A 56069-nucleotide genomic window follows, 5' to 3' on the forward strand; every position below is an offset into this window, starting at 1 on the left:
CTCCACCGGCTCGCGCGGGACCGGCAGCCGCCGGGCGTAGTCGGCAGGCTCCTCGAAGGCCTCGCTCGGGGTGAGCCCGCTGCCGGTGAGCAGCCAGGGGTGCGTGGCGGCCGCGCCGGCCAGCACCTCCGGGGCCAGCTCGCGGCGGTCGAACAGGCACAGCCCCGACACCGGCCGGGCGGCGAGCAGCAGGTTCACGGCGGCCTCGTAGCGCAGGCCCTCCCGCCAGTTGCGCGGCGCGGGCCCGAACCGGACCTGCCCGGCGAAGCGCAGCCGCCCCGAGCCGGTGCCCTGCGCCCGCCGCACGAGGTCGTGGCTGGCGGCGACGGCGTCGGGCACGGTCGCCTCGAGCAGGCACAGCCGGGCGTCCTGCTCGACGGCCCCGGCCCGCTCGCCGAGCGCCCCGCTGATCAGCGCCGTCGTCGCCGGGGGGCAGGAGAGCACGACCAGGTCGTCGGCGCGCAGCCCCTCCTCGAGGTAGGGCAGGGTCGCGGCCAGCAGCTCGTCGTCGGAACCGACCAGCGCGGCGACGTGCGAGACGCCGCCGGGAGGGACCGTCGGCTCCGGCCGGGCAGCCGGATGGGCCGGAACGGCGGCCGCAGCCACGCCCTCGCCGATCACCCGCGCCATCCGGTCTCCCGCAGCCTCGGACCGGAGCGATCCCGGCCGACTGGTTGAGCATTCTGCGACATCGTCGGCCACGTCCTGCAGGAGGGCGCGGCGAACGCCGCGTGTTCACCCCTCGGGGTCGCTCGCCGCACCCCGGGCACACCGGGTGGCGGTGGGGTCGCACCCCACCGCCCGCCCGGCGGTGTCAGTTCTGGAACGCCCCCGCCACGCTCCGCAGCTCGCCCGACATGCGGACCAGGTCGTCCGCCGCCGCCTGCATGGCGGCGACCCCCGTGGAGGTCTCCTGGGCGCCACGGGCGACCTCGGCGACGGTGCCGGCGATGGACCGGCCGCTCTCGGCGGCGTCCCCGATGGACCGGCTCATCTCGTTGGTGGTGGCGGTCTGCTCCTCGACGGCCGAGGCGATCGTCGTCTGGTAGTCGTTGATCTCCGCGATGATCGCGGTGACACCGCCGATCGCCCGGACGGCGCTGCCCGTGTCGGTCTGGATCGCCTCGACCCGCTTGGCGATGTCCTCGGTGGCCTTCGCCGTCTCCTGCGCCAGCTCCTTGACCTCGTTGGCCACCACCGCGAAGCCCTTGCCGGCCTCCCCGGCACGAGCGGCCTCGATCGTGGCGTTCAGCGCCAGCAGGTTCGTCTGCTCGGCGATGCTGGTGATCACCTTCACGACGTTGCCGATCTCCACCGAGGACTCCCCCAGCTTGGCCACGGTCGCCGTCGTCGTCTCCGCGGCCGAGACGGCGCTGCCGGCGATGCGGGCGGCCTCGGCGGCGTTGTGCGCGATCTCCCGGATGGACGCACCCATCTCCTCCGCGCCCGCGGCGACCGCCTCGATCCCGCTGCTGACCTCCCGGGTGGCGCGGGTGACGTCCTCGGCCTGCACCTGCGAGCGGTCGGCCGTGCCGGCGATCGACTCGCTGGTCGACGACAGCGTGCGGGCGGCCTCCTCGAGCATCTGCGAGGCCTGGCCGACCTCGCTGACGACGCCGGAGACCCGCCCCAGCGTGGTGTTGACCGCCGCGGCCAGCTGGTCCAGCTCGGTCCGGCCGGCGCCCTCGTCGAGGCGGCGCTGCAGGTCCCCGGTGCTCAGCACCTCGGTCATCTCCCGCAGCGGCCGGTTGATGCTCCGGGACACCACCAGCGACAGGGCAACGATGAGCACGCTGACCGGCACCGCCCAGAGCGCCATGGCGACCAACTCCGCGCGGAACGCGCCGTCGAGGTCGGCGACGTAGATCCCGGAGCCGATGACCCAGCCCCAGGGCTCGTAGCCGGTGACGAAGGAGATCTTGGGCTGCGGCTCCTCCTCGCCGGGCTTGGGCCACAGGTAGTCGACGAAGCCGCTGCCCTCGGCCTCGACGACCTCCACGAACTCCACGAACAGCTTCTTGCCGTCGGGGTCCTCGTTGGCCGACAGGTCCTGACCGTCGAGCTCGGGCTTGATCGGGTGCATGACCATGCGGGGGGTCATGTCGTTGATCCAGAAGTACTCCTCCCCGGAGTACCGCAGCCCGCGGATCCCGGCGGCGGCCGCCGCCTGGGCCTCCGCACGGGTCAGCTCGCCGGCCGCCTCCTGCTCGCCGTAGTGGGCGACGACGCCCAGCGCGGCCTCCACCGCCACCCGGGCCTGGTTGCGCTGCTCCTCCTCGATGGTCGCGCGCACGTGCAGCGCGCCGATCACGGCGATCGTCGCCATCCCGATCACCGCAACGAGCACCAGCGTCATCAGACGGGTGCTCACCTTCACGCGGCGCAGTCGCCCGGTCATCGAAACTCCTTCGGTCGGATCCCTCCCTCCCGTGGTCGGGCCGCGGAGGTGGGGATCAACCCGAAGGGGCGTACCGATGCCGGGCCGTGACGCCAGCCACCACTCGCGCCCCGCCCGCCTCAGCGGCGCACGGAGACCGTCACCGTGAACTTCGGGTCCCGCCCGGTGACCCGCGTCGGCCCGACCACCCGGTTGAGCGCCGGGCGGTAGCGCAGCGCCGAGTTGTAGACCGTCCAGAGCTCGCCGCCGGGCCGCAGCATCCGGGCCGCCGCCACGAACAGCCGGTCGGCGGCGGTCGTGACCACCGCCGCGCCCACGTGGAACGGCGGGTTGCAGACCACGAGGTCCACCGAGCGGTCGGGCACGGTCGCGCCGGCGTCGTCGCGGCGCACCTCGATGCGGTCGGCGACACCGTTGGCGGCCGCCGTCGCCACGGCCGAGGCGACGGCGGCGGCGGACTGGTCCACGGCCAGGACCCGGAGCTCCGGCCGGCTCCTCGCGAGCAGCGCGGCCAGCACGCCGGTGCCGCAGCCGAGGTCGACGGCGGTCCGCGCGTCAAGGGCCATCTCCGGGAGCGCCCGCAGCAGCGCGCGGGTCCCGACGTCGACCTTCGTCCCGGCGAACGCGGCGCCGTGGGCGCAGACGGTCAGGCCGAGGTCGGGGTGCTCCTGGCGCCGGGGGAAGGACGTCGGCCGCGACCGTGGCCCGCGGGCCACCAGCACCCGGGACTTCTGCCGGGCCAGGCTCGCCTGCACCTCGTCGAACGAGTCCCGGAGGACGTCGTTCATCGCGTGCGTCATGTGCTTGACCCGGCCGCCCACCAGGACGGTGACGTCCGGGGCCGCGGACCCGGCGACCACCTCGGCGATCTCCCGGAGCGCGTCGAGCCCCTTGGGGGCCTTGACCAGCACCACCCGGGCGCCCGCCGCCAGCCCGGGACCCAGCGGCAGCGAGCGGTGGCGGCCCGGGAGGCCGACGCGCTCGGCGTTGGCGGCCAGCGCCCGCTCCCCCACCAGCAGGTCCTGGCCCACCCGCACGCCGGTCAGCCCGTGCCGGGCGGCGAGCCCCAGGGCGAGCGCTCCGTAGGAGTCGTCGACGACGGCGACCTCATCGGGACCGCAGCCGGGGACGAGGTCGGCCGCGAGGTCGAGCAGCAGCCGGTCGGTCGCGTCGACGGCGACCAGGTCGGGGGCCTCGACGTCCGGGGTGCGCCGGAGCGCGCCGAGGACCTCGTCGGTGCCGAGCGCCACGCCGGCCCTCAGCGGCGGGGCGTGGCGGCGACCAGGTCGGCCACGACGCGCGCGAGCTCGGGGCCGACGTCCTCCTGCAGGAAGTGACCGCCGCCGGCAAGCGTGGTGTGCGCCATCCCGCGGGCGCCGGGCACCAGCTTCTGGAACACCCGCTCGCCCCCGCCGGTGATCGGGTCGCCGTCGGAGAACGCCGTGAGGAACGGCTTCTCCCAGCTCATCAGCACCTCCCAGGCCGCGCGGTTGGCCGCGGCCGCCGGGTCGTCGGGCGACGTCGGCACCAGCGCGGGGAACTGCCGGGCGCCGGCGGTGTACCGGTCGTCGGGGAAGGGGGCGTCGTAGGCCGCGACCACCTCGGGGGCGAGCCCGCCGACGGTGCCGTTGCCGACGATGCGGCCGATGTGGAACTCGGGGCTCTCCTGCGAGAACCGCTGCCAGGCGAGGAACGCCTCGCTCATCTTCTGGTCGCCGGTGGGCAGGCCGGTGTTGGCGACGACGACCCGGGCGAACCGGTCGGGGTTCTCGGCGACCAGCCGCAGCCCGATCAGCCCGCCCCAGTCCTGGCAGACGAGGGTGAGGTCGCGCAGGTCGAGCTCGTCGAGCAGCGCCTGCCGCATCCACCCGACGTGCCGGGCGTAGCTGTAGTCGTCGCGGGAGACCGGCTTGTCGGAGCGGCCGAACCCGACCAGGTCGGGCGCCACGACGCGCAGGCCGGCGTCGACGAGCACCGGGATCATCCGGCGGTAGAGGAACGACCAGGACGGCTCGCCGTGCAGCAGGAGCACCGTCTCGCCGTCGGCCGGGCCCTCGTCGACGTAGGCCACCCGCAGCCGCCCGCCCTCGCCGTCGTCGACCTCGACGTAGCGGGGCTCGTACGGGAAGTCGGGCAGGTCGGCGAAGCGCTCGTCGGGCGTGCGGAGGGTCTCCATACCCCCAGTCTTACCGGCGGTGGGGGACGTGCTGGAACGGCCCCACTGCAAGGCCCGCCACGAGCCTGCGAGTGGTGGGGGCAGGGGTCCTCTCTCAGACGCCGGGCAGTCCCACCGGGCAGGAGACGCCGGTCGAGTGCACCGGGCAGTAGCCGTTCGGCACCTTGTAGAGGTACTGCTGGTGGTAGTCCTCGGCGTAGAAGAACTCGCCCAGGGGCGCGATCTCGGTGGTGATCTCCCCGTACCCGGCCGCCTTCAGCCGCTCCTGGTAGGCGTCGCGGGTGGCCAGGGCCGCCTTCTCCTGCTCCGGCGAGGCGTAGTAGATCGCCGAGCGGTACTGGGTGCCGACGTCGTTGCCCTGCCGCATGCCCTGGGTCGGGTCGTGGTCCTCCCAGAACGCCTTGAGCAGCTGCTCGTAGGAGGTCACCGCCGGGTCGAAGACCACCAGGACGACCTCGGTGTGCCCGGTCCGCGCCGAGCAGACCTCGTCGTAGGTCGGGTTGGGCGTGTGCCCGCCGGCGTAGCCCGCCGCGGTCGAGTAGACGCCGGGCAGCTGCCAGAACACCTTCTCCACGCCCCAGAAGCACCCCGCGCCGAAGACGGCGGTCTGCATGCCCTCGGGGAAGGGCGGCTGGATGCGGTTGCCGTTGACGGCGTGCGTCTCGGGGACGTGGGGCAGCGGCTGCGCGCGGCCCGGCAGCGCGTCCTCGGCCGACACCGGCTGGGTCTTGGACCGGGAGAAGAGCATGACCCCACTCTAGGTCGGTCGTGCAACACCGATCCCGCCCGCAGCAGGGCGTCCGCCGGCGCGCGCAGGCCTTGCCGGGGGCCCGGGTGCGGCGCTACGGTCCTTGTATAAGTTGATGCTTATGGAGAGAGGGACGCCATGACCACCATCGACCCCGTCTCGACGGCCGGCCTGGTCACCCGTGAGGTGCGCACCGGCTCTCGGGGCGGCGCCCCGACGCGGATCGCCGTCGCCCGGCGCACCTACCGGGCCGCCCGCGCCGACGTCTGGGGCGCGCTGACCGACGCCGAGCGGCTCCCCCGCTGGTTCCTGCCGGTGAGCGGGGAGCTGCGCCCGGGGGGCCGCTACCAGCTCGAGGGCAACGCCGGCGGGGTGGTCGAGAGCTGCCAGGAGCCCGAGTCGTTCGCCGTCACCTGGGAGTTCGGCGGGACGGTCTCCTGGCTGCGGGTGCACCTCGCGCCGTCCGACGGCGGCACCACCCTCGAGCTGGTGCACGAGGCGCCGGTGGACCCGGAGTTCTGGGCGCAGTTCGGGCCGGGGGCGGTGGGCGTGGGCTGGGACCTGGCGCTCATGGGTCTGGGCCTGCACCTGGAGAGCGGCGGCCCGGTCGACCCCGAGCTCGCGGCGACGTTCACCCTGACGCCCGAGGGGGCGGAGTTCACCCGCCGGGCGGCCGCCGGGTGGGCCGAGGCCGCGGCCGCCGACGGTGACGACCCCGCCGCCGCGCGCGAGGCGGCCGACCGTACGGTGGCGTTCTACACGACCCCGCCGTCCGAGGATGCCGCCGGGAGCTGAGTGAACGGGACCTTCGAGGCGCTGGGGGACCGCACCCGCCGGCAGATCCTGGAGCTGCTCTCCACCGGGGAGAAGCCGGCGGGGGCGATCGTCTCGGGCCTGCAGCGGACCGCGCCGATCTCCCAGCCCGCCGTCTCCCAGCACCTGCGGGTGCTGCGGGAGGCCGGGCTGGTCACGGTGCGCGCCGAGGGCACCCGCCGGTTGTACGCCCTCGACCCGGCCGGGGTCGTGGCGGCCCAGGCCTGGCTGGTGGCGCTGGCCGATCCCCTGGCCGCCTTCGCGCAGCCCCTCGACGCGCTGGCGACCGAGGTGGCCCGGGGGCAGCGGGCCCGGCGGACGGTGCCGGGGATACCGGGGGCCGCGGAGAGCGACGACCCCGGTGGCCATCGGGCGGGCTGATCACCACGAGCTCGTCGCAGTCGGCGCACGCACCCACCGCCCGGCAGGATGGGCCGCATGCCGATCACGACCCGCGAATGGCAGCTGGCGGCCCGCCCGCACGGTGAGCCCACCCCCGACGACTTCCGGCTCGTGGAGCTCGAGCACCCCGACCCGGCCGAGGGGCAGGTCGTCGTCCGCATGCTGGTGATGTCCGTCGACCCCTACATGCGCGGCCGGATGAACTCCGGGAAGTCCTACGCGGCCCGCTGGGAGATCGGCGAGACGATGAGGGGCGGCGCGGTCGGCCGGGTCGTGGCCTCCCGCTCGCCCGCCGTCCCCGAGGGCGCGCTCGTGCTCGCCGACGCCGCCTGGCGCGACGTCGCCGTCCTCGACGCCGCGCACGTCCGGGTGCTGCCCGAGCTGCCCGGCATCCCGCCGAGCTACCACCTCGGCGTGCTGGGGATGCCCGGGTTGACCGCCTGGGCCGGGCTGTTCCGGCTCGCGGAGTTCCGGGAGGGCGACACCGTCTTCGTCTCGGGCGCCGCGGGCGCGGTCGGGAGCCTGGTGGGCCAGTTCGCGAAGCTGTTCGGCGCCGCGGCGGTCATCGGCAGCGCCGGGACGCCGGAGAAGGTGCGCTGGCTGACCGAGGAGGTGGGGTTCACCCGCGCCTTCGACTACCACGACGGCCCGGTGGCCGAGCTGCTCGCCGGTGCCGCGCCCGACGGCATCGACGTGTTCTTCGACAACGTCGGGGGCGAGCACCTCGAGGCCGCCATCGGCGCGTTCAACCAGTTCGGCCGGGGCGCGCTGTGCGGCGCGATCTCCGGCTACAACGCCACCGAGCCGGCGCCGGGGCCGCGCAACATGTTCATGATGGTCACCAAGAAGCTCAGCCTGCGCGGGTTCATCGTCGGCGACCACGCCGACCTGCGGGACGAGTTCACGACGAAGGTCACCGGGATGGTCACCTCCGGGGACCTCGTCGTCCGCGAGACGGTGCGCGAGGGCCTGGAGAACGCCGTCGACACCTTCCTCGACCTCCTGCGCGGCGGGAACACCGGCAAGATGGTGGTGAAGCTCGCCGACTGACGCCGGTTCCCGCCGGGCGGGACGGGGCAGAGCAGGGAGCATGTGGCTCTTCCTCACCCGCCGGCTGCGCATGTGGCTGATCCTGACCGTGCTCGTCCCGCTGGCCACCGGCCTGCTGCGCCGGCTGGGCCGTGCCCTCGAGCGGCGCCGCGGGCCGTCGACCGTGAGCAACGCCCTGCTGAAGGCCGGTGACCTGGGTGACCGGGCCCGGGCGACCCTGGGCGGCGGCCGCCGATCACGCCGGGCGTGACCGAGCCGGCCCTGGAGACCCGGCCGGCGACCGGCCGGCCCGCCGCGGTGGCGCTGTTCTGCCACGGCGGGACGGTGGCCAGCGTGGAGCCGCCCCGCGAGCGGGCGCTGTCGCTGGTGCGCATGCGCGCGATGGAGCAGTTCGTCTCCGCCGCCGGCACCGAGCGGGGGCTCACCACCTGCCTGCTGCGCTACCGGGTGGCCGGCTGGAACGGGGCCGCCGCCGACGCCTACGCCGACGTCCGGTGGGCGCTGGACCGCATCCGCGCCGAGCACGGCGACCTGCCCGTCGTCCTGGTCGGGCACTCGATGGGCGGCCGGGCGGCGCTGCGCGCGGGCGGGCACGACGGCGTCGCGGCGGTCTGCGCCCTCGCGCCCTGGACGCCGCCCGGTGAGCCGGTCGGCCACCTGCGCGACCGCACCGTCGCGATCCTGCACGGCCGGGGCGACCGCTGGGTCCCCGCCCAGCTCTCGGCGCAGTTCGCGGTGCGGGCCCACCACGCGGGCGCCCGGGTCGCGCGGTTCACCATCGCCGGGGGGCACAGCATGCTGCGGTCGGCGCACCGGTGGCACGGGTTCGCCCGCGACGTCGTCCTCGCCGGCACGGGGCTGGCGCCGCTGCCGCCCGGTCTCGCCGGAGCGCTGGACCGCCCGGCACCCGAGGGGCTGGGCGTCCCGCTCTGAGGTGGGCAGGTCCGTTGCGGTCGTCGGCAGGACCGGACCTCGTCCGCTCGGGCGGAGGCCCTTAGCGTCGGCCCGGTGATGGACTGGAGCACCGACCCCGCCGAGGCCGCCGCCCACTTCGCCCGCCGGCTGGCCGTGGAGACCGACGTCAGCGACGTGCACGCCGCCCTCGAGTCGGGGTGGCCGGGCTTCGTCCTGGTCGACAGCCGCAGCACCGCGGCGTGGGAGCAGGGGCACGTGCCGGGCGCGGTGCACCTGCCGGGCGCCGAGATCCCCGACCGGGCGCCCGCCGAGCTCGATCCCGCGGTCCCGGTGGTGACCTACTGCTGGGGGCCGGCCTGCAACGGCGCCACCCGTGCAGCGCTCCGGCTGGCGCTGCTGGGTTACCGGGTGCGGGAGATGATCGGCGGGTTCGAGTACTGGGCCCGGGAGGGCCTGCCCGTGGCGGGGCCGGACGGTGTGCACCGGCCCGCCGTCGACCCGCTCACCGCCCCGTCCCCCGGCGTCAGCTGCGGGTGCTGAGGGCCTGCGCCGGGTCGTCGTCCAGCCGAGCCCACAGCAGCTGGTCGTGCGTGCGGCCGTCCCCGTAGCGGAAGCAGCGGCGCAGCCGGCCCTCGTGGATGAAGCCCGCCTTCTCGGCGCCCCGGCGCGAGGCGGTGTCATCCACCGCGTGGCAGAGCTCGATCCGGTCGACCGGCAGCGCGGCGAACGCCCACCGGCAGACGGCGTCGACCGCGGCGGCGGCCAGCCCGCGGCCGCGCGCCGCCGGCACCGTCCAGGAGCCGATCTGCGCGTCGCCTGCAGCCGGTCGATGGTCCATCCGCCGGCCGAGGAGCACCAGGGCATCGGTGCGCGGGGCGATGACGCCGCCGTTCCACCCACGGATCTCCCGGTCCCGGGACTGCCAGAGGACGTCGACGTCGTCCTCGCGCCAGGGCCGCAGCAGCGAGCCGCCCACCGGCAGCTCGCACGGCTGCAGCGGTCCCGCCGTGATCATGATCCCGATCGGGGGCTCACCCCTCCGCCGAACCCGGGGCCGTCATCGGCTTGTGGCTCTTGCCGGCGATCGAGTCGGGCATGAGCGCCGAGAGGCGGCCCATCAGCTTGCTGCTCACCGAGCCGGCGAAGACCGAGGTCTCGCCCTTCATCAGCCCCTCGAACCCCTGGCGGGCCACCAGCGCGGGGTCGTCCTTGCTGTCGCTGGCGCCGAGCTTGGTGTCGGTGAGGTCGGCGCGGTCGAAGAACTCGGTGTCCGTGGGGCCGGGGAGCAGAGCGGTGACGGTGACGCCCGTGTCGGTGAGCTCCTCGCGGAGGCCGAGCGCGAGGAACTGCACGAACGCCTTCGTCGCGGAGTACACGGCCTGGAAGGGCTCCGGCGCCTGCGAGGCCACCGAGGACGTGAACAGGATCCGCCCCTCCCCGCGGGCCACCATGTCCTGCGCGACCCGCTTGGCCAGGTGCATCGTCGAGATGCAGTTCAGCTCCACCATCCCGATCTCGGCGTCGAGGTCGGTCTCGACGAACCGCCCGCCGACGCCGACGCCCGCGTTGAGGGCGGCCGCGTCCAGGGGCCGGCCGGAGCCGCGCACGGCCGCGACGACCTTCTCGACCTCCCCGCGGACGGTCAGGTCGGCCCGGATGGGCGAGACCGCGGCCCCGCGCTGGCGCAGCTGCAGGGCCGCCGCGTCCAGCTCGGAGTCCTCGGCGACGACCACGAGGTCGAACCCGTGCTCGGCGAACTGCTTGGCCAGCTCCAGCCCGATGCCGCTGGACGCACCGGTGACGAGGGCGAGGGGTCGGGGCGTTGCGTCGGACACGGGACCTCCACGGGGTACGAACGGCGGACGGCACCCCCGTGCCCAGATCCGCACGGGCGCACTCCTGGCCGCGTGTCGGCAGCGGTCCCGTGGGGGTAGCCCCCGCCCGTGCAGGTGCACGTGCGGCCGGCCCCGGACCTGCGGTGGCTGCTGGCCCCGCGATACCGCTCCGCCGGCGAGCGCCCGCTCCCGTTCGACCCCGACGCGACGGTGGGCCACCTGGTGCAGGCGGCCGGGATCCCGCTGACCGAGGTGGGGGCGATCCGGGTGGACGGCGCCGCGGCTACGGCCTCCGGACGCGTCTGCCCCGGCGCGGTCGTCGGGGTCGACCCGGTGCCGCGGCCGGTCGCCGTCCCGCCGGGCGGCTTCCTGCTCGACGTCGGGCTGGGCGCCCTCGCCCGGCGGCTGCGGCTGCTCGGGCTCGACGCCGCGTGGTCGAACGACGCCGACGACCCCGGGCTGGTCGCGCGGGCGGCGGCCGAGGACCGGGTGCTGCTCACCCAGGACCGGGGCCTGCTCATGCGGCGGGCGCTGACCCACGGCGCGCTCGTGCGCGGCGCCGGGCCCGACGCCCAGCTCGCCGACGTCCTCGACCGGTTCGCCCCGGCACCGGCCCCGCTCACCCGGTGCACGGCCTGCAACGGCGTGCTCCAGCACGTGCCCAAGGAGGAGGTGGCCGAGCAGCTGCAGCCGGGGACCCGCCGCAGCCACGAGGAGTTCTCCCGGTGCGCCGCCTGCGGGCGGGTGTACTGGCGTGGCGCCCACGCCGCCCGCATCGACGCCCTCGTCCAGCGCGCCCGGCGGACGTGCCGGGACAGGCAAGGCTGACCTTGGCCCCAGGGGGCCACGGGTCGGCCCCGGCGTGACACGCGGGGCGGGCAGGAAGCAGGCGACCACCCCGCCCCGGATCAGCCTGCGAGGCCCGCCGTGTACCTGTCGAAGACCGAGGCCGCCGTCCTGCCGACGACGCTCCGCGCCCCCGCGCACCGCACCCCCCGCACCGATCCGGCCCGCCGCCGGCTGTGGACGATGCTCGGCCCGGCCTTCGTCGCCGCCGTCGCCTACGTCGACCCCGGCAACTTCGCGACCAACTTCTCCAGCGGCGCGGCGTTCGGGTACACGCTGCTGTGGGTCATCGTCGCGGCCAACCTCATGGCGATGCTCATCCAGTCGCTGACGGCGAAGCTCGGGCTGGCCACCGGCCGCGACCTGGCCACCCTCTGCCGCGAGCGCTTCCCCCGGCCGGTCACCTGGGGGCTGTGGCTGCAGGCGGAGGCGGTGGCCATCGCGACCGACCTGGCCGAGATCGTCGGCGGTGCGGTGGCGCTGTACCTGCTCTTCGGGGTGCCGCTGCCGATCGGCGGCGTGATCACCGCGGCGGTCGCCTTCCTGCTGCTGGCCGCGCAGTCCCGCGGGTACCGGCCGTTCGAGCGGGTCATCACCGGGCTGCTGCTCGTGGTGGGGCTGGGCTTCGGATACACGCTGCTCGGGTCCGGGGTGGACCCCGGCGGGCTGGCCGACGGCATGGTCCCCTCCTTCGAGGGCGCCGAGAGCGTGGTGCTCGCCACCGGCATCCTGGGCGCCACCGTGATGCCGCACGTGATCTACGTGCACTCGGCCCTCACCCCCGGCCGCTACGGCGACGCCGTGACCGCCGGCCGCACGCGGGAGGGCCGGGGCCGGCTGCTGCGCGCCCAGCGGCTCGACGTGCTCCTCGCCATGGGGGTGGCCGGCCTGGTCAACGCCGCGATGCTGGTCATCGCCGCCCAGCTGTTCACCAGCGACAGCGGCGTCGACAGCCTCGAGGGCGTGCACGCCGGGCTCGGCGACCAGCTCGGCACCGGCGCCGCGCTCGCCTTCGCCCTCGCGCTGCTGGCCTCCGGCTTCGCCTCCTCCTCGGTGGGCACGCACGCCGGGCAGGTCGTCATGGCGGGGTTCCTCAAGCGGCACATCCCCGTGCTCACCCGCCGGCTGATCACCCTGGCCCCGGCGCTCGCCGTGCTGGTGCTGGGCGGGGACCCGACGACGGCGCTGGTCTGGTCGCAGGTCGTGCTCTCGTTCGGCATCCCGTTCGCCCTGGTGCCGCTGCTGTGGCTGACCAGCCGGCGCGACCTCATGGGCGGCTGGGTCAACCGCCGCACCACCACGGTGGCCGGCAGCGTCGTCGCCGTCCTGATCATCGGGCTCAACGCCCACCTGATCGGCGGCCTGCTCTTCGGCTAGGCCCTCCGCGATCATGGCGCGGGGACCACGGGATCCAGCCCGCCCGTGGTCTGCGCGCCATGATCGCGGTGGTCTACGCTCGGTGGCACAACTGAACACCCATCAACAGCAGGGGAGCGCTTCGGCGCTGAGAGTGCGGGACACCGCAGACCCTCGAACCTGATCCGGGTCATGCCGGCGCAGGGAGTCTGGAGGAAAGACATGGCCGAACCGGCCGTCCGCCCGTCGTCCGCGAACACCGGGCGGGAGCGCCCCGCCGTCCGGTGGCGCACCGTCGACATCGTCGTCACCGCCGTCCTGGGCGTCGCCTTCGGCGTCGTCTTCTGGGCCTGGAACCTGGTGTTCGGCGTGCTCGCCGAGCCGCTGGACTTCTTCCCGCCGCTCTCGGCGGTCCTCAACGGCGTCTACCTCATGCCCGGCGTGGTCGCCGGGCTGCTGGTGCGCAAGCCCGGGGCGGCGACGTTCGCCTCCACGCTCGCTGCCGCGGTGAGCCTGCTGATGGGCTCCCCCTACGGCGGCATCATCGTCGTCTACGGCCTGGTGCAGGGTCTGGGGGCCGAGCTCGGCTTCCTGCTCACCCGCTACCGCAGCTTCGGCTGGGGCACCGCGCTGCTGGCCGGCGTCACCGCGGGGCTGTCGACGGCGGTCCTCGACAACGTCCTCTACTACAGCGAACTGGGCTTCCTGACCTTCCAGGTGCCGTACACCGTCTTCACGGTGCTCTCCAGCGTGCTGCTGGCCGGCGTCGTCGGCCTGCTGCTGGTGCGTGCGCTGGCCCGCACGGGGGCGCTCGGCGCCTTCGCGTCGGGCCGCGAGCGGGTCTGACGCGGCGGGTGCCCAGGAGGACCTCCCGGGACGCCCTGCCACTGCTCCCCCCGGCGAGCAGCGGCGGGGCGCCGGGCGCGCACGGCCCGTCGCGGGTCGTCGCCCGGGGGCTCGGCGTCCGGCACGCCTCCCGCCGGGCCTGGGCGATCACCGACGTCGACCTGGTCGTCGAGCCCGGGGAGCGGGTGCTGCTCACCGGCGCCTCCGGGGCGGGCAAGTCCACGCTGCTCGCCGCGCTCGCCGGGATCCTCGACGACGAGGGCACCGAGGTCACCGGTGAGCTCACGGTCGGCGGCACCTCCCCCCGGGCGGCGCGGGACCGGCTGGGCCTGCTCGCGCAGGACCCCGACAGCCAGCTGGTCATGACCCGCGCCGGCGACGACGTCGCCTTCGGCCTGGAGAACGCCGGCCTGCCGCCGGGGGAGATCTGGCGGCGGGTCGACGAGACGCTGGCCGCCGTCGGCTTCCGGTACGGCCGCGACCGGGCGACGCAGGCGCTCTCCGGCGGGGAGAAGCAGCGGCTGGTCCTGGCCGGGGCGCTGGCCCGTCGTCCCGGGCTGCTGCTGCTCGACGAGCCCACCGCGCAGCTGGACCCGGAGGGGGCGGCGCTGGTCCGCGATGCCGTCGCGCGGGCCACCGCCGACCGCTCGGCCACCGTGCTGGTCGTCGACCACGACGCCGCCCCGTGGCTGCCGCTGGTCGACCGGGTGGTGGAGCTGGTGCCCGGGGGGCTGGTCGCCCACGGTCCGGGCTGGCGGCCCACCCCGCGGACGGCCGGGCTGCGGCTGCCGCCCGCGCTGGACGGACCGGTCCTCCTCACCGCCGACGCCGCCGGCTACACCTACCGGGGCGCGGGTCGGCCCGCCTTGCTGCCGACCGACCTGACGTTGCGTGTCGGCCGGGTCACCGCCGTCACCGGTCCGAACGGGAGCGGGAAGTCCACCCTCGCGCTCCTGGTGGCCGGGCTGCGGGCGCCCACCACCGGGCGGGTGTCCGCCGCCGCGGAGCTGGCCGCCGGCACCCGCCGGGACGAACCGGCCCCGCACCGCTGGCGCGCCGGGGAACTGGTCAGCCGGATCGGCACGGTGTTCCAGCACCCCGAGCAGCAGTTCCTGACCGGCCGGCTGCGCGACGAGCTGGCGCTGGGGCCGCTGCGCTCGGGCGGCCACGCCGAGGCGGCCCGCCGCACGGCCGAGGAGCTGCTCGAACGGCTGGGGCTGACCGCGTTCGCCGACGCGAACCCCTACACGCTCTCCGGCGGGCAGCAGCGCCGGCTCTCCGTGGCGACCGCCCTGGCGACCGCGCCGCGGGTCCTCGTGCTCGACGAGCCCACCTTCGGCCAGGACGCCGGCACCTGGCGCGAGGTGGTGACGCTGCTGGCCGAGCAGCGGGCGCGGGGCTGCGCCGTCGCGACCGTCACCCACGACGCCGATCTCGTGACCGCGCTCGCCGACGACCGGGTGGCGCTGGGGTGACCGCCTCGCTCGCGCTCGGGCCGGCGCCGGACACCGCGCTCTCCCGCATCAACCCGGTGGCCCAGCTGACCGCGATGGCCGTCGTCACCCTGGTGCTGCTCACCAGCCTCGACGTGGTCACCCCCGCGATCGTCGTGCTGTTCGAGCTGGCCCTCTTCCCCGCGGCCGGGCTCACCTCCGCCCACGCCGTCTGGGTGCGCACCTGGCCGATGCTCTTCGGCGCGGCCGGCGTCGGGCTGGTCAACGTCTGGCTGGCCGAGGACGCCTCGCTGGTCACCGGCGTCGGGCTCGCGCTGCGGGTGGTCGGCCTGGCCCTCCCCGGCGTGCTGCTGGTCGCCAGCACCGACCCGGTGCGGCTGGCCGACGCGCTCACCGTGCACTGGCGGGTGTCCCCGCGCTTCGCGTTCGGCGCGCTCGCGGCGCTGCGGCTGGCGCCGCTGCTGGTCGCCGAGTTCGAGGCGCTGCGCCTGGCGCGGCGGACCCGCGGGGTGGAGGCCGGGCGCAACCCGGTGGCGCGGGTGCGGCTGCTGGCCGGCATCGGCTTCGCACTGCTCGTCGGCGCGGTCCGGCGGGGCTCCCGCCTGGCGACGGCGATGGACGCGCGCGGCTTCGACTCCGGCATCCCCCGCAGCAACGCCCGCGGTTCGACCCTGCACCGGCGCGACGCCTGGTTCGTCCTCGCGGCGGTGCTGGTGTGCGCCCTCGCGGTCACGGTCAGCGTGCGGACCGGTCACTGGTCGCCGATCTTCGTCGGCTAGCCCTGTGATCTCGCCTACACGAGGTTTGACGGACCCGGCGCGCGCTCACACCTGACGGTCAGGCCTTGCCGCGATCGGTGGGCCGGCGATGGAGGAGAGCACAGGCGTGACAGGGCAGGCGGCCGGCACGATCTGGCCGTCGGCGTACCCGCCTGCGGCCGAGCCGGTCCTCACCTGGCGCCTGCGCGACGTCGCCGAGCTGCCCCGGGTGCGGGCGCAGGTCCGCGCCCGCATCACCGGCTCCGGCGTCGACGACCTCGTCGACCGGCTGGTCCTCGCCCTCGACGAGATGGCGTCCAACGCGCTGCGCCATGGCGGCGGCGAGGTGCGGGCGGCCCTCCGCACGGCCGGTGACGGCTACCTGCTCGAGGTCACCGACCAGGCACCGCAGACCCCGCCGACGCCGGCCGTCGGCCGGGATCCCAGCCGTGGCGGGCTCGGGCTCTACCTGATCGCCGAGCTCGCCGCCGAGCACGGCTGGTACGTCGAGGCGGACGCGAAGCACGTCTGGGCGCTGCTGCCGCGCTGAGGGCCCGCGCGGTCAGCCCTGGGTGTGGAGCCGGACGGCGACGAGGGCGACGTCGTCCTGCAGCCCCTCCGGGCGCAACCGCTCCAGCAGGGCGTCGCACAGCTCCGGGAGCGGCCGGCCGGCCAGCTCGGCCAGCGCCGAGCGCAGCCGGGCGGTGCCCTCGTCGAGCGAGAGGTCGCGGCCTTCGACCAGGCCGTCGGTGAACAGGAGCAGCGTCGTGCCGCGCGGCACCGTCACGACCGTCTCGGTGCGGCGCGTGGCCGGCTCCACCCCGAGCATCAGCTCGGCCCGCTCGCCGGCCAGCTCCTCGATCCGGCCGTCCGGCCGCAGCACCAGCGGCGGCGGGTGGCCGGCGTTGGACCAGCGGAGCCGGGTCAGACCCGCGGCCCGCTCCTCGTCGCTCTGCTCGACGCGGACGACCGCGGCGGTGGCCAGGGTCCCCATGCCCAGCCCCCGGATGGCGAGGTCGAGGTCGGTGAGCACCCCGGCCGGGCCGATGTCGCGGTAGGCGATGCCGCGCAGCATGCCCCGGAGCTGCCCCATGGCCGCGGCCGCCGCGGTGTCGTGCCCGACGACGTCGCCGATGACCAGCACCGTCGCGCCGGAGGGCTGCAGGAACGCGTCGTACCAGTCGCCGCCGACCTCGGCGACCGCCATCGCCGGGTGGTAACGCGCCACGATCTCGGAGTGGTCGGGTTGCGGCGGCGCGGTGAGCAGGCTGCGCTGCAGCCCCTCCGCGAGCCCGCGCTGCTGCTCGTAGAGCCGCGCGTTGTCCAGCGCCAGCGCCACCCGTCCGGCGACGTCCCGCGCCGTCGCGACGTCCTCCTGGTCCGGCAGCGGCCGGTCGGCGGAGCGGTAGACGCTGAGCGCCCCGAGGGTCCGGCCCCGTGCCGAGAGCGCCAGCGTGATCGCCGACCGGGGCGCCAGCTGCCAGAACACGTCGCTGACCTCACCGGCGGGCAGGGTCTGCCCCACGGCCGCGCCGACGTCGGGCACCACGAGCACCTGCCCCGAGGCCAGCGCCCGCAGGATCGGGGCGTCGGGCGGGATCGAGGCCAGCCGCAGGCCGGCGTAGCGGCGGACGACCTCCCGCAGCTCCGGGTCCCGGTGCCAGCTGGCGACGTCGCGCATCCGGCCGTCCTCGTCGGCGAGGCTGAGGATCGCCCAGTCACCCAGCTCCGGCACCAGCAGCTCGGCGACCCGCTGCAGCGCCTCCTCCTCACGTGGCCGGGTGTCCAGCGACGCCGACATGGCCGTGGTCGTGTGCGCGACCAGCGCGAGGCGGGTGGCGCTGCGGCGGGCGTGCTCCTCGGCCGCCCGCCGCTCGGTGACGTCGAGGAAGGAGACCGACAGCCCGTCGGGCGTGGGCCAGGCACGCACCTCGAACCACGCCTCCAGCGGCTGCGGGTAGTAGGCCTCGAAGACCTGCTCCTCCCCGGTCGCCACCGCGGCCCGGTAGTACCGCTCGAAGTCGCTGCCCAGGCCGGCCGGGAAGAGCTTCCAGATCACCCCGCCGATCAGCTCGTCGCGGGAGGCGCCGAGCACCCGCTCGGCCTCGGCGTTGACGTAGGTGAAGCGCCAGTGCCGGTCCACCGAGAAGAAGGAGGCCTTCATCGCCTCCAGCAGGCGGGCGATCCGGACGTCCTCCTGGCGTTGCGGCGTCGTGTCGAAACCGGCGCCCAGCAGCCGCACCGCGGTCCCGCCGTCGTCGGAGACCGCCCGGCCCCGGCCCCGCACCCAGCGGGTGCCCCCGGTCGGTAGGACGACGCGGAACTCGGCCTCGTAGTCACCGCGCCCGTCGATGGCCGCCTGGAGGGCCTCGGTCGTCCGCTCCCGGTCGTCGGGGTGGACACGGGAGACGAAGGCCTCGATCGTCTCGTCGAACTCCGGCCGCGCGTAGCCGAACAGGTCCAGCATCCGGTCGTCCCAGAGGAGCCGCCCCGTCGAGAGGTTCCAGTCGAAGCTGCCGATACCGGCGGCGTCGATGGCCAGCTCGAAGCGGACCCGGTGGGCCTCGTACTCCGCCGTGAGCGCCATGAGCTGGAGCTCCGTGCTGACCGAGTCGGCGAGCTGGCGCAGCAGGGCGATGTCGCGCTCGCTCCACTCCCGCGTCCCGGGCTCGTACGCGCAGAGCGCGCCGATCGGCTCCCCACCCGCGGCCCGCAGCGGGATGCCGAGGTAGGCGCCGACCTTCCCGGACCGGACGGGGCTGCGATCGGCCAGCCGTTCGTCGCGGGCGGCGTCCGGCACGACGAGGCAGTCGCCCTCGGCCACGGCGACGGCGCACAGCGAGTGGGAGACCGGCAGCCGGGCGCCGATCCCACCCGGTGGCAGCCCGGTGCCGGCGACCGCCGTCTGCACCTCGCCGACGAGCGAGACCTGGACGGAGGCGCAGTCCAGCAGCCGGGTCGCGAGGTCGGTGAGCCGCTGGAGGCTGCGGGAGCCGAGGGCCTCGGGGACCAGCCGGCGGACCAGCTCGACGCGGCTCCCCGTGCCGGGCACCGCACCGGGGCGGGCCGGCCCGTCGGGGAGCTCGGCGGCGGTCACGTGGGTTCTCCTCCACAGACGGTCCGCGGGTGGCCGACGACACGGTGGTTCCGGGCACGGCAGAGGAGGAGAGCCTGTCACACCGGTGCGCCCGACACGTGTACCCCGTTCGCGGGAACCGGCGGCCGGGGCGGGCGCCCGCGCGGGGACCGGACCGGTCAGGGGTCCGGCCCGCTCGTGCGGGCGCCCGCCGTCCGGCGGGAGAGAGCGGACGGCGTCACCCGTCCACCGGCGCGTGCCCACGGTTCCCGCGGCGTCGTCCTGGGCGTCGTCCGGAGCACCGGGCCGGGGACCGGGGACCGCGGCCCCGGGCGACGTCGGCACCCTTGCCGGCCGGGAGGGCCGGTGGCCCGCCACGCCGCAGCCGGCCAGGTCCCGGCCGGTCAGAGACCCGGGCGGTCGCGGAGGGACCGCGCCGCCGGGTACCGGCAGGGGCCTGTCGTCCACCGCGCCGGACGGTTCGCAGGACCCGCGGTCCCCCGCCGTCCGCGATCCGTGCCTCCCTGGAGGGTCCGCGCGCTGCGTGCGGGAGCAGCAGCCGGGCGGGAGGTCGAGGCCGGATCGGTGGAGCGGAGAGGTCTGCGGGTGCCCGGAGGAGGCACCGTCGGGGGATGGGCCAGGTGCGGCCGAGGTCGGCCGAGGGGGACGTGCTCGAGGGCCGGGTCGACGGTCCGCGACCACCCGGGGAAGAGGGTGGCCGGTGCCGGCGGGCTCGACGGGAGAGCGGAGGACGGCGTGCCGCGGCTGTCGCCGAGGTCGCGCTGCAGGGTCAGCCTGACGCGGAGGGCGCCGGGCGGGAGTGCGACGAGGGCGCCCGCGGGGTCGACGGCTCCGGGCAGGAGCCGCTCGCGGGCTCGGTTCGTCGTGGGGAGCCCCGGACGGGGGCCGGATCACCCCGCGCCCCGGCTCCACCGGATCCCTGCGGAGATCGCGGTGCCGGCACCCGGCGGGCCGGTGGCAGCGGTGCGAGGACGCGGACCGGGATGGACGGCGGCGTGGACCGCGCCCCGTACCGACCCGGGGACGGCCAGTCCCGCGGTGGACGCCGGCCGGCGCGTGACCGGCTCGGTGCCGCGGGGTCCGTGGAGCCCGGGTGGGGAGTGGGACGGGCGGTCGCGTCAGGTGCGGCCGTACCGGTTCGCGACCCCGGCGGCGTCGCCGGTCCCGCGGAAAGGAGCGCCGCGGCGGGGGAAGACGCCACGGGCTGGATCGAGGGGGTGCTGGGCAGCTCGCGCAGCACCACGGGCGGGTCGAGACGGCGGAGCGCCCGGGCGGCGGGCCGGCCCCACGCGAGGTGCTGACCCCGCTCGCCGGCGCCCCACAGCGCCATCCGCCGGGTGAATGCGCGCAGCGCGGCGCGGCGCCGGCCGGGGACCGGCACGGGGGGTGCGGCGGTGCGCCAGGCCAGGTGCTGACCCCGGTCACCCGCGCCCCACAGCGCCATCCGGCGGTTGAGCCCGCGCAGCCCGCCGAGCGGCTCGCGGAGAGGCTCGGGCACCACGGTGACCCTCGGGGTGAGCACCGGCGGTGCGGCCGCCCGGGCGGGCGGCGCCGGCTGGACCGACCGCAGGGGGGCCGGCCGCGCCGACCGGTGCGCGACCGGCCGGGATCGGGGGCGGGGACGCGCCGCGTCCGCCCGGTCCAGGACGCCGATCAGGCCCAGCAGCGTGCTGGCCGGCTCGTGCGGGGAACGGTCGGCGCGCACGGCCACGGAGGCCGGCCCGAAGGCCTGCCGGCTGCTGCTCATGTCGCCTCCCGAAGTCGTGTCCGCAGCAGGGGAAGGTGCCGCGGACAAGGAGAAAACTAGGGAGCGGCGGGCCCGCGGGCCGGGTTCTCCGACACCCCTCCCGGGCCGCGTGACCGAACCGTTGCCCAACCCGTCCGCACCGGTCGGTGACCCCTCCTCCGGCGCGTGTCCTTGTCGATTCGACGGTGCTCCCCGAGCGTGGGGAGGCCGGTGCGGGGCGCCGGTGACCCCGCGGGGCTCCGGCGCGCCCGGCGTGTCGGGGCCGGCTGACCGGGCTGCGAGGATGCGCCGGTGACCGACCGCACGCCGCTGGTGATCGACACCGACCCGGGCATCGACGACGCCCTCGCCATCCTGCTGGCGCTGGCCAGCCCGGAGGTGGACCTGCAGCTGGTCACCACGGTGCACGGCAACGTGGAGCTCGCGCAGGTCACCGAGAACGCCCTGCGGGTGCTGCACCTGGCCGGACGCTCCGACGTGCCGGTCGCCGCGGGCGCGCGGGCCTCGCTGGTGCACCCGCAGCCGGAGCGGGCCGGGCACGTGCACGGCCACGGCGGCCTGGGCGGGGTGGAGCTGGCGTCCTCGCCGGCGGCGGTGGACCCCCGCCCCGCCGTCGTCGCCCTCGCCGAGCTGCTACTGGCGTCCCCCACCCCGGTGACGGTCGCCGCGATCGGCCCGCTCACCAACATCGCGCTGCTGCTCGCCGTGTACCCGGAGGCCGCGGAGCGCATCGGCCGGCTCGTCGTCATGGGCGGGTCCGCGGCGCGCGGCGGGAACGTCACCGCCGCCGCCGAGTTCAACATCTGGTCCGACCCCGAGGCAGCGCAGGCCGTCCTCTCCTCCCCGGTGCCCACCGTCCTGGTGGGGCTGGACGTCACCCTGCCCACCGTGCTCGGCGAGCGAGGCATCGCCCGCTTCGCCGCCGCCGGCCCCGTCGGCCGCTGCGCCGCGGGGATCCTGCAGCAGTACCTCGACCACGCCCGGGACGCGTACGGCACCGCGGGCGTGGTGGTGCACGACGCGCTCGCGCTCACCGAGGCGATCGCGCCGGGCACCCTGGGCTCGGTGCGGCGCGACGTCGTGGTCGACACCACGCTGGGCGCGGGGCGGGGCCAGACCCTGGTCGACCGGCGGGCGGTCTCGTGCTCCCCGACCGCGGTGGAGGTGGCCGAGACGGTCGACAACGACGCCGCCGTGGAGTTCCTGGTCTCCCGGCTGGCGCGGCTGGACGGCTGACTAGCGGGTCTGCGTGCCCGCGACGATGCCGACGGCGATGTCGCGCAGCTTGCGGTTGTAGCGCTGGGACGCCTGCCGCAGGATCTCGAACGCCTGCTCGGCGTCGACGTGCTGCTGGGCCATGAGCACGCCCTTGGCCTGCTCGATGACGGCCCGCGACTCCATCGCCACCCGCATGTTGCGGGTCTGGTCGGCCAGCTGGGCGTGCGCATCGGCGTTGGCGACCGCCACGGCGATCACCTCCGCCGTCTCCAGACCCGCGGCCAGCGCCTCGGGCGTGGCGAAGGCGGCCGGCTGCGTCGAGTAGACGTTGAGCGCGCCGATCCAGGACCCCTGGTAGGGCAGCGGGATCGACAGGGAGCTGCGCACCTCCGTCTCGCGCACCCGGGCCACGTAGCGGGGCCAGCGCTCCTCGGTGCGCATGTCGTCGACGCGCAGCACCACCCCGCCGCGGCCGGCGTCGATGCACGGGCCGCCGTCCTCCGCGTACTGGATCTCGTCGGCCATCAGGGCCATCTCGCCGCAGTAGGCGGCGGTGAACGGCTTGTCGGCGCGGATCAGGGTGCTCGAGACCGCCTCGGCGCCGGGGATCGCGCGAGCGGCGATCGCGGTGATGTCGCCCAGGACGTCGCCCAGTTCCCGGCCGCCCAGGGCGACCCGGCTGAGTTCGCGCAGCACGTCGTCCACCGGCACAGTCTGCCTGGTGGCGGCCGGAACGCTCGCCCCCCTTCGCGCGCCGGGCCCGCATCGGTCAGGATGGTGCGGTCCGGGACGGGTCCCGGAGCGCCCTGCGGAGCGGACGCGAGAGGACGAGATGGCCGACGAGCTGGCCCACGAAGCGTGGCCGAGCGCGCCCGTCCCTTCCGTCCCCGGCGACGTCTGGCACTGGCAGCTCGAGGCCATGCAGGTGGTGTCCCGGGTGCGCACCGACCTGCGCGCGCGGATCGCCCACCCGTCGGTCTCCGCCGCCTCCACCGAGGACGCCCGGGACGGGCTGCTCCTGGTCTTCGAGGAGCTGGCGTCCAACGCGCTGCGGCACGGCGGGGGCGACGTGCGGGCGCTCGTGGTCGCCGGGCCCGCGGGCTGGCTGCTCGACCTCAGCGACGAGGCCCCCGACCGCCCGCCGGTGCCGGCCGTCGACCGCGACCCCGCCCTCGGCGGCATGGGGCTGCACCTCGTCGCCCAGCTCTCCGTCGACTACGGGTGGGAGCAGCGGCCCGGCCGCAAGCACGTGTGGGCGCTCCTGCCCTCCGGCAAGGAGACGGGCGAGCCGCTGCGCGAGCGGCTCCCCGAGCAGCGCTCCCCGGGGATCACGCGCGACTGAGCACGGTCGGCGAGGCGCCTGGCGGGGCCACCGTCACCGGTGCGGGAGCCGATCGATGAGCTCGAGCACCACCTCGTCCACCGCCCGCCCCGCGTCGATGCGGAGGCACGACCCGTCAGCCCACGGCGCAGAGGCCGCCGCACGTGCCAGCACATCAGCCCACGAGGGCTCGGGCACGTGCCCCTACGACTGAGCTGCGGAAACTGTCGGTGGTCGGCCCTACGGTGCAGGTGTGTTTATGGGCGAACCACCCCGCGGGCCGGAAGACGGCGTCCCGATCCCCTGGGTGCCCGACACGCACGCCCCCGGCCTGAGCGACCTCGAACTCGTCGCCGACATCTGGGCCGCCGACGCCCGCGAGGCCCGGCACGCCGCCGAGCGGGCGGAGGCGATCGCCGCGCTCGCCCGGCGCCGCTCCATCGAACGCGACCGCGACTTCGGCCCGCTGGGCGGTCCGGGGCTGGACAGCCGGCTCCGCCGATCCGAGGTGCTGGCCCAGGTCAGCGAGACCTTCGTGTCCGAGCTCGCGCAGATCCGCAACTGCTCCGAGGTCGAGGCCGAAGCCCTCGCCGTCGAATCGATCCTGCTCACCACCCGGCTGACGGGCACCTGGGACGCCCTCTACGCCGGCCGCATCGACGTGCGCAAGATGCGCGCGCTGGTCGACCTCCTGTCCACGGCCACGCCGGACGTCATCGCCGAGGTGGAACGCCGCGTCCTGCCCGACGCCGGCCGGCTCACCGTCGCCCAACTGCGCGCCCGCGTGCGCCGGGCGCTGGCCCGCCTGGACGCCGACGCCCTGGACAAGCGCCGCAAGCAGGCCGCCCAGCGGGCCGACGTCACCACCCGCCGCACCGGCGACGGGATGAGCCAGCTCGTCGCCGACCTCCCCGTCCACGTCGCCGCCGCCTGCGCCGACGCGATCGACCAGTACGCCCGCCTGCTGCGCGCCGACGGCGACTCCCGCCCCATCGGTGTTCTGCGCGCCGCCGTCGCCGCCGACCTGATCCTGCGCCCCTGGGACGACACCCGGCCTCCGGTCACCGCCGTCCTGACCATCCACGCACCGCTGCCCTCGCTGCACGACCCCGACGACGACGACGGCAGCAGCCAGCCGGCCGCCGACGTCGCCGGCGAGGTCGTCACCGCCGCGCAATGCCGGGAGATCCTGCACGAACTGGACATGCTCGGCGTCGGTGCTGCACCGGCTGGCGGGTGCGTTCAGGTGGCCATCGGGAACCCGGCCGACGGCCGGCTCGTCGCCGTCGCCACCCGCAGCCAGCTCCGCCGCGCCGCCGGTCACCGCCGCCCCACCCGCCGCGGAAGAACCGCCAGGACCCCCTCGCGCGGTGACCGAGAACCCGGCTCAGGGCTGGGCCCACCAGCACCGACAACCGCCTACGCACCGACCGCGGCGCAACGCCGCTTCCTGCACGTCCGCGACCGGCACTGCCGCATGCCCGGCTGCCGACGACGCCCCGGACGCTGCGACATCGACCACGGCACCCCCCACGCCGACGGCGGCCCCACCGACTGCTGGAACCTCTGCTGCCTGTGCCGCCGCCATCACCGCATCAAAACCTTCGCCCGCGGCTGGCGCTTCCACCTGCACAAAGACGGTCGCCTCACCGTCCGCACACCCAGCGGCGTCTCCCGCACCACCCGCCCACCCGGCTGGAGCCACGACCCCGAACCCGACCCACCCTGGCTCGACGAGCAAGCACCACCCGACCCGCAGCCCCGCTGAGCCGCGTCACCTCGCCCGGCTGACCGCGGCGCAGAAGCGGGCGGCGTCGGCCCGGACCTCGCCCATCGGGCCCAGCAGCTCGTCCTCCGCGACCTCCCGCACCGCCGCCCGCAACCGCCGATCCGCCGCACGGGCCCGCCGTCGCGCCCGCAGCGCCACCAGCGGTCTGCTCAGCAGCGCCAGCACGAGCCCGGCGAGCAGCCCGCCGACCAGCAGCAGGGTGGGCAGGGGGATCCCCTCGACCCGGGGCAGCGGCACGACGTCGTCGAGCTGGAGGAACCCGAGCGCGACGAGGGCCAGCAGCCACAGCGCGCCGACCAGCGCGGTGGCCAGGAGCAGCCACTGCAGCCCGGCGGCCGCCCGCTGCCACAGCGGCACCCGGTCCGGGCCCAGGTCCGCGCCCCCCACCGCGCGGTCCAGCGCATCGGCCAGGCGGTCCTCGCGGACCTCCGCCGTCCGCCGCAGCTCGTCCCGCCACGCCGGGGCCAGCCCCTCGCCGACGGCGTCGCGCGCCTCGCGGACGGCGGTCGCCATGCGGGCCCGCTCGACCGCCCCCGCCGCCGGCAGGGACGTGCGGGCGCGCTCGTCCCCGAGGTGCAGCCGCTCCAGCGGGTCCGCGCGCAGCCGGCGCGTCCACCGGACCGGTGGCCAGCCGGTGCGGCCGGTCCCCTCCCGCCGGGTCGAGCGCTCCACGGCGGCGGTCACGGTCGGGACGCCGGCCGCCGCGGCCAGGGCATCGGTGAGGTCGTCGGCCGGCTCGCGGGCCGGCTCGTCCCCGGCCGAGCGCCCCCACCGCCGCGACCGCCCGGCACCGTCCTCGGGGCAGTGCGCCGAGAGCTCCGCCGCGCTCCCGCGGACGTCGGCCAGCAGCCGCTCGGCGGCCGCCCGGCGGGCGCGCACGCGCCGGGCCAGCTCGCCGCGCAGCTCCGCCAGCCCGTCCCCCGTGCGGCCGGAGACCGCCAGCAGCGGGGTCGCGGCCAGCCCCTCCCGGTCCAGCAGGCCGCGCAGGTCGGTCAGGCAGGCGCGGGCGGCGGCGGCGTCGAGCCGGTCGACCTGGTTGAGCACCACCAGCAGCACGCCGGCGTGACCGGCCAGCGGCGCGAGGTACCGCTCGTGCACGGCCGCGTCGGCGTACTTCTGCGGGTCGAGCACCCAGACCAGGACGTCGACGAGCTCGACCAACCGGTCCACCTCCAGCCGGTGCTCCATCCGGACGCTGTCGTGGTCGGGGAGGTCGAGCAGCACCAGGCCGTCGAGCGCGGGCTCGGGTTCGCGCCGGTGCCGCCGCGGCACCTGCAGCCAGTCGAGCAGCCGGTCGGTCCCGTCGTCGGCGGTGCCCCACACCGTGGCGTGCGCGACGCCGGTCGTGGGGCGCCGCACGCCCGGCGTGCTGACCTCGCTGCCCGACAGCGCGTTGAACAGCGTGGACTTGCCGCTCCCCGTGGCGCCGGCGAGCGCGACGACGGTGGCGTCGCCCAGCGCCTCGCGCGCCCCGGCCTTGGCCAGCACCGCCCGGGCCCGGGCCACCTCGGGCGCCGCCAACCGCCCGTCGGCCACCTCGACCGCTTCCCGCAGCGCGGCCAGCCGGTCGGCCAGCCCGCGGTCGGAACCCCTCATGCGCGGCGCGCCTCGAGGAGCGCCCCGGCCGCGGCCCGCAGGTCGTCGGCGGCCTGGGGCGGGGGCGCCACGGCGACCACCAGCCCGTCGAAGAGGTCCTGCTCGTAGCGCAGCAGCGCCTCCGCCCGCTCGTCGAGGTCCGCCCGGGCCTGCTCGGCGAGCGACCGCACCGCGGCGTCGCCGAACACGGCCTCCAGCACCCGCTGGCCGACGGCGGTGGTGCCGCCCGCGACCGCGACCTCCCCGCCGAGCAGCCCGCCGGTCTGCGCGAAGACCGCGACCATGACCACCGCGCCGGTCCCGCTCACGCCCCACGACAGCAGCCGGGCCCGCGAGCGCTTGTCGGCGCCCTCGCTGCGCACCAGGTCCAGCACCGCGCCCTGCCAGTCGCGCACCTGCGCCGCGGCGGCCTCCGGGAAGTCGGGGGAGGCGGCGGCGAGCTCGCGCTCCCGGCCCACCAGGAGCGCCGGACCGGCCGGCAGCGAGCGCCAGGCCGTGACGGTCCGCTCGGCGGCGCGGTCGGCCTCGGCGCGCAGCAGCTGCTCGACGCTGCTCTCCAGCGCCCCGCGCAGGCTCTCCTCCGGAGCGGGGCGCCCGGTCAGCGCCGCGGCCACGCGGTCCCGCGCTCGGCCGACCCGGCTCTGCAGCGCCCGCATCCACTCCCCCGTGCCCACGAACTCCTGCCAGCGGGCCAGCACCTCACCGCGCAGCAGGCTGCCGCTGCGCACCCCCTGGTCGATCCCGTCCCGGGCGGTGTCGTACGCCGCGGCGGCGGCCTCCAGCAGCGCCCCGGCGGCGGCCTGCTGCTCCTCGACCGCCGCAGCGACGGCGGTGGTGCGCTGCTGCAGGCTGTCCAGCGCCCCGGAGAGGGTCTGGCGGACGACGGCCGCGCGCTGCTCCTGGTCGGCGGCCAGCCCGTGCAACCAGCCCCGCAGCGGCGCGACCTGGTCCTCGGGCAGCCGGCCGTCCTCGAGCGGGCGCTCCTCGACGACGAACAGCCGCGCGGAGGCCAGCCCGGCGTCCCGCAGCATGGCCGCGAGGTCGGCGGCGATCTCCGCGGCGGCCTCGGGCGGCACCCGGTCCAGGACGACGGCGAGCGCCGTCCCCCGCTGCTCGGCCGTGCGCAGCAGGTCCCACGGCACCGCGTCGGCGTAGCGGGCCGCGGTCGTCACGAAGACCCACAGGTCCGCGGCAGCCAGCAGCTGCCCGGCGAGGTCCCGGTTGGCGGTGACCACCGAGTCGACGTCGGGGGCGTCGAGCACCGCCAGCCCCTCCGGCACGTCGTCCCGGACCACGAGCTGCAGGGTCCCCGGCCCGCCGTCGCCGCCGGTGACCCGCGCCAACCCCGGCAGCACGCGGTCGCCGGAGAAGCTGGCGGCGTCCGCGCGGGAGCACACCAGCACCGGGGCGCGGGTGGTCGGGCGCAGCACGCCGGCCGTGGTGACGGGCGCGCCCACCAGGCTGTTGACCAGCGTGGACTTGCCGGCGCCGGTGGAGCCACCGACCACGGTGAGCAGCGGGGCGTCCAGGTCGCTCAGCCTGGGCAGCAGGTAGTCGTCGATCTGGTCGGTGACGCCCCGGGCGGTGCGGACGGCGTCGTCGCGGCCCGCCGTCGTGAGCGCCAGGGGGACGGCCGCGACCTGATCGCGGAGCACCGAGAGGGCCTCGGTCAGACGAGGCGGCGACGGGATCACGCTGCTGCTCTGCCCCGGGACGGCGTCGGCTACCCGCCCGATCCCCGGCAGGTCACTCCGCCAGGCGCGCACGTTCCTCGCGGAGGGCCTGGAACACCCGGCGCCGCACCCGGTCCTGCTCGCGTTCCTGGACGTCGAGGAAGCGGATGCTCAGGACCCAGCGCGCGCCTCGGGCGTGGACGCGCATGACCTCGCCCCGGGCGGCGAGCGGGCCGTCCTCGAAGCGGATCGTCAACGCCATCGTCGTCCCGACGTCCGGCAGCATGCCGAACCCCTCGAACTGGACGCGCAGGCCGGCCTCGCTGACGTCCAAGGTCTCGCCCGTGAGCTCCACCGCGCCCAGGTCGGCCTCGACGGGGACGACGACGCGCCCGCGCACCGCCACCCGGCGCTGGCTGTGCTCGGCCGGGCCGGTCGCGCTCAGCCGCCAGCGCACGACGGCACCCGCCTGCACGTCGAGGACCTCCGCCGGCAGCATCCGGTGGCCGTTCTCGCTGCGCCAGTAGACCTCGACGGCGTCGCCGGGCTCGACGACCGAGCCCTCCACGAACTCGCTCGCGGAGGGGCGCACGGAGATGACGCCCTCGTGGACGACCTCCACCCGGGCGCTGACGGCGACGTCGGTGCCGGAGAGCCGCACCTCTGCCTCGGTCTGCTCCGTCGGGTGGTCCGCGCCGGGAACGCTGCTCATGGTCCTCTTCCGCTCATCCGGTGCTCGGCCGGCGATCTCCCCGCTCGTCCGCCCGGGAACGGTAACCGGCGGCGACGGGCGCGCCGGGGGACGGTCGGCCGACGCGCCGGGGCGGACCGGTCCCCCTCAGCCCGCCGGAGCGGGCGCCGGCGGCGCGACCCCGGCGCCGACGGCGTTGCGCGTGGTCTTGGCCCGGTAGAGCTGGGCCAGCAGCACGCCGGTCCGCTTCTGCTCGCGCTCCAGCCGGACCCGCGTGTGCAGGTCGCGGCGGTCGAGGGCGTGGTGCCGCAGGTGGGCGAGGACTGCGATCGACGAGGCGGTGGCGAGGTGCACGGTCGGTCAGCCGCCGCGGCGCGCGGTGAACCCGGCCACGAAGTCCCGCAGGCTGCGGGTCGGGCGCAGCCAGGCGCCGTCCGGCGGGAGCGCGTCGAGGCGGACCCGGTCCAGCGGCTCGACGAAGGCGCCCGGGACGTCCTCGATGTCGATGAACTGGAGGAGGTCCGACCCGATCGCGTAGCCGGCCACCTCGCTGAAGGCGACGACGACGACCTCGGTGCCCTGCCGGACGAGGTCCTCCAGCGGCTCGGCGAAGTTGCGCCCGTCGCCCGAGAAGACCACCAGCCGCCGCAGCCGGTGGCTGTGCGCCCGGACGGCGATGTGGTCGAGCATGTCCTGGTCGATGTCGTCGTCCGGCTGGCTCTTCGGGCGGGCGAACACCGAGTAGCCGAAACCGCGCAGCGCCTCGACCCACCGCTGGAGCGAGCCGGGCTGCGGGGGGATGTTGGCGAACACGCAGGCCTCGACGTCGGGGGCATCCGTCGACGCCGGGTCGCCCGCGCCCTCGACGAACCAGGCCGCGATGGCGTCGAAGCGCGGCCGGGAGGCCGCCGTCGGCCGGGCGCCGATCACCGTCGACAGGGTCATGTCGATGTTGGGGGCGTCCCAGATGAGCAGGTCCAGGGCGGACCGCGACCGGCCGTCGTCGACGGGGCCGGCCGGCTGCTCGGTGGGCTCGGGCGCGGCGGCCTCGGAGATGTCCAGCACGGGGACAGTCTGCCCGGGCGGGCCGGCCGTCGTCCCCGCGGGCGGCGCGGCGGGCTCGGTGGCGCGGGGCGGGCCGGCGGGCGCGGTGGCGCGGCGGCCGGGGCGGCGCAGGTTCACCCGAGCGCGGGGACGGCGCGCCCGGCCATCGCCAGGGCGCAGAGGTCCCCGCCGGCCTGCTGCACCTCGCGCACCCAGGCGGGCAGCCGCTCGGCCGGCATCGGGTGACCCAGCAGCCAGCCCTGAGCCATGTCGCAGCCGGCCTCGCGGACCATCCGCAGGTGGTCGGGGGTCTCGATCCCCTCGGCCACCGAGCGGATGCCGAGCGTCCGGGTGAGCCCGACGATGGCCGCGAGCACCGCGCCCGTCTCACCGGCGGCCACCCGCTCGGCGGCGGCGAGCAGCGACCGGTCGATCTTCAGCGTCCCGATGGGGAGCGCGAACAGCTGCGCCAGGGACGACCAGCCGGTCCCGAAGTCGTCGATCGCGACGCGGACGCCGAAGCCGCGCAGGACCGACAGCTGGTCCTCCGCGCGGGTCGGGTCCTCGGCGACGCTCGTCTCGGTGAGCTCGAGCACGAGCTGGTCGGCCGGGAGACCGGAGTCCTGCAGGGCCAGCCGCACGTCGCGCACCAGCGTCTCGGTGGAGAAGTGCCGGGCGCTGACGTTCACCGACATCCGCAGCGAGAGCCCCGCCGCGGCCCACTCCGCCGCCTTGCGGGTGGTCTCGCGGAGCAGCCAGCGGGTGATCGGGATGATCTGCCCGGTCTCCTCGGCCACGGAGAGGAAGGTGTCCGGCGAGAGCAGCCCGCGCTCGGGGTGCTGCCAGCGCACGAGCGCCTCCACGCCGTCGATCTCGCCGTTGTCCAGGCGCACCACCGGCTGGTAGTGCACCACCAGCTGGTCGATGGCGTCCCCGCGCAGGCGGGTGGCCACCTCCAGCCGCCACCGGGCCGCCTCGCGCAGCGCCGGGGAGAACAGGTGCACGCGGTCCCGGCCCGAGCTCTTCGCGGCGAACATGGCGGCGTCGGCGTCGCTGAGCAGGTGGTGGGCGTCCCGGACCTCGGGCCGGGCCACCGCCACGCCGATGCTGGCGCTCAGCGGCACGGAGATCTCCCCGGCGGCGAAGGGGCGGCCGAACGCCGTCTGCAGCCGGAAGGCGAGGGCCGCGGCCTCGGCGGAGTCGCAGCCGTGCGCGAGGACCACGAACTGGTCGGCGCCCAGACGGGCCACGGTGTCCCCCGGGCGGAGCTGCTCGGAGAGCCGGCCCCCGACCAGGCGCAGCAGCTCGTCGCCGACCTGGTGGCCCAGCGAGTCGTTGACGGTCTTGAAGGCGTCGAGGTCGACGACGAGCAGCGCGATGCCGCCCCGGTGGTCGGCGCGCAGCGCCTCACCGGTGAGCTCGAGCAGCCGAGCGCGGTTGGGCAGGCCGGTCAGGTCGTCGTGCTGCGCCCGCCAGAGCAGGTCCTCGCGGGCCCGCACCTGCTCGGTGACGTCGTTGTGCGTGATGACGATGCGGCCCTCGCGGTCGACCCGGGTCGCCTGCAGGTGGAACCAGGAGATGCCCTGCCGCGTCCGGCAGGAGTAGTCGTAGGCGAAGCTCCGCCCGTCGGAGCGGGAGGTGTCGTCCAGCAGCGCCCTCAACCCCTCGGCGAGCCGGGCGTGCTCCGCCGGCGCCAGGCCGCGGGTCATGACCTCGAGGTAGTCCTCGCCCTCGCGGCCGGGCCAGGAGATCTCGGGCAGCAGCTCCTCGCCGTTGCGGAACCAGGCGCGGTTGGCGGATGTGATCCGGCCGTCGGGGCCGATCAGCACGGTGGGCGAGGGCAGGGCCTCGAGCACGGCCGTGAGCCCGCGGATCTGGTCGTCGCGCTCCTGGTCGGTGCGCCGGCGGACGTCGATGTCGCGGAACAGCACCGCCGCCCCGGCGGGGTCGGGGAACATCCGCACCTCGTACCAGCGGGAGCGCGGCTCGTAGAAGAAGTGGAACTCCCGCGCGCGGCCGTCGGCGAGCAGCTCGCGGTACTGCTCCTCGGCGAGCGAGCCGCGTAACGCGGGGAAGGCGTCGCGTGCGTCCCGGCCCAGCAGGTCGTCGGCCCGGTGCCCGAGCAGCCGCTCGGCCGCCTCGTTGAGGTAGGCGAAGCAGCCCCGTGAGTCGAGGCGGTACACCGCGTCGGGGACACCGCTCAACGGGTCGGGTCGGCGCTCCGGGGACCGGTCGTCGCCTGGTTGCACGCTGCCCGCTCTCGTCCAGTTGGTCGTCCAGCGCGCTCGCGCGGACGCCGGGGGGCACGGGCCGCTCGCGAACACGACGGGCAGCACCCGAGCCGTCCCCGAGAGTAGTAGCCCGCGACCGATTCCTCAGAGGGCGGCGACCTCGGACCGCCGGACGATCTCGCCCACGGCGGTGCCGGCGGGCAGGGTGCCCAGGACGGTGCCGGCCTCCCCGCCCAGGCGGGAGGCGCAGAAGGCCTCGGCGACCGGCGTGGGCGCGTACCGGAGCAGCAGCGAGCCCTGCAGGCAGAGGGCGAGCGATCCGGCGATGCGGCGCGCCCGGAACGGCAGGCCGTCCCGGTCGCCCAGCTCCGCGGACAGCCGCTTCACCGCGTCGTCGAAGCGGCGGTCGGCCCCCAGGGCGAGCTCGAGCTCGGCGGTGACGGCGGCCAGCGACTCCGAGCTGCGGTCCAGCGCCCGGAGGACGTCGAGGGCGATCACGTTGCCCGAGCCCTCCCAGATGGAGTTCAGCGGCGCCTGCCGGTAGAGGCGCGGCAGGCCGGACTCCTCGACGTAGCCGTTGCCACCGAGGACCTCCATCGCCTCCGCCACGACACCGGGGGCGCGCTTGCACACCCAGAACTTCGCCGCCGCCCCCGCGAGGCGCAGGAACGCGGCCTCGCCGTCGTCCACCGCCGCCGCGAGCCGGATCGCCAGCGCCGTGGCGGCCTCGCTCTCCACCGCGAGGTCGGCGAGCACGTTCTGCATGAGCGGCTGGTCGGCGAGCAGGGCGCCGAAGGCGCGCCGGTGCCGGGCGTGGTGGCCGGCCTGGGTCAGCGCCGCGCGCACGGTGGCGGCCGAGCCGAGCACGCAGTCCACCCGGGTCATGTTGACCATCTCGATGATCGCGGGGACGCCCCGCCCGGGCTCCCCGACCAGCTCCCCCGTCGTCCCGTCGAACTCGACCTCGCTGGAGGCGTTGGAGCGGTCGCCGAGCTTGTCCTTGAGACGTTGCACGTGGAACACGTTGCGGCTGCCGTCGGGGAGGACCCGGGGCACGAGGAAGCAGGAGACGCCCTCCTCGAGCTGGGCGAGGACCAGGAAGAGATCGCTCATCGGCGCGCTGGTGAACCACTTGTGCCCGGTGAGCCGGTAGGTGCCGTCGGCCTGCGGGACGGCGCGGGTGGTGTTCGCGCGGACGTCGGACCCGCCCTGCTTCTCCGTCATGCCCATGCCGGCGACGAGCCCGCGCTTGGCGGCGGGATCGGCGAGGCCGAACTGGTAGGCCCGCGCGGTGAGCCCGGGCTCGTAGCGGGCGGCCAGGACGGGGGCCCGGCGCAGCGCGGGGACCACCGCGTAGGTCATCGTCGTCGGGCAGCCGTGGCCCATCTCGACCTGCGTCCAGCCCAGGTAGCCGACGGCGCGGCGGACGTGCGCGTGCGGGCGCGGGTCGGCCCACGGCGCGCCGGCCAGCCCGTGCTCGAACGCCGTCCGCATCAGCTCGTGCCAGGCGGGGTGGAAATCCACCTCGTCCACCCGGTGGCCGTACCGGTCGTGGGTGCGCAGCCGCGGCGGGTTCTCGTTCGCCAGCCGGCCCCACTCCTGCGCCTGCTCGCTGCCCGCGAGCCGGCCCAACCCGGCCAGCGACGCGAGCGTCGCCTCGTCGGCGTGCCGGCGGCAGGCGTCGGCGAGCGCGGCGTCCCCGGCGATCGGGTCGTGCCCGACCAGCGGCGGGGCCTGGTTGGTGACCTCGTGGGTGGCGGGCATGACGGCACGGTAATCGAGCGGGGGGCGCCCTCCGGCCCCGTTCCGCCCGCCGGAGGGCGTTCAGGCGCGCACGAGGCGGGCCAGGGCCAGGCGGGCGGTGGGGGCGTACGCCAGGACCAGCGGGGCCGGCCCGGAGAGCCGCAGCCCGGTGGTCGTCCCGCCGGCGGGCCCCTCGGCGACCCAGTGCAGCAGCCGCACCTGCAGCGGCCCGACCGCCACCCGCCACGACCACCGCCGGGCGGCCTCGTCGACCTCCTCCACGGTGAAGGGCACCGCCAGCCCGAGGGGACCGAGGACACGGCCGGACAGCCCCGGGGCCAGCCGGTCGGCCGGGACCTCCACGCCGGTGATCTGCGGCGACCAGCCGGGCCAGCGGGCCGGCACGGCGTACCGCTCCCAGACCTCGGTGGGCGGGGCGGTGCCGGTCGCGTGCAGGGTCAGGGTCGTCACCGCCCGGAGGTGCCCCGGCCGGCCGCGCCGGACACCTGCGCCGTCAGGCCGGGGGGCCGCCCAGCAGCAGCGACCGCAGGAGGTGCATCGCCATCGTCACGGAGCGCTGCCGCACGGCCGTCCGGCTGCCCGGGACCGCGAGCGAGCGCTCCTCGACCCGGTCGGGCCCGACGACGCACAGGTGGACGGTCCCCACGGGCTTGGCGTCGGTCCCGCCGCCGGGGCCGGCGATGCCGGTGATCCCGACGCCGATGTCGGCCCCGAACCGGGCGCGGACGCCCTCTGCCAGCGCGCGGGCGACCTGCGGGCTGACCGCGCCGTGCTCGGCGAGCAGCGCGCCGGGCACCCCGAGCAGGGCCTCCTTGGCGCCGTCGGCGTAGGCGGTGACCCCGCCCAGCACGGCGGCGGAAGAGCCGGGCCGCTCGGTGAGCCGGGCGACGAGGAGCCCACCGGTGCACGACTCCCCCGCGGCGATGGTCAGCCCCCGCTCGGCGAGCGCGCCCGCGACCAGCTCGTCGAGGGTCGGGCCGGTGGAGAAGAGCGTGCCGGCGTACCGCTCGGCCAGCAGCGCGGCCAGCCGGTCGTAGGCGGGCTGGGCCGCGGCCGGGAACCGGGTGACGATCTCGAGCTCGCCCTCGCGGAGGCAGGTGGTGATCTCCAGGCCGCCGAGCTCCGGCTCGGCCTCGCGCAGGGTGGCGGCCAACTGGGCCTCCAGCGTGCCCCAGAGCCGCAGCGTCTCCTGCCGCAGCTCCGCAGCGCCCGCCAGCGCGGCGCGGGTCGGCGCCGCCGCGGTGGCCGCGGACCACATGCCGCGCAGCTCCCCCGGGGGCCCGGGGAGCACGAGCACCGGTGGCCCGGTCCGGCCCGCCGCCGGGGGGACGACGAGGCCGGGCGCGGTGCCGACCGGCTCGAGCACGGTGGCCCCCTCGGGCACCAGCGCCTGCTTGCGCACCCCCGCCGCGGTGGACGCCGGATCGGCGCGCCAGCCCCGGCGGGCCATGAGCCGCTCGACCATCCGGCCGATCCGCTCCTCCAGCGCCGGGTCGAGAGCGAGCGCCCGGCCCTGGAACTCGCCCACCACCTGCGCGGTCAGGTCGTCGGCGGTGGGTCCCAGACCGCCGGTGGTGATCAGCAGGTCGGCGCCGGTACCGGTCAGGAAGGAGAGCGCGGCCACCAGGTCCTCGGGCCGGTCGCCGACGACGACCACGTGGCCGACGTCGACACCCAGCCGGCGCAGCTGCTCGGCGAGCCACGGGCCGTTCCGGTCGGCCACCCGGCCGGTGAGGACCTCGGTCCCGGTGACGACGATTCCGGCGCGCGTGACCACGGCCCGACCCTAGGGGCGCGCGCCCGGTCCGGCAGGCGGGGGCGTCCCCTCCTCCGGGTGGCGCACGGACCACCGGGCCCGGCGCGGCTAGCGTGCTGGCTGCACCGCCGGCGACCGGTGGTCCGCCGGAGCACACCTGGAGGCACCCGTGAGCACGTCGTCAGAACAGCAGACCCCCACCGCTCAGCCGACGACCCAGGAGCTCCCGGTGGCCGCGCCGGCCTCCGGCACGCCGACGACGGTGCAGCAGCTGCCGCCGCCCTCGGCGCCCGTCCGGCCCCCGGCGCCGCAGCCCGCCCCGTCCACGGCTGCCGGCCCCGCGGCCCCCGTCGGCGCGGCCCAGCCGACCGGGCCGGTCGACTTCATTCCCGGCCTGCCCGGTGCGGGCACCTCGACCCCTCCCCCGGACGCCGCCCCCGCGGAGCAGCCGCGCGCGCCCCGCGACCGGACCGCCCTGGCCGGCGTCGGCCTGGTGGGGCTCTCCGTGGTCCTCCTCGAGCTCGGCCTGACCCTGCGCTTCGGCACGGAGTCCGCGTGGTCGGCCATCCCGCTCTGGTCGGCGTTCGCCACCGTCTGCGCCCTGCTGGGCCTGGCCGCGTTCGCCGGCGCCGTCCCGGCCGCCCGGCGGCTCGGCGCCCGGACGGGCTGGCGGATCGCCGCCGGCGGCCTCACCGGCCTGGCCGTCTTCTGGGTGCTGGTCGTGCTGCCCGGTGCCGGGACCGACCGTGGCTTCCTGCTCACCGCCGCGCTCGGCGCCCTCGGCGGGGCGCTCTGGCTGGGCGCGGGCGGGACGGACCGGGCGGACGGGGCAGCGCCCCGCGGCTGACCCGCTAGCCGCGGCCCCGGCCGTTGCCCCCGCCGTTCCCGTTGCCGCCGGCGTCGCCGCTCCCGTTCCCACCCCCGTTGCCGTTGCCGTTCCCGGACCGGTCGTCACCCTGCCCGTCGTCACCCTCGCCGTCGTCACCCTCGCCGTCGTCGCCCTCGCCGTCGTCGCCACCGCCGCCGTCCCCCACCGGCACCGGGACGGGAACCACCGGCGCCTCGGGTGCGGGGGCCACGGGCGCCGGGGCGGGCTCCGGCTGCGGTGGTGCGATCGCGTAGGTGACCGTGACGACCGTGCCTCGGGCGACCGCGCCCACCGGCGAGAGCTCCAGCACGTGGTCGGCGGGGACCGCGGCGCTCTCCCGGCCGACCAGCTCGACGCCCAGGCCGGCGTCGGCCAGCTCGCCCTCCACCTCGGCCACCGGGCGGCCGACGAAGTCGGAGGCCGCGAGGGTCACCGGCTCGGGGGCTTCGCTGGTGCCGGTCCCGGGGTCGGCGGGGGCGTCCGCCCACACCTGCAGGGCGGCGACGCCGAGCCCGATCCCGACCACGAGGGCGGCCAGGGGCGCGAGGAGGCGCCGCCGGAGCGACCGCGGCGCCGGGACCGCGACGGCGAGCGGATGGGTCGCCGCCGGCCGGGGCACCGGCACCAGCGGCCGGCCGGCGCGGACGTCGTCGACGGCATCCCGGAAGGCGGCACCGTCGGCGAAGCGCTCGGCCGGGTCCTTGAGCAGCGCCCGGTCGACGAGCGTGCGCACCTGCTCCGGGACGTCGGTCGGCAGCGGCGGCGGCTCCTCGCGGAGCTGGCGCAGCGCGATGTGCACCGAGTTGTCGCCGTCGAAGGCACGGTGGCCGGCGAGGCACTCGTACCCGATCATGCCGAGGGCGTAGACGTCGCTGGCCGGGCCGGCCTTGCTGCCACCGGCCTGCTCCGGGGAGAGGTAGTGCGCGGTGCCCACGACCTGGCCGGTCTGGGTGAGCGGCGCGCTCGCGGCCGACCAGGCGATGCCGAAGTCGGTGATCTTCACGGTGCCGTCGTGGCCGACCAGCACGTTGCCCGGCTTCACGTCCCGGTGCACCAGGCCCGCGGCGTGCGCCGCGGCCAGGCCGGCCGCGGTCTGGTGCAGCACGTCCAGGGTGCGGTCGACACCGAGCCGGCCCTCCCGCTGCAGCACCTGGGCCAGCGACTCCCCCTCGACGAGCTCCATGACGAGGTAGGCGAGGGCCTCGCCGTCGCCGTCGGTGGTCTCGCCGTAGTCGAACAGGGCGGCGATGTTGCGATGGGTGAGCAGGGCGCTGTGCCGGGCCTCCGCGCGGAAGCGGGCCAGGAAGGTCGGGTCGCCGGCGTACTCGCTCCGCAGCACCTTCACGGCCACGGACCGCCCGAGGACGACGTCCCGGGACCGCCAGACCTGCCCCATGCCGCCGGTCGCGAGCAGCGAGAGCAGTTCGTAGCGACCGCTCAGCAGGCGCGACGACGGCGGCCGGTGCCGCAGGCTCACGGCAGCGTCGTGGCGCTGGACGACGTCGTGGTGGAGGGCGTGGTGCTGGCGGTGGTCCGGCTGGGCTCCGTCGTCGTCGGGGTCGGCGACGTGGTCGGGGTCGGCGACGGGTCGGTGGTCGGGGTCGGGGTCGGGGTCCCCGGGAGGCTGGTCGTCGTGCTGGCCGGCGCGCTGCTGCTGCCACCGGTGCCGGTGCCGGTGCCGGTGCCGGTGCCCGCAGTGGTCGTCGCGGGGGCCGGGGCCTCGGTCGTCGGCGCGCTGGAGGGGACCTCCTGGTCGACCGCGGCACCGGTCACCGCCGGCGCACGGCGCTGCTCCGACGTCTCCGAGGCGGTGGCGTAGCGGAGGACCACCTGGTCACCGGCGCGCAGCGGGCGCCCGGCGGGCTCTACCCCGGTGACCCGGTCGGGGACGACGTCGTCGCGCACCTCCGCCCGGACGGTGACGGTCAGACCAAGATCGGCCAGCCGGTCGGCCACCTCGCCCACCGGCCGGCCGAGGTAGTCCTCCGCCGCCAGCACGATGCTGCCGTCGATGCGCTCCGTGGCCGCGGCGGCGCTGTTCGGCGGCGCCCCCTGGGTCAGCGTCTGCAGCAGGGTCGCGGTGATCCCCGCGCCGGCCAGCAGTCCGATGAGGGGCAGCAGGACCACCGCGAGCCGACCGCGCCGCCGGGCGACCGGGGGGCGGGCGCCCCGGGACCCGGGGCGCTCCCCGGTGGGCGGTCCGCCCGCAGGACGCGCCGGTGCGGCGCGGCGCCGCCGCGGGACGGCGTCGACGGCCACCGTGCCCGGATCGAGCCGGCGACCGGCCTGCACGTCGGCGACGGCGGCGGCGAAGCTGGCGCCGTCGGGGTAGCGCGCGGCGGGGTCCTTGACCAGCGCGCGGCCGATCAGCGTCCGGACGCCGGGAGGCAGCTCGCCCGGCAGCGGGTCGGGGTCCTCCTGCACCTGCTTCAGCGCGATGGTGACGGCGTTGTCGCCCTCGAAGGCCGGGTGCCCGGTGAGGCACTCGTAGCCGATGAGCCCGAGCGCGTAGACGTCGCTCGCGGGGGTGGCGTGCCGGCCCTCGGCCTGCTCGGGGGAGAGGTACTGCGGCGTGCCGATGACCTGGCCGGTGCGGGTGAGCGCGACGCTGCGCGCCGACCAGGCGATCCCGAAATCGGTGATCTTCACGGCGCCGTCGGGACGCACGAGGATGTTGCCTGGCTTGACGTCGCGGTGCACCAGCCCGCTCCGGTGGGCCTCGGCCAGCGCGGCGGCGGTCTGCCCCAGCAGGGAGAGCGTCGTCTCCGGGCCCAGCCGGCCCTCCCGGCGGAGCAGCGCCGAGAGCGGCTCGCCCTCCACCAGCTCCATCACCAGGTAGGCGAGGGTCTCCCCCGACCCGTCCCGGGCGGTCTCCTCGCCGTAGTCGTAGACGGCGGCGATACCGGGGTGGTTGAGGGCGGCGGCGTGCTGGGCCTCGGCCCGGAAGCGGGCGACGAACGTCGGGTCGCCGGTGTATTCACTGCGCAGGACCTTGACGGCGACCGGGCGGTGCAGGGCCTCGTCGAGCCCGCGCCAGACCTGCCCCATGCCGCCGGCGGCGATCAGCAGCTGCAGTTCGTAGCGGTCTCCCAGGCGCCTGCGTCCTGGTTCCACCACGGGGGTCACTCCTCGTCCGTCCGGCCCAGCGCACGGGCCGTGGCGCCGCGCGACTGGGTCATCGTCCACTACCACCGAGGATGCCCCCTCCTGCCCCAGGAGCCCCGCCCGCCACACCGGCGTGCCGGTTGCAGTTCGTGCACGGAGGGCTACCCCGCCTGTCGCCCGGGCCGCCGGCGGGCGACTCCGCCGTCCTCGGCCTCGCGGTGCGCAGCCCGCCTCGCCGCGCACCACGAGGACGACGTGCGCGCGGCCGGACCGGCCCCGCACGCGGGCGGGACGCCGCCTGGCAAGGTGACCGCCGACAGGGCCGCGCCGTGCGGCCGACCGCGACCGGAAGGCGGGGCGCCGATGCCCGACACCGTGACCCGGGAGGACGCCGACGGCGTCGCGACCCTCACCCTGCTGCGCCCCGGGCTGACCCACGCCTCGCGCGGCGAGCTGCTGGCCGCGGTGCGCGACGTCGCGGCGGACGACTCGGTGCGCGCGGTGCTGCTCACCGGGACCGGCCGCGCGTTCTGCGTCGGGCAGGACCTGGGCGAGCATCTGGCGGAGATGCAGGGGGGCGTGGAGGCGCCGCTCTCGGTGGTGGAGCGGGAGTACAACCCGCTGGTGCTGGCGCTGGCCGGCCTGCGGGTGCCGGTGGTGGTCGGTATCAACGGCGCCTGCGCGGGGGCGGGGCTGGGCCTGGCCCTCGCCGGCGACCTGCGGGTGGCCGCGGCGGGCGCGAAGTTCACGACCGCGTTCACCGGCATCGGCCTGTCGAGCGACTCGGCGCTGGCGGCCCGGCTGGTGCACTGCGTCGGCGGCTCGCGCGCCACCGAGCTGCTGCTGCTGCCCGAGCCCTTCCTGGCCGAGACCGCCGCGGAGTGGGGGCTGGTGCACCGCGTCGTGGCGCCGGAGCAGGTACTGCCCGAGGCGCAGGAGCTGGCGGCCCGGCTGGCCGCGGGCCCGACCGCCGCCTACCGGGCCGTGAAGACGGTCCTCGCGACCGCCGCGACCGACTCGCTGGAGGAGACGCTGGCCCTCGAGGGGCGGCTGCAGGCCGAGGTGGGGCAGTCCGCCGACCACCGCGAGGCCGTCGAGGCCTTCATGGAGAAGCGCGCGCCGCGGTTCACCGGCCGCTGAGGCAGCCGGGTCGCGGGACGGGTGCACCTGCCGCCGGGCGGGCGGGGCCGGCGGCAGGGCGATCAGGGGGTCGCCGTCGCCGGCGACGCCGTCACCGGGCGAGCGCGACGCAGGCCGGGCAGACGTCGGAGGCCTGCACGGGCCACGGCTGCTCGGGGGTGACCCGGGCCAGGGAGCCGCAGACGGTGAGCTCGCAGGCGCTGTCGACCTCGGCCGGCGGCCGGTGCAGCTCCACGGCGTGCCACAGCGCGGCGGTGGGCCCGTGCGCGCGGCTGCGGGCGGCGGCGAACGCGGTGCTCTGCAGCATCATGCGGAAGAGGTCGGCAGCCGGGCGGCCGCGGGTGATCGAGACGAGGAGCCGGCTGCCCCGGAAGGGTGAGCCGCGCGGCCCGGGTGCAGGATCGCGGCATGGAGCTCACCAAGCACGGGCACGCCTGCGTGGTCCTCTCCGACGGCGACCGCCGGCTGGTGGTCGACCCGGGCGCCTTCACCGACCCGGTGGCGCTCGAGGGCGCGACGGCGGTGCTGGTCACGCACGAGCACGCCGACCACTTCGTCGCCGACCGCCTGCGGGCGGCGCTGGAGGTCGAACCGTCGCTCGAGGTCTGGACCAACCGCTCCGTGGCGGCGGCGCTCGAGGGCGCCGGGAGCCGGGTGCACGTGGTGGGGGCCGGCGACGCGGTGACGGTCGCCGGGTTCGAGGTGCAGGTGCACGGCGAGCTGCACGCGGAGATCCACCCGGAGCTCCCCCGGGTGGCCAACATCGGCTTCCTCGTCGACGAGCAGGTCTTCCACCCCGGCGACGCCTTCACGGTGCCCGGGACGCCGGTCCCGACGCTTCTCCTGCCGCTGCACGCACCCTGGTCCCGCACGGCGGAGGTCATCGACTACGTGCGCGAGGTGCGGGCCGACCAGGTGTTCGCGGTGCACGACGGGCTGCTCAACGACACCGGGATCGGCGTCCTGAGCGGGCTGCTGGGGGAGCGGGGCCCGGGGACCCCGACCCCCTTCGGCCGGCTGGCGCCCGGGGAGTCCGTCGAGCTCTGAGCCGACGGACCCCCCGGGACGGGGTCAGCGGCGGACGGAGCGGCTGTTGCGACCCGTTATCGTCGAGGCGGCCACGACCAGCACCGCCGCGACGATGATGGAGATGATCCACCGGATCCAGTCGATGCCGCGCGTGTCGTCGACCCCCAGGGCACCGGCCAGGTAGTAGCCGATGAGCACACCACCGATGCCGCACAGCAGCGTCAGCCACAGGGGTGTGTTGTCACGCGTGCCCGGGGCGACGAACTTCCCCAGCAGGCCGATGATGAGACCCGCGATGATCAACCCGATGATCTCCATAGCCAACTCCTCAGTGATCCGCCCGGCGTGCGCGGTCCCGGCGGGGTGCCGGGTGTGCCGCCGGGGCACGAGGAGTTCCGTACCCGCGCTCTTTACGGTGATGCGTCATTCCCTCGATCGAGGTGGTGATCACGGCCTCTCGGAGGTATGCGCCGCCGCCACGTGCGCGGGCACCTTGGCCAGCTCGGCGTCGACGGTCCGCTGCACGAGCCGGCGCACGGCCGCCCGGGTCAGCCGGCGGACGACCCGGCTGCCACCGGTGGGCTCGTGGCCGATCGTGATGGAGATGCGCGTGCCGCCGTCGGCGGTGTCGGCCAGCTCGATCTCCGTCGTCCACGTCTCGGGGGTGAGTTCCAGGCGCGTGGCCACCCGCGAGAGCGGCTCCCAGGTGAGGATCTCGCCGCGCGGCGAGCCGGCGCGGGGCGCGGCGCCGTCCAGCCGGCCCGGGGCGCAGACGAAGGTCGTGCCGACTCGGGGAGTCGCACCGGGGCGGTCCAGCAGGTAGGAGACGTCGCAGACGGCGCAGTAGGGCTCGAGCACCGCAAGCGCACGCCACACCTCCGCACGGGGCTGCGGCACCTCCCGGGTACCGGTCGCCGTCGTCCGCACGTCAGCGCCCGCCCACGGAGACCTCGAACTCGACCTGGCTGACGTCGGGCCGCAGCCGCGAGAAGCTGTGCACCTGCGGCCGGCCGTCGCTGTCGCGCACCGTGGTGCGCACGACGAGCAACGGCGAACCGGCGACCACGCCCAGCGCCTCGGCCTCGTCGGGCGCCGCGGTGCCGACGTCGACGACGATGCGGGCGTGCGCGAGGTCCGCCGAGTACTCCCGGCGCAGGTAGTCGTAGAGGGACCCCTCGCTGAAGTCGGCGTCGAGCGCCCCCGGGTAGGCGTCGGCCGGTAGGAAGCTGTGCGCGACGTGGTTCGGCGTGCCGTCGACGCTGCGCAGCCGCACGAGCTCCACCACGTCGGTCGCGGGCTCCAGCTTCAGCTCGGTGGCCACCGTCGGCGGCACGGGCACCACGCGCTGGGTCAGCACCGTGGTGCCGACCTGGGCCCCCTGCTCGGTCATCACCGAGTTGAAGCCCGCGATGCGGTGCACGAAGCTCTCGCGGTACTCGTGCCGGATGGCCGGGCGGGTCACGTAGGTGCCCCGCCCCTGCTCCCGGACGAGGTGCCCGTCGGCGACCAGCCCGTCCACGGCCCGGCGCAGCGTGATGCGGCTGACCCCGTACTCGGCGCAGAGGACCGGTTCCGGCGGCAGCAGCGTCTGCTCGGGCAGGGCGGCGACCCGGCGGCGGAGGTGCTCGCGGACCGACAGGTACTTCGGTCCGGCTACAGGGCTCACCACGGGGTCGAAGGTACTGCCCGAGGAGACGTCTGGTCGTCATGTCGTATGAGACGTCACACCTGCACGCCGTGGGGTGTGCCACATCGTGGGCCGGGCGGCATCCCGTACGGTGGTGGCAGCCATGCCGCCGACGAACGATGATCTGCGCGTGACGGGCTCACCGGACTGGCGTCGGCGCAGGTGGGAGGCCACCCACGAGCGCATCCTCGAGGCCGCGCTCGCGCTGTTCGACGCCGAGGGGTACGACCAGGTGCCGATCGGGCGCATCGCGGCCGCCGCGGGGGTGTCGGTACCGACCTTCTACGCGCACTACCCGAGCAAGGACCACCTGGTCATGCGGCTGCTGGCGCCCGAGGAGGTGGCCGAGCTGATCGCCCGCCAGCCTGCTGAGCTGTCCCTGGGCCCGCGCATCCGCTCGGCGGCGATGGACCTGGTGAGCGGCGCGGGCGCCGAGGAGCGCTCCCGGCTGTACGCCCGTTGGCGGGTCGTCGCCGGAAACCCCACCCTGCGGCACCGATCGGGCGAGTTCGAGCGGAAGACGGCAATCATGGTCGCCGAGGCCAGTGCCCGGGACGGCAAGATCCGCCCGGCCGACGTCGTGGTCGCCGGCGCCCACCTGGCCGCATTCACCACCGGTCTGCTGCTCTGGGCCGACAGCGGCGGCGACCGCGAGCTGGAGGACTGCCTCGTCGAGGCGTTCGACGCCCTCGCCGAGACCTGAGCATCGGTCAGCGGGCAGGGGCGCGGAGCTCCACCACGGTGACCTCCGGGCGGGCCCCGACGCGCATGGGAGGCCCCCAGTACCCGGCCCCCGAGGTCACGTACAGCTGGGTGTCGCCGTGCCGCGACCAGCCCTCCACCGCGGGCTGGTCCAGCCGCACGGCGTAGTCGAAGGGCCAGAGCTGCCCGCCGTGGGTGTGCCCCGAGAGCTGCAGGTCCACCCCGGCTGCCGCGGCCTGCTGGACCTGCACCGGCTGGTGGGCCAGCAGGACCACGGGGGTGCTCTCGTCCCGCCCGTCCAGCGCCGCGTCGAGATCCGCGCCGTGGCCGGGCAGCCCCGAGGCCGCCGCCGTCCGGTCGTCGATCCCGGCCAGGTCGAAGGACGCGCCACCGCGGCGGATCGCCACCCGTTCGTTGCGCAGCACGTCCACGCCGAGGGTCGGCAGGTGCCGCATCCACGCCTGGGTGTCGACGAAGTACTCGTGGTTGCCGGTGACGAAGTAGACGCCCTGCTGGCTCACGAGGTCCGCCAGCGGGGCGACGTCCTCGCGCAGCTCGTCGACCCCGCCGTCGACCAGGTCACCCACGATGGCGACCACGTCGGGGCGCTGCTGGTTGACCAGCTCCACCACCCGCTCGAAGCGCCGGCCGCCGTAGGTGGCCGACAGGTGGCCGTCGGAGAAGGTGACGATCCGCAGCCCGTCCAGCGCCGGGTCCAGCCCGCGCAGGGTCACCGGGACGCGCCGCACGACGGGCGCCGAGTTGGCGACGTACGCGCCCGTGCCCGCGGTGCCGAGCGCCACCGCGCCGGCGGTCACCGCCAGCCCGCGGGCCAGGAAGCGCCGCCGGTCGATCGCCGGGGCCTCGCGGTCCGCGAGGACGACACCGCGGCCAGGTGCCGTCCCCCCGTCGGGCGGAGCCGCTGCGTCGTCCCTGCCCGAACTCCTCCGGGGCCCGCTCGGGACGACCTCCCTCTCCGTTCGCCGGATCCAGAGGGTGCCCAGCAGGCGCACCGGCTCCAGCACCACCAGCGCCAGGACGGCGTAGAGGGCGATACCGAGCCAGACGAACCCGACCCAGCTCAGCGGCGCGGCCGCGTCGATCGGGAGCACCCCGCGGGAGAGCACCGCCGCCACCGGCAGCACCGCCAGGACCACGGTGAGCAGGGTCAGCCGGCGGCGCAGCCGGCCGGGCGCGGTGGTGCTGCGGACCAGCCGGAACCACAGGTAGGTGTGCAGGAGCCCCACGGCCAGCAGGACGACGGTCCCGAAGCCCAGCAGGCCGATGAGCGACAGGACGACCTCCGGCGGATCGGGCGGCACGGCGGAACCGGGGCGGTGCGCCGCTGCAGAGGATGGACGACGGACGGGCGTGCGGCGTTCCCGGGTGTGTCAGCCGCTGCGGCCGAGCCGGGAGGACAGGGCGTGCGCCAGCTTGGACGCGCGCGGCGAGGGGCGGGCGCCTGCGGCGAGCAGCGCCTCCGCCACGGCGGCGAGCACCGCTTCCGGGCCGTCGACGAGCTCGACCTCGAGCTCCCGCCAGGTGCGCACCTCGGGCGTTCCACCGGCGGCCTCGGCGGGCACCGTCGCGGTGACCGTGTCGTCGGCGAGCTCGGCCAGCACCCGGCCCTCCGCGTCGCGGAGCTCGCGCACCACCCGGCGGGTCAACATCGTCACCACCGGCGCGGGCACCTCCCCGGCCAGCAGACCGCCGATCACCTCGAGCAGCTCGGCCGGCGCCACGTCGGCGCCGCCGGCGAGCGGCGCGTGCAGCTCCCGGCGGGCCGAACCCGCCGGCAGCTTCAGGTGCCAGCCCTCGTCCGGCCCACCGGTGCGCCGGCGCAGCGTGATCCGGGCGCGCACGAGCCGGAGGTCCGGGGTGTCGTGGTACACCGCCGCCAGCTCGTGCACCACCGGCTCGGCGACGACCGCGACGCCGTCGACGCCGTCGAGAGCCGGCACGGTGAACCCCTCGTCGACGTCGAACTTGCACTCGACCTCGAGCTGCTCGGCGACCACGGCACGACCGTAGGGCACCCACCGGGCGGCGGCCCTCCGCGCCCTGGCTAGCGTGGCGGCCATGGCCCGGACCCACGCCGACCGCCGGTGGGCCGTCGCGGCGGCCACGCCGTGGGCGGTGTGGGCGGTGCTGCGCCGCACCGGTGCCGAGCGCGGCTTCCCCCTCGTGCCGGCGCTGGCGTTCACCCCGTACGCCGCGGCCACCGCCGTGCTGCCCCTGGCCCTGGCGGTGCGGGCGCGGTCCCGGGGGGCCGCGCTGCTCGCCGCCACCGCGGCCGCCGTGCTCGGCGCCGCGGTGCGCTCGCACCGGGGCCGGCCTCCGGTGGAGCCGGCGCCGGAGGGGCTGCGGGTGCGGCTCGCCACCGTGAGCCTGCGGCTGGGGCTGATCCCCGCCGAGCCGGTCGTGGAGCTCGTCCGCCGGCACGGGGTCGACGTCCTGGCGGTGCAGGAGCTCACCCCGGAGGCCGAGCGGCGGCTGACCGCCGCCGGCCTGGCCGAGCTGCTCCCGCACGCCCACGTCGTCCCGGCGCGGCCGGGCAGCGTGCCGGCGGCCTCCGGCGCCGTCTGGAGCCGGTGGCCGGTCAGCGACCGGAGCGCGGCACCCGGCGGCTTCGAGCAGCCCACCGTGCGGCTGCCCGCGGGCTCGGGGCCCGAGCTCGAGGTGACGGCGGTGCACAGCCGCCCCCCGGCGCCGTCACCGGCCGCCGTCCGCGGCTGGACCGAGGACCTGGCCGCGCTCCCCGCCCCCGAGCCGGCGGTCCTGCGCGTGCTGGCGGGCGACTTCAACGCCACGCTCGACCACGCGGCGCTCCGGGCCGTGCTCCGCCGGGGGTACCTGGACGCCGCCCGGGCCGTCGGCGAGGGGCACCGCTGGACCTGGCACCCGCTGCGCTCCCCGCTGCCGCGGCTGGGGCTGGACCACGTGCTCGTGGACCCGCGGCTCGCCGTCGCCGGATGCACGTTCGTGCCGGTCCCGGGCAGCGATCACCGGTCGGTCGTGGTGGACCTGGTGCTGCCCGGCAGCTGACGGGCGCAGCACCGATGTTCACCGACCCCGCCCGGTGGGCAGCCTTTGACCTGGTGGCGCGCGGCCGAGCGCGCCCCACGGAGGGGAGTCGACCCATGTTGAGCGAGCACGAGGTCACCGCAGCGATCGGCAGCACCGCGTACGGCGACGGAGGCGACAAGCTGGGCACCGTCGAGCACTTCTTCGTCGACGACCGGACCGGGGAGCCGACCTGGGTGGCCGTGACCACCGGGCTGTTCGGCACCCGCCACTCGATCGTCCCGGCACGGAACGCCTCCTGGGAGGACGGCCGGCTGCGGCTGCCGGTCACCGCGTCCGCGGTGACGAGCGCCCCGGCCATGGAGGGCACCCACCTGGCCCCGGCCGACGAGGAGGAGTTGCGGCGTCACTACGGGCTGGCCGGTGAGCAGGTCGCGACGTCGGCGGGCGGTCACCACGAGCAGCGGGACGCCGCCGGGGCGCCGACCCGGGAGGGGGCGCCGGCGCACGGCACCATGACCCGGAGCGAGGAGAGGCTGCGGGTCGGCACCGAGCAGGTCGCCGCCCGCCGGGTCCGGCTGGTGAAGTACGTGGTCACCGAGGAGGTCCAGGTCACGGTGCCCATCCGCCGGGAGGAGATCCGGCTGGAGGAGGTGCCGCTCGACGGCGCAGCGACGGCCGGCGACACCACGGCCGGGGAGTCGCTGGTGCCGGACGACGCCCCCGCCACCGGCCTGCCCGACGAGATCGTGCTGCACGCCGAGCGGCCCGTGTTCGGCGTCGAGGTGGTGCCCGTGGAGCGGGTGCGGCTGCGGACCGAGGTGGTCGACGGCCACGAGACGGTGACCGAGCAGGTGCTGCGGGAGCAGATCTCCGTCGATCGGGACGACACCCCGCCCCGCGGCTGAGCGCGGGGCTCAGCCGCGCCGGTCGGGCAGGAACTTCAGCTTCTCGCGGGTGGCCGCGACCTCGTCGGCGTCGACGTCGCCGAGCACGAGGGTCTCGGTCCCCGCGGCGGTGGCCAGCAGCTCCCCCATCGGGCTGACGATCCGGCTGTCACCGGTGTGCTCGGTGCCGTCCCCGGCGGTGCCGACGCGGTTCACCCCGACCACGTAGGCCTGGTTCTCGATCGCCCGCGCCTGGAGCAGCGTCTGCCAGTGGTGGCGGCGGGCGGCCGGCCAGTTGGCGACGACCACGTACAGGTCGGTCTCGAGGGCGGCGCGCCAGAAGACGTCGGCGAAGCGCAGGTCGTAGCAGATGAACGGGGTGATCCGCAGGCCGCCGACCTCCACGGTGACCGGCCCGTCGCCGGGGCGGAACCGCTCGTGCTCGCCGCCGTGGGTGAACGGGTGCAGCTTCCGGTAGCGGTGGGTCGTGCCGTCCGGGCCGGCCAGGACGAAGCAGTTGTAGGGCAGTTGCGCGCCCTCGGCGATCTCCGGGCAGCTGCCGCCCACCCACACATCGTGCTCGGCGGCCTGCGCGGCGAGGAACGCCGCCGACGGACCGTCCTCGGGCTCCCCGATGCCCGGCGTCATCGAGAAGCCGGTCGAGAAGGTCTCGGTGAGCAGGACCAGGTCGGCGCCGGCACCGGCGGCCCGGGCCACCTGGGGGGCGAGCCGCGCGAAGTTGGCCTCGCGGTCCTCCCAGACGATGTCGTGCTGCACCGCAGCCACCTTCATGCCAGCCTCCTCAGCCGCTCGACCGCCTCGGCGAGGACGGCGTCGCTCTTGCAGAACGCGAACCGGACCAGGTGCCGCCCCAGGGAGGCGTGCTCCGGGGTGTAGAAGACCACGGTCGGGATGGCGACGACGCCGGCGCGCTCCGGCAGCGCCCGGCAGAAGGCCAGCCCGTCGCCGTCGGGTTGCACCCCGCGGACGTCGACGGTCGCGAAGTACGTCGCCTGCGGCGCGATCACGGGCAGCCCGGCGTCCCGGAGCCCGGCGACGAGGACGTCGCGGCGGTACTGCAGGTCGCGGGCGATCCCGTCGAAGTAGGCCCCCGGCAGCCGCAGGCCGGCGGCCACGGCCGGCTGGAACGGGCCGCCGTTGACGTAGGTGAGGAACTGCTTGGCGGTGCGGACGGCGGCCACCAGCGGCGCCGGCCCGCAGACCCAGCCGATCTTCCACCCGGTGACGTTGAAGGTCTTGCCGGCGCTGGAGACGACGAGGGTGCGCTCGCGCATGCCCGGCAGCGTGGCCAGGGAGACGTGCCGGGCACCGTCGAACACCAGGTGCTCGTACACCTCGTCGGTGACCACCGTGAGGTCGTGGTCGCGGGCCAGCCCGGCGAGGACCGCCAGCTCGTCGGCGGTGAGCACCGTGCCGGTGGGGTTGTGCGGGGAGTTGACCAGCAGCAGCCGGGTGCGCGGGGTGATCGCGGCGCGCAGCTCGGCCTCGTCGAAGGTCCAGGGACCGGCGCCGTCCTCCGGCGGGTGCAGCGGCACCGGCCGCACCACACCCCCGGCCATGGCGACAGAGGCGCTGTAGCTGTCGTAGATCGGCTCGAAGAGCACCACCTCGTCGCCGGGCTCGAGCAGCGCGAGCATCGCGGCGGCCAGCGCTTCGGTGGCCCCGGCGGTGACCAGCACCTCGGTGCCGGGCTCGTAGGAGGTGCCGGTCCAGCGCTGCCGGTGCTCGGCGACGGCGGTCCGCAGCTCGGGGATGCCGGGGCCGGGCGGGTACTGGTCGGCGCCGGTGCCGATGGCTTCGCGGGCGACGTCGAGGACCTCCGGCGGGCCCGGGTAGTCGGGGAAGCCCTGACCGAGGTTGACCGCCCCGGTGGCGACGGCGAGCGCGCTCATCTCGGCGAAGATCGTCGTCCCGAACCCGCGCAGCCGGGACGCCAGCGGTGCGGTCATGCGGCTCCCTCCCGGGGTGGTTCCACGTGGACCGGTTACTTGATGCGGACGTCCTCGTGCCCGTCGATCCGGACGACGTCGCCCGAGCGCAGCTGCCGGCCGCGGCGGTCCTCGGGCTCACCGTTGACCAGGACCGCGCCGGAGACCAGCACGTCCTTGACCTGGGCGCCGGTGGGGACGGCGTCGACCAGCTTCAGGAGCTGGCCGAGCCGGATGCTGTCCTCGCCGGGACGCAGGTCGACGGTGCGCACGGGCCTCAGTCTGCCGTCCGGCGCAGCTCGTCCCCGACCCGGACCCGCCCGGGGGTCAGCACCGCGGCCCGCACGGCCAGCAGCCCGTCCCGCTCGCGGTGCACCGTCTTGAGGACCGAGGTGTCACGGGGGAGGCCGCCCGGTTGGGGGCGGGTGGTCATCACGCAGCGGGGGATGCCGGTGCCGAAGCGCAGCCGCGCCCCGCCGAGGTGGGCCGCCGTCCCGCGGAGCGCGTCCTCGCCGGCCCCGTCGAGGACGACGTTGGCCCGGAAGCGGCGGCGGTCCCACGCGCCCAGCGTGCCGGTGGAGACCAGCGACAGGCGGATCCGCGGGCTGTCGTGGAAGGGTCCCGGGGCGCCCTCCCACTGCAGCCACTCGGCGGGGTCGGGCTCGTCCTCGTCCGCGGCGGACTCGTAGGTCGGGACGTCGGCGTCGTCGTCCGGCGCCGCCCGCAGCTCCACCCGGCGGCCCAGCCAGCCCGACAGCACGAGCTCGTCCTCGGTGGTGGTGCCGTCGGGGAGCACGACCTCGACCCCGCCGCCGCGCCGCAGCCGGGCCGCGCCGAAGAGGAGCTCGGGCACCCGGCGGGCGGTGAGGCCGAAGCCGGTGTCGCGGTCGAAGAGCGCCCACCGACGGTCGCCCTCGATGCCGAGCGGGCCCACCTCGGCCTCGGTCAGCTGCTCTCCCTGCAGCGACTTCACGGGGTAGCGCCAGAGCTCCCGCACGCGCACCTCAGCCCACCGGGGTCCAGGCCAGCGACCAGGTGCCGGACCACTCCCGGCCCGGGTCGAGCACCACGAGGTCGGCGCCGTCGGCGAGCGCGTTCGGCGGGCAGGTCATCGGCTCGACGGCGAGGCTGCGCCGCCGCTGGCCCTCGGGGAGGGTGTCGCCGGTGTAGACCTGCAGCCAGGGCCAGCCCTCGTCGGCGGAGACGGCGAGCTCGCCGGCGCTCCCCCGCAGCCGCACGTGCCACCAGCCGTCGTCGTCGCGGTCCAGGTCGGTCAGCGCGGTGTCCAGCGCCCGGTCGCCGATCCGGCCGACGGCGCCGTCGTACGGCCGCCGCTCACCCGTCGGCAGGCCGCCGTCCAGCACCAGCTCGGTGCGCGCCGGCAGCGCCAGCTCCGCCTCGCCGATCCCGCCGTCGCCCACCTCCCCCACCGAGAGGTAGGGGTGGAACCCGGCCCCGAACGGCGCCGGGCCGTCGCCGGTGTTGCGCACCCGCAGCGTGCTGGTGAGCCGGTCGGCGGTGAGGACGTGGTCCACCGCGACGGCGAGCCGGAACGGGTAGCCCGGCTGCGGCTCGAGCGTCGTCCCGACCGTGACGGAACCGCCGGCCGCGGCGAGCACCGTCCAGGGCTGCCAGGTGACCAGCCCGTGGATCGCGTGCGGCTCCTCGGTCGACCGGACGTCGAGCTGCAGCTCGCTGCCCTGCCAGCTCCACCGGCCGTGCCGGAGCCGGTTGGGCCAGGGCACGAGGGTCGCGCCACGCCAGCCGGGGAGCACCTGCCCGGCCGGGTAGCCGTCCAGCACCTCCCAGTCCCGGACGGCGAGCCGGCGGAGCGTGCCGCCGCGCAGGTCGACGGCGAGGCGGGCGTCCCCTGCGGTGAGCTGCACCTCGGTGCGGTCGGTGGCGGGCCAGGCGTCGGGCATGCCGCCACCTCACCACATCGTGGCCCGGCTGCCCTGGCGAGATCTGCACACCGGCCCCCATCCGGCCGTCGACGGGGGCGAGTGTGCAGATCTGGCGCGCTCAGGGGTGGTAGGTCACCTGCTCGGCGAACTCCAGCACCTGCTCCCGGGTGAACGCGTCGGGGACCTGGAGGGTGAAGGCGGTGCCGTCGTCGAACTGCGCCTGGAGGAACCAGCCCCGGTCCCGGGGCCCGTTGTCGACCCGCACCAGCGCCGCGGGCCGGCCCTGCACCGTCACGTCCAGCTGCGGGCCCACCGGCCCCGTGAGGGTCTCCCGCAGCCGGTCGAGCGGCGCGACGTCCTGCGGCAGCGGCACGTGGACGGTGAGCGTCTGCTGCTCGTAGGCGTCGTTGACCAGGGTGAGCACGCGGCCCATCTTGTAGAACTGCACCGACCAGCCGGCCGGGGCGAGCCCGGCGGTGAGGGTCGCCGGCTGCGGGCGGTCGACCAGCGATCCGGCGAGGGCGACCAGCTCCGCCGTCCGGCTGTACCGGCCCTCGCCGGCCATGACCACCCACTGGTCGTCCCGGCGCTCGAAGAGCAGCTCGGCGAACCGCACCTGCGCGCACGTGCTCAGCCCGTCCTCGCAGGCCACGTCCCGCGACCCGCGCACCAGCTGGGCGCTCGCGCCGTCGACGGTGACCTCGGAGCGCTCGGTGACGTCGGCGTTCTCGAAGGCGTCGTTCCACCAGTCGGGTTCGTCCTCCTCGACGCCCACGGTGAACCGGTCGGCGCCGTCCGCCGAGCCGTACTCCGCGAAGCCGGCCGAGTCCCCGTCGCCGGAGAACGCCGGTGTCATGCCGGCCGGCGCGGGCTCGAGCGAGAGCGGGAAGGTGGGTGTCGCGAACTCGACGAGGGTGACGCCGGTGGCCGGGGTCCCGGGGCCGTCGGGGGCGGCGATCACCACCGCGGCGGTCCAGGCGGCGGCCACCGCCACGGCCGCGACCCCCGTGCGGACGACGAGCCCCCGGCTGGGGCGACGCCGGGATGGGGGGCCCTCGATCTCGGCGAGCAGCGCGGCGCGGGCGGCGGAGCGGGCGGCGGGGGAGAGCGGCGGGGCCTCGGGCCCGGCCTCGCGGAGCAGCGTGAGGTCGTTCATCGGTCCTCCTCCTCGGAGGTCGGCGCGAAGGGGGAGACGTCGCCGAGGGCGGCGCGGGTCTGGCGGCGGGCGCGGTGCAGGCGGGAGCGCACCGTCCCGACGGGGACGTCGAGGACGGCGGCGATCTCCTCGTAGCCCAGCTGTCCCCACGCGAGCAGCAGCAGGGCGTCGCGGTCGCGGGGCTCCAGGCCGGCCAGGGCAGCGGCGAGCGGGCCGCGCAGCGCCTGGGCGTCCAGCCGGCCCGAGGCGTCGCCCGGGTCTTCCCCCGGGCGTTCCGGCTCGGCGGCGGCCCGGGCCAGCGCCCGGTACCGGCGCTGCTCGCTGCGCCGGTGGCCCCGGACGACGTTGGTCGCGATGCCGAGCAGCCACGGCCGGACCTCGAGGTGCTCCGCCCGGTAGGCGGCCCGGCGCCGGAATGCGATCAGGAAGGTCTCGCTCAGCAGGTCGTCGGCCAGCTCGCCCACCCGGCGGCCCAGGTAGCGGTGCACGGCCGCGGCGTGCCGGTCGAACAGAGGGGCGAACTCCGCCGGGTCCTCCACCGAGCGGGCGATCAGCTCGGCGTCTCCGGGGAGGGCGTCGGGCAGCGCCCGCAGCCGTGGGGGCTCGGCGGGTGGACCGGCGGACCGGTGCATCGCCGTCGGGGTCACGGCAGGTGATGATCCGGCCGCGATCGGTGAAGTCGTCACACCCCTTGATGACCGGTGCGGCGGAACCGGTTCACGCGGCCCCGACCTGCGCCACATCGGGGGATCGGGCCGTACCGGGGGCCCGGTCCGCCGCGTCTCGCGGCGCAGCGCTCAGCTGCAGTTCTCCTCGGCGTAGGCGGAGACGGTCTCGCCGGCCTCCCCGAGCTCCTGCAGTTCCTCCAGGGAGAGGTCGCCGCTCTCCATGGCCTCCTCGAACCGGCCCTCCGACGGGAATACCTCCGCCATGGTCTCCACGGCCTGCGCGACCTCGGCGCCGGCCTCGTCGGGCACGGTGCCGGCGAGCTCCTCCAGGGCGGCCTTGATCTCGGCGGCGTCGCTGTCGCCGAGCTCGTCGATCGACGCGTACCGGTCGCAGAAGTCCTCGACGCTCGCGCCGCCGCCGCAGGCGGAGAGGGAGAACGGCAGGGCGGCCACCGTGGCGGCGACGGCCAGCCTGCGGATGCGCATGGGGATCCCTTCGTCGAGCAGCAGGACCCTGGCGTCCGACCGCGGGCGGTGCGTCGCTCCACCCTCACACACCCGGCGGCGGACCCGGGTCAGCGCGGAGCAGGCCGGACCGACCGCTCGAAGAAGAGCGAGCCCACCGCATCCGGGTCGCCCACGTAGTCGCCGAAGGCCCGGATCGGCCGGTAGCCGGCGCCCGAGTACAGCCCGATCGCCTCGGGCTGCTGCGGGCCGGTCTCCAGCCGCAGCGTCGTCCAGCCCCGGGCCCCGGCGGCCTCCTCGAGCGCGGCGAGCACCGCCTTCGACACCCCGCGGCCGCGCGCGGCCGGGACCACGTACATGCGCTTGACCTCGGCCACGCCGCCGCCGAGCTCGCGGAGCGCGCCGCAGCCCAGCGGCGTCCCGTCGTCGTCCCGGGCCAGCAGCACCACCGCGACGTCGGCCGCCGAGGGGTGCGTGCCGGGCTCGTCCTTGCCGCCGTATCGGGCCCGGACCTCGGTCTGCTGGTCGGTGGTGAGCCGCCGGACGTCGGGGTCGTCCCAGGCAGCCGCCTCGATGATCACGGGCCCGATCCTGCCAACGGCCCGCGGGCGCTCCCGGAGGTACGGTCCGCTGGACGCCCCACCGCGAAGGAGCACCGTGCCGGTCGACCGCGAACTGCCCACGTCCGAGGCCGAGGACCTGCTGGCCCTCACCCGGGAGATCGCCGACGCCGAGCTCGCCCCGAAGGCGGCGTCCTACGAGCGCGAGGAGCGCTTCCCGCGGGAGGTGTTCCGCCTCCTGGGCGACGCCGGGCTGATGGGGTTGCCGTTCCCCGAGGAGGTCGGCGGCGGCGGGCAGCCCTACGCCGTCTACCTGCAGGTGCTGGAGGAGCTGGCGGCCCGCTGGGCGAGCGTGGCGCTGGGGATCAGCGTGCACACCCTCGCCTGCTCCCCCATCGCGCACTACGGCACCGAGGCCCAGCGCCGCGACCTGCTGCCCGAGATGGTCGGCGGCACCCTGATCGGCGCCTACTCCCTGTCGGAGGCCCACGCCGGCTCTGACGTCGCCGCGATGCGCGCCAGCGCGACGCCGGCCGAGGACGGCTGGCTCGCGCGTGGGGAGAAGGCGTGGGTGACCCACGGCGGGCACGCCGACTTCTACTCCACGTTCCTGCGCACGCCGGCCGACGGCGAGCGCGCGATCTCCTGCTTCCACCTGACCCCCGACCTGCCCGGCTTCAGCGCGGCGAGGCCCGAGGAGAAGATGGGGCTCACCGGCTCCACCACCGCCGCCATCCGGCTCGACGACGTGCCGGTCCCGGCCGACCGCCTGGTCGGCGAGCCCGGCCGGGGCATGGCGATCGCGCTGGGCGCGCTGGACGCCGGGCGGCTGGGCATCAGCGCCGTCGCGGTGGGGCTCGCGCAGTCGGCCCTCGACGTCGCCGTCGCCTACGCCGTGGAGCGGGAGGCGTTCGGCCGCCCGATCGCCGAGCACCAGGGCGTGCAGTTCCTGCTGGCCGACATGGCCGCCGCAGTCGAGTCCGCGCGCGCCACCTACCTGGTCGCCGCACGCCGCAAGGACGCCGGCAAGCCGTTCTCCCGCCAGGCCAGCATCGCCAAGCTCGTGGCCACCGACGCCGCCATGAAGGTCACCACCGACGCCGTCCAGGTGCTGGGCGGGGCCGGCTACACCCGCGACCACCCGGCCGAGCGGTACATGCGCGAGGCGAAGGTCATGCAGATCTTCGAGGGCACCAACCAGATCCAGCGGATGGTCATCGGCCGCCACCTCACCGCAGGGGCCGTGCCGCCGGCCGGCTGACGGGTTCCACGTGGAACCGGTGACAGCTGTCAGTGGTCCCGGCCGGTGCCCCGGGACCAGACTGGTGTCCCCGAGCGAGGAGAGCACCGTGTCCCAGCCCCACCTGCGTGCCGCCGACTCCGACCGCGCCGCCGTCGCCG

The 56069-nt window shown here is 76.3% G+C and carries 58 protein-coding genes and 1 riboswitch (2 of these 59 cut by a window edge); of the genes, 23 read left to right on the forward strand and 35 right to left on the reverse strand.

Annotation, left to right across the window (positions count from 1 at the left end; genetic code table 11):
• From ACI794_RS09805 to msrA, 5 genes are all read right to left on the reverse strand, one after another.
• Window positions 1-630, reverse strand: the 5' portion of a protein-coding gene (locus tag ACI794_RS09805; protein WP_456603372.1) for an anti-sigma factor RsbA family regulatory protein. The gene continues 390 nt to the left of window position 1, outside the view; only the first 630 of its 1020 coding nucleotides appear in the window; it begins with the start codon at window positions 628-630; its stop codon lies off the left edge, out of view.
• 184 nt (window positions 631-814) lie between these two features.
• Window positions 815-2398: a methyl-accepting chemotaxis protein gene (locus ACI794_RS09810; protein ID WP_456616279.1), complete on the reverse strand. Its 1584-nt coding sequence runs from the start codon at window positions 2396-2398 to the stop codon at window positions 815-817.
• A gap of 119 nt (window positions 2399-2517) precedes the next feature.
• On the reverse strand, window positions 2518-3648 hold the full coding sequence (locus tag ACI794_RS09815) for a class I SAM-dependent methyltransferase (protein WP_456616280.1): 1131 nt from the start codon (window positions 3646-3648) through the stop codon (window positions 2518-2520).
• 8 nt (window positions 3649-3656) lie between these two features.
• Entirely contained in the window at window positions 3657-4574 is a 918-nt protein-coding gene (locus ACI794_RS09820) for a haloalkane dehalogenase (protein ID WP_456603375.1), read from the reverse strand.
• Between the two features lie 94 nt (window positions 4575-4668).
• On the reverse strand, window positions 4669-5322 hold the full coding sequence (gene msrA / locus ACI794_RS09825) for a peptide-methionine (S)-S-oxide reductase MsrA (RefSeq protein ID WP_456582128.1): 654 nt from the start codon (window positions 5320-5322) through the stop codon (window positions 4669-4671).
• A 138-nt stretch (window positions 5323-5460) separates the two neighbouring features.
• Here msrA and ACI794_RS09830 point away from each other — a divergent pair, with 138 nt between their 5' ends.
• From ACI794_RS09830 to ACI794_RS09855, 6 genes are all read left to right on the forward strand, one after another.
• A complete protein-coding gene (locus ACI794_RS09830; RefSeq protein WP_456616281.1) occupies window positions 5461-6117 on the forward strand; it encodes an SRPBCC family protein in 657 nt (218 codons plus the stop codon).
• Window positions 6118-6516 (forward strand): ArsR/SmtB family transcription factor, encoded by a 399-nt coding sequence (locus ACI794_RS09835; RefSeq protein WP_456603377.1) that lies wholly within the window; start codon window positions 6118-6120, stop codon window positions 6514-6516.
• Window positions 6517-6573: 57 nt separating this feature from the next.
• Complete coding sequence (locus ACI794_RS09840; RefSeq protein ID WP_456603378.1) at window positions 6574-7587, forward strand: NADP-dependent oxidoreductase; 1014 nt, start codon at window positions 6574-6576, stop codon at window positions 7585-7587.
• A 40-nt stretch (window positions 7588-7627) separates the two neighbouring features.
• Window positions 7628-7837: a hypothetical protein gene (locus ACI794_RS09845; RefSeq protein WP_456582132.1), complete on the forward strand. Its 210-nt coding sequence runs from the start codon at window positions 7628-7630 to the stop codon at window positions 7835-7837.
• Window positions 7834-8520 carry an alpha/beta hydrolase gene (locus tag ACI794_RS09850; RefSeq protein WP_456603379.1) on the forward strand — a complete coding sequence of 229 codons (687 nt, stop codon included), beginning with the start codon at window positions 7834-7836 and terminating at the stop codon, window positions 8518-8520. The genes ACI794_RS09845 and ACI794_RS09850 overlap by 4 nt, the downstream gene beginning before the upstream one ends.
• A 78-nt stretch (window positions 8521-8598) precedes the next feature.
• Window positions 8599-9042 carry a rhodanese-like domain-containing protein gene (locus ACI794_RS09855; protein ID WP_456616338.1) on the forward strand — a complete coding sequence of 148 codons (444 nt, stop codon included), beginning with the start codon at window positions 8599-8601 and terminating at the stop codon, window positions 9040-9042.
• Here the strand turns inward: ACI794_RS09855 and ACI794_RS09860 are convergent.
• Entirely contained in the window at window positions 9026-9517 is a 492-nt protein-coding gene (locus ACI794_RS09860) for a GNAT family N-acetyltransferase (protein WP_456616282.1), read from the reverse strand. The two genes, ACI794_RS09855 and ACI794_RS09860, sit on opposite strands and share 17 nt — an antisense overlap.
• Window positions 9518-9533: 16 nt before the next feature.
• Window positions 9534-10337, reverse strand: a complete 804-nt coding sequence (locus ACI794_RS09865) for an SDR family NAD(P)-dependent oxidoreductase (protein WP_456603382.1) — start codon at window positions 10335-10337, stop codon at window positions 9534-9536.
• Window positions 10338-10445: 108 nt separating this feature from the next.
• Here ACI794_RS09865 and ACI794_RS09870 point away from each other — a divergent pair, with 108 nt between their 5' ends.
• The 6 genes from ACI794_RS09870 (at window position 10446) to ACI794_RS09895 (ending at window position 16147) form a co-directional block, all read left to right on the forward strand.
• Complete coding sequence (locus ACI794_RS09870) at window positions 10446-11165, forward strand: Mut7-C RNAse domain-containing protein (protein WP_456616283.1); 720 nt, start codon at window positions 10446-10448, stop codon at window positions 11163-11165.
• Between the two features lie 99 nt (window positions 11166-11264).
• Window positions 11265-12560 carry an Nramp family divalent metal transporter gene (locus tag ACI794_RS09875; RefSeq protein ID WP_456603384.1) on the forward strand — a complete coding sequence of 432 codons (1296 nt, stop codon included), beginning with the start codon at window positions 11265-11267 and terminating at the stop codon, window positions 12558-12560.
• Between the two features lie 100 nt (window positions 12561-12660).
• Window positions 12661-12764, forward strand: a riboswitch (TPP riboswitch).
• On the forward strand, window positions 12762-13385 hold the full coding sequence (locus ACI794_RS09880) for an ECF transporter S component (RefSeq protein ID WP_456603385.1): 624 nt from the start codon (window positions 12762-12764) through the stop codon (window positions 13383-13385). It overlaps the preceding riboswitch by 3 nt.
• An 8-nt stretch (window positions 13386-13393) precedes the next feature.
• The gene (locus tag ACI794_RS09885) at window positions 13394-14860 is read left to right on the forward strand and encodes an ABC transporter ATP-binding protein (RefSeq protein ID WP_456616284.1); all 1467 of its coding nucleotides are present in this window, start codon (window positions 13394-13396) and stop codon (window positions 14858-14860) included.
• Window positions 14857-15618 carry an energy-coupling factor transporter transmembrane component T family protein gene (locus tag ACI794_RS09890; protein WP_456603387.1) on the forward strand — a complete coding sequence of 254 codons (762 nt, stop codon included), beginning with the start codon at window positions 14857-14859 and terminating at the stop codon, window positions 15616-15618. Before ACI794_RS09885 ends, ACI794_RS09890 begins: the two co-directional genes overlap by 4 nt.
• 106 nt (window positions 15619-15724) lie before the next feature.
• Window positions 15725-16147 carry an ATP-binding protein gene (locus tag ACI794_RS09895; RefSeq protein WP_456603388.1) on the forward strand — a complete coding sequence of 141 codons (423 nt, stop codon included), beginning with the start codon at window positions 15725-15727 and terminating at the stop codon, window positions 16145-16147.
• A 12-nt stretch (window positions 16148-16159) separates the two neighbouring features.
• Here ACI794_RS09895 and ACI794_RS09900 read toward each other — a convergent pair whose 3' ends face one another.
• Window positions 16160-18694, reverse strand: coding sequence for a SpoIIE family protein phosphatase (locus ACI794_RS09900; protein ID WP_456616285.1), 2535 nt, complete (start codon window positions 18692-18694; stop codon window positions 16160-16162).
• 2038 nt (window positions 18695-20732) lie between these two features.
• On the opposite strand from ACI794_RS09900, the gene ACI794_RS09905 reads away from it, so the two are divergent.
• Window positions 20733-21677, forward strand: coding sequence for a nucleoside hydrolase (locus tag ACI794_RS09905; RefSeq protein ID WP_456616286.1), 945 nt, complete (start codon window positions 20733-20735; stop codon window positions 21675-21677).
• Here the strand turns inward: ACI794_RS09905 and ACI794_RS09910 are convergent, their stop codons facing one another.
• Window positions 21678-22364 (reverse strand): ANTAR domain-containing protein, encoded by a 687-nt coding sequence (locus ACI794_RS09910; protein ID WP_456603391.1) that lies wholly within the window; start codon window positions 22362-22364, stop codon window positions 21678-21680. It abuts the gene before it with no gap.
• 127 nt (window positions 22365-22491) lie between these two features.
• On the opposite strand from ACI794_RS09910, the gene ACI794_RS09915 reads away from it, so the two are divergent.
• Both ACI794_RS09915 and ACI794_RS09920 read left to right on the forward strand, forming a co-directional pair.
• Window positions 22492-23001: an ATP-binding protein gene (locus ACI794_RS09915; RefSeq protein ID WP_456603392.1), complete on the forward strand. Its 510-nt coding sequence runs from the start codon at window positions 22492-22494 to the stop codon at window positions 22999-23001.
• Window positions 23002-23239: 238 nt separating this feature from the next.
• Window positions 23240-24748, forward strand: a complete 1509-nt coding sequence (locus ACI794_RS09920) for a DUF222 domain-containing protein (RefSeq protein ID WP_456616287.1) — start codon at window positions 23240-23242, stop codon at window positions 24746-24748.
• A gap of 6 nt (window positions 24749-24754) precedes the next feature.
• Here ACI794_RS09920 and ACI794_RS09925 read toward each other — a convergent pair whose 3' ends face one another.
• From ACI794_RS09925 to ACI794_RS09965, 9 genes are all read right to left on the reverse strand, one after another.
• Window positions 24755-26365, reverse strand: a complete 1611-nt coding sequence (locus ACI794_RS09925; protein WP_456603394.1) for a GTPase — start codon at window positions 26363-26365, stop codon at window positions 24755-24757.
• Window positions 26362-28059, reverse strand: a complete 1698-nt coding sequence (locus ACI794_RS09930; RefSeq protein ID WP_456616288.1) for an ABC transporter — start codon at window positions 28057-28059, stop codon at window positions 26362-26364. Before ACI794_RS09930 ends, ACI794_RS09925 begins: the two co-directional genes overlap by 4 nt.
• A gap of 52 nt (window positions 28060-28111) precedes the next feature.
• The gene (locus tag ACI794_RS09935) at window positions 28112-28750 is read right to left on the reverse strand and encodes a PilZ domain-containing protein (protein WP_456616289.1); all 639 of its coding nucleotides are present in this window, start codon (window positions 28748-28750) and stop codon (window positions 28112-28114) included.
• Between the two features lie 126 nt (window positions 28751-28876).
• Window positions 28877-29083 (reverse strand): hypothetical protein, encoded by a 207-nt coding sequence (locus ACI794_RS09940; RefSeq protein ID WP_456616290.1) that lies wholly within the window; start codon window positions 29081-29083, stop codon window positions 28877-28879.
• Window positions 29084-29089: 6 nt separating this feature from the next.
• Window positions 29090-29794 carry an NYN domain-containing protein gene (locus ACI794_RS09945; protein ID WP_456603398.1) on the reverse strand — a complete coding sequence of 235 codons (705 nt, stop codon included), beginning with the start codon at window positions 29792-29794 and terminating at the stop codon, window positions 29090-29092.
• 113 nt (window positions 29795-29907) lie between these two features.
• A complete protein-coding gene (locus ACI794_RS09950) occupies window positions 29908-32022 on the reverse strand; it encodes a putative bifunctional diguanylate cyclase/phosphodiesterase (protein WP_456616291.1) in 2115 nt (704 codons plus the stop codon).
• A gap of 126 nt (window positions 32023-32148) precedes the next feature.
• Window positions 32149-33768 carry an acyl-CoA dehydrogenase family protein gene (locus tag ACI794_RS09955; RefSeq protein WP_456603400.1) on the reverse strand — a complete coding sequence of 540 codons (1620 nt, stop codon included), beginning with the start codon at window positions 33766-33768 and terminating at the stop codon, window positions 32149-32151.
• 60 nt (window positions 33769-33828) lie between these two features.
• Window positions 33829-34218 (reverse strand): SRPBCC family protein, encoded by a 390-nt coding sequence (locus ACI794_RS09960; protein WP_456603401.1) that lies wholly within the window; start codon window positions 34216-34218, stop codon window positions 33829-33831.
• Between the two features lie 43 nt (window positions 34219-34261).
• Window positions 34262-35545, reverse strand: coding sequence for a competence/damage-inducible protein A (locus tag ACI794_RS09965; RefSeq protein ID WP_456616292.1), 1284 nt, complete (start codon window positions 35543-35545; stop codon window positions 34262-34264).
• Between the two features lie 148 nt (window positions 35546-35693).
• Here ACI794_RS09965 and ACI794_RS09970 point away from each other — a divergent pair, with 148 nt between their 5' ends.
• The gene (locus ACI794_RS09970) at window positions 35694-36371 is read left to right on the forward strand and encodes a hypothetical protein (protein ID WP_456603403.1); all 678 of its coding nucleotides are present in this window, start codon (window positions 35694-35696) and stop codon (window positions 36369-36371) included.
• 4 nt (window positions 36372-36375) lie between these two features.
• On the opposite strand, the gene ACI794_RS09975 is transcribed toward ACI794_RS09970, so the two are convergent.
• Together ACI794_RS09975 and ACI794_RS09980 are read right to left on the reverse strand one after the other, a co-directional pair.
• Window positions 36376-37869 (reverse strand): protein kinase domain-containing protein, encoded by a 1494-nt coding sequence (locus tag ACI794_RS09975; RefSeq protein WP_456616293.1) that lies wholly within the window; start codon window positions 37867-37869, stop codon window positions 36376-36378.
• A complete protein-coding gene (locus ACI794_RS09980; RefSeq protein ID WP_456616294.1) occupies window positions 37866-39509 on the reverse strand; it encodes a protein kinase domain-containing protein in 1644 nt (547 codons plus the stop codon). The genes ACI794_RS09975 and ACI794_RS09980 overlap by 4 nt, the downstream gene beginning before the upstream one ends.
• 351 nt (window positions 39510-39860) lie before the next feature.
• Here ACI794_RS09980 and ACI794_RS09985 point away from each other — a divergent pair, with 351 nt between their 5' ends.
• A complete protein-coding gene (locus ACI794_RS09985; protein ID WP_456616295.1) occupies window positions 39861-40637 on the forward strand; it encodes an enoyl-CoA hydratase-related protein in 777 nt (258 codons plus the stop codon).
• Between the two features lie 91 nt (window positions 40638-40728).
• On the opposite strand, the gene ACI794_RS09990 is transcribed toward ACI794_RS09985, so the two are convergent.
• Window positions 40729-40947 (reverse strand): hypothetical protein, encoded by a 219-nt coding sequence (locus ACI794_RS09990; protein WP_456604132.1) that lies wholly within the window; start codon window positions 40945-40947, stop codon window positions 40729-40731.
• A gap of 98 nt (window positions 40948-41045) precedes the next feature.
• Here ACI794_RS09990 and ACI794_RS09995 point away from each other — a divergent pair, with 98 nt between their 5' ends.
• Window positions 41046-41684, forward strand: coding sequence for an MBL fold metallo-hydrolase (locus ACI794_RS09995; protein WP_456616296.1), 639 nt, complete (start codon window positions 41046-41048; stop codon window positions 41682-41684).
• Between the two features lie 24 nt (window positions 41685-41708).
• On the opposite strand, the gene ACI794_RS10000 is transcribed toward ACI794_RS09995, so the two are convergent.
• From ACI794_RS10000 to ACI794_RS10010, 3 genes are all read right to left on the reverse strand, one after another.
• Window positions 41709-41984: a GlsB/YeaQ/YmgE family stress response membrane protein gene (locus ACI794_RS10000; RefSeq protein ID WP_456604130.1), complete on the reverse strand. Its 276-nt coding sequence runs from the start codon at window positions 41982-41984 to the stop codon at window positions 41709-41711.
• A 129-nt stretch (window positions 41985-42113) separates the two neighbouring features.
• Window positions 42114-42542, reverse strand: a complete 429-nt coding sequence (locus ACI794_RS10005; protein WP_456616297.1) for an SRPBCC family protein — start codon at window positions 42540-42542, stop codon at window positions 42114-42116.
• A gap of 52 nt (window positions 42543-42594) precedes the next feature.
• Window positions 42595-43335, reverse strand: a complete 741-nt coding sequence (locus tag ACI794_RS10010; RefSeq protein WP_456582165.1) for a GntR family transcriptional regulator — start codon at window positions 43333-43335, stop codon at window positions 42595-42597.
• A 148-nt stretch (window positions 43336-43483) separates the two neighbouring features.
• Here ACI794_RS10010 and ACI794_RS10015 point away from each other — a divergent pair, with 148 nt between their 5' ends.
• Complete coding sequence (locus tag ACI794_RS10015; RefSeq protein WP_456604128.1) at window positions 43484-44056, forward strand: TetR/AcrR family transcriptional regulator; 573 nt, start codon at window positions 43484-43486, stop codon at window positions 44054-44056.
• Window positions 44057-44063: 7 nt separating this feature from the next.
• Here ACI794_RS10015 and ACI794_RS10020 read toward each other — a convergent pair whose 3' ends face one another.
• Entirely contained in the window at window positions 44064-45377 is a 1314-nt protein-coding gene (locus ACI794_RS10020) for a metallophosphoesterase (protein ID WP_456604127.1), read from the reverse strand.
• 69 nt (window positions 45378-45446) lie between these two features.
• Complete coding sequence (locus ACI794_RS10025; RefSeq protein ID WP_456604126.1) at window positions 45447-46073, reverse strand: CYTH domain-containing protein; 627 nt, start codon at window positions 46071-46073, stop codon at window positions 45447-45449.
• 61 nt (window positions 46074-46134) lie between these two features.
• On the opposite strand from ACI794_RS10025, the gene ACI794_RS10030 reads away from it, so the two are divergent.
• Window positions 46135-47100 carry an endonuclease/exonuclease/phosphatase family protein gene (locus ACI794_RS10030; RefSeq protein WP_456616298.1) on the forward strand — a complete coding sequence of 322 codons (966 nt, stop codon included), beginning with the start codon at window positions 46135-46137 and terminating at the stop codon, window positions 47098-47100.
• 95 nt (window positions 47101-47195) lie between these two features.
• Window positions 47196-47987 (forward strand): DUF2382 domain-containing protein, encoded by a 792-nt coding sequence (locus tag ACI794_RS10035; protein WP_456616299.1) that lies wholly within the window; start codon window positions 47196-47198, stop codon window positions 47985-47987.
• Between the two features lie 9 nt (window positions 47988-47996).
• Here the strand turns inward: ACI794_RS10035 and ACI794_RS10040 are convergent, their stop codons facing one another.
• The 9 genes from ACI794_RS10040 to ACI794_RS10080 form a co-directional block, all read right to left on the reverse strand.
• Window positions 47997-48758, reverse strand: coding sequence for a nitrilase-related carbon-nitrogen hydrolase (locus ACI794_RS10040; RefSeq protein ID WP_456616300.1), 762 nt, complete (start codon window positions 48756-48758; stop codon window positions 47997-47999).
• Window positions 48755-49936, reverse strand: coding sequence for a pyridoxal phosphate-dependent aminotransferase (locus ACI794_RS10045; RefSeq protein WP_456604122.1), 1182 nt, complete (start codon window positions 49934-49936; stop codon window positions 48755-48757). Before ACI794_RS10045 ends, ACI794_RS10040 begins: the two co-directional genes overlap by 4 nt.
• A gap of 35 nt (window positions 49937-49971) precedes the next feature.
• Entirely contained in the window at window positions 49972-50187 is a 216-nt protein-coding gene (locus ACI794_RS10050; protein WP_456582173.1) for an RNA-binding S4 domain-containing protein, read from the reverse strand.
• A 5-nt stretch (window positions 50188-50192) separates the two neighbouring features.
• Window positions 50193-50912, reverse strand: coding sequence for an MOSC domain-containing protein (locus ACI794_RS10055; RefSeq protein ID WP_456616301.1), 720 nt, complete (start codon window positions 50910-50912; stop codon window positions 50193-50195).
• A gap of 7 nt (window positions 50913-50919) precedes the next feature.
• Window positions 50920-51837 (reverse strand): aldose 1-epimerase family protein, encoded by a 918-nt coding sequence (locus ACI794_RS10060; RefSeq protein ID WP_456604120.1) that lies wholly within the window; start codon window positions 51835-51837, stop codon window positions 50920-50922.
• Window positions 51838-51937: 100 nt separating this feature from the next.
• Window positions 51938-52975 (reverse strand): hypothetical protein, encoded by a 1038-nt coding sequence (locus ACI794_RS10065; RefSeq protein ID WP_456616302.1) that lies wholly within the window; start codon window positions 52973-52975, stop codon window positions 51938-51940.
• A complete protein-coding gene (locus ACI794_RS10070; protein WP_456616303.1) occupies window positions 52972-53622 on the reverse strand; it encodes an RNA polymerase sigma factor in 651 nt (216 codons plus the stop codon). Before ACI794_RS10070 ends, ACI794_RS10065 begins: the two co-directional genes overlap by 4 nt.
• 150 nt (window positions 53623-53772) lie before the next feature.
• Window positions 53773-54129 (reverse strand): hypothetical protein, encoded by a 357-nt coding sequence (locus tag ACI794_RS10075; RefSeq protein ID WP_456604117.1) that lies wholly within the window; start codon window positions 54127-54129, stop codon window positions 53773-53775.
• 89 nt (window positions 54130-54218) lie between these two features.
• Entirely contained in the window at window positions 54219-54689 is a 471-nt protein-coding gene (locus ACI794_RS10080) for a GNAT family N-acetyltransferase (RefSeq protein ID WP_456604116.1), read from the reverse strand.
• Between the two features lie 76 nt (window positions 54690-54765).
• On the opposite strand from ACI794_RS10080, the gene ACI794_RS10085 reads away from it, so the two are divergent.
• Both ACI794_RS10085 and ACI794_RS10090 read left to right on the forward strand, forming a co-directional pair.
• Complete coding sequence (locus tag ACI794_RS10085) at window positions 54766-55929, forward strand: acyl-CoA dehydrogenase family protein (protein WP_456604115.1); 1164 nt, start codon at window positions 54766-54768, stop codon at window positions 55927-55929.
• An 88-nt stretch (window positions 55930-56017) separates the two neighbouring features.
• On the forward strand, window positions 56018-56069 hold the start of the coding sequence (locus tag ACI794_RS10090) for a DUF1707 SHOCT-like domain-containing protein (RefSeq protein ID WP_456604114.1). It continues 428 nt past the right edge of the window; 52 of the gene's 480 nt are visible here — the first part of the coding sequence; it begins with the start codon at window positions 56018-56020; its stop codon lies off the right edge, out of view.

The sequence above is a fragment of the Blastococcus sp. SYSU DS0541 genome (genome assembly GCF_054050875.1).

What these genes read in the sequence shown, in the direction of transcription:
- ACI794_RS09990 (WP_456604132.1), bottom strand. Translation starts at nt 40,947, where the DNA reads ATGATGCTGCAGAGCACCGCGTTCGCCGCCGCCCGCAGCCGCGCGCAC.
- msrA (WP_456582128.1), bottom strand. Translation starts at nt 5,322, where the DNA reads ATGCTCTTCTCCCGGTCCAAGACCCAGCCGGTGTCGGCCGAGGACGCG.
- ACI794_RS10065 (WP_456616302.1), bottom strand. Translation starts at nt 52,975, where the DNA reads ATGAACGACCTCACGCTGCTCCGCGAGGCCGGGCCCGAGGCCCCGCCG.
- ACI794_RS09880 (WP_456603385.1), top strand. Translation starts at nt 12,762, where the DNA reads ATGGCCGAACCGGCCGTCCGCCCGTCGTCCGCGAACACCGGGCGGGAG.
- ACI794_RS09860 (WP_456616282.1), bottom strand. Translation starts at nt 9,517, where the DNA reads ATGATCACGGCGGGACCGCTGCAGCCGTGCGAGCTGCCGGTGGGCGGC.
- ACI794_RS09855 (WP_456616338.1), top strand. Translation starts at nt 8,599, where the DNA reads ATGGACTGGAGCACCGACCCCGCCGAGGCCGCCGCCCACTTCGCCCGC.
- ACI794_RS09845 (WP_456582132.1), top strand. Translation starts at nt 7,628, where the DNA reads ATGTGGCTCTTCCTCACCCGCCGGCTGCGCATGTGGCTGATCCTGACC.
- ACI794_RS10000 (WP_456604130.1), bottom strand. Translation starts at nt 41,984, where the DNA reads ATGGAGATCATCGGGTTGATCATCGCGGGTCTCATCATCGGCCTGCTG.
- ACI794_RS09840 (WP_456603378.1), top strand. Translation starts at nt 6,574, where the DNA reads ATGCCGATCACGACCCGCGAATGGCAGCTGGCGGCCCGCCCGCACGGT.
- ACI794_RS09915 (WP_456603392.1), top strand. Translation starts at nt 22,492, where the DNA reads ATGGCCGACGAGCTGGCCCACGAAGCGTGGCCGAGCGCGCCCGTCCCT.
- ACI794_RS09820 (WP_456603375.1), bottom strand. Translation starts at nt 4,574, where the DNA reads ATGGAGACCCTCCGCACGCCCGACGAGCGCTTCGCCGACCTGCCCGAC.
- ACI794_RS10035 (WP_456616299.1), top strand. Translation starts at nt 47,196, where the DNA reads ATGTTGAGCGAGCACGAGGTCACCGCAGCGATCGGCAGCACCGCGTAC.
- ACI794_RS09935 (WP_456616289.1), bottom strand. Translation starts at nt 28,750, where the DNA reads ATGAGCAGCGTTCCCGGCGCGGACCACCCGACGGAGCAGACCGAGGCA.
- ACI794_RS10060 (WP_456604120.1), bottom strand. Translation starts at nt 51,837, where the DNA reads ATGCCCGACGCCTGGCCCGCCACCGACCGCACCGAGGTGCAGCTCACC.
- ACI794_RS10045 (WP_456604122.1), bottom strand. Translation starts at nt 49,936, where the DNA reads ATGACCGCACCGCTGGCGTCCCGGCTGCGCGGGTTCGGGACGACGATC.
- ACI794_RS09920 (WP_456616287.1), top strand. Translation starts at nt 23,240, where the DNA reads ATGGGCGAACCACCCCGCGGGCCGGAAGACGGCGTCCCGATCCCCTGG.
- ACI794_RS09955 (WP_456603400.1), bottom strand. Translation starts at nt 33,768, where the DNA reads ATGCCCGCCACCCACGAGGTCACCAACCAGGCCCCGCCGCTGGTCGGG.
- ACI794_RS10030 (WP_456616298.1), top strand. Translation starts at nt 46,135, where the DNA reads ATGGCCCGGACCCACGCCGACCGCCGGTGGGCCGTCGCGGCGGCCACG.
- ACI794_RS10040 (WP_456616300.1), bottom strand. Translation starts at nt 48,758, where the DNA reads ATGAAGGTGGCTGCGGTGCAGCACGACATCGTCTGGGAGGACCGCGAG.
- ACI794_RS09985 (WP_456616295.1), top strand. Translation starts at nt 39,861, where the DNA reads ATGCCCGACACCGTGACCCGGGAGGACGCCGACGGCGTCGCGACCCTC.
- ACI794_RS10075 (WP_456604117.1), bottom strand. Translation starts at nt 54,129, where the DNA reads ATGCGCATCCGCAGGCTGGCCGTCGCCGCCACGGTGGCCGCCCTGCCG.
- ACI794_RS09810 (WP_456616279.1), bottom strand. Translation starts at nt 2,398, where the DNA reads ATGACCGGGCGACTGCGCCGCGTGAAGGTGAGCACCCGTCTGATGACG.
- ACI794_RS09830 (WP_456616281.1), top strand. Translation starts at nt 5,461, where the DNA reads ATGACCACCATCGACCCCGTCTCGACGGCCGGCCTGGTCACCCGTGAG.
- ACI794_RS09925 (WP_456603394.1), bottom strand. Translation starts at nt 26,365, where the DNA reads ATGAGGGGTTCCGACCGCGGGCTGGCCGACCGGCTGGCCGCGCTGCGG.
- ACI794_RS09995 (WP_456616296.1), top strand. Translation starts at nt 41,046, where the DNA reads ATGGAGCTCACCAAGCACGGGCACGCCTGCGTGGTCCTCTCCGACGGC.